Annotated in this window: 54 protein-coding genes, 1 tRNA gene and 1 riboswitch (2 of these 56 only partly in view); of the genes, 30 read left to right on the top strand and 25 right to left on the bottom strand. The window is 72.9% G+C overall.

Annotated elements, in window-relative coordinates:
- On the bottom strand, positions 1–2,139 hold the 5' portion of the coding sequence (locus ACFO4E_RS00795; RefSeq protein ID WP_378570481.1) for a multifunctional oxoglutarate decarboxylase/oxoglutarate dehydrogenase thiamine pyrophosphate-binding subunit/dihydrolipoyllysine-residue succinyltransferase subunit. Its footprint begins 1,533 nt before the window's first position; 2,139 of the gene's 3,672 nt are visible here — the first part of the coding sequence; its start codon is at positions 2,137–2,139; its stop codon lies off the left edge, out of view.
- A gap of 509 nt (positions 2,140–2,648) precedes the next feature.
- Positions 2,649–3,137, bottom strand: coding sequence for a pyridoxamine 5'-phosphate oxidase family protein (locus ACFO4E_RS00790; RefSeq protein WP_378570479.1), 489 nt, complete (start codon positions 3,135–3,137; stop codon positions 2,649–2,651).
- Positions 3,138–3,373: 236 nt separating this feature from the next.
- On the opposite strand from ACFO4E_RS00790, the gene ACFO4E_RS00785 reads away from it, so the two are divergent.
- From ACFO4E_RS00785 to ACFO4E_RS00750, 8 genes are all read left to right on the top strand, one after another.
- Complete coding sequence (locus ACFO4E_RS00785) at positions 3,374–4,282, top strand: SDR family oxidoreductase (protein WP_378570477.1); 909 nt, start codon at positions 3,374–3,376, stop codon at positions 4,280–4,282.
- Positions 4,283–4,822: 540 nt separating this feature from the next.
- Entirely contained in the window at positions 4,823–5,224 is a 402-nt protein-coding gene (locus tag ACFO4E_RS00780; RefSeq protein WP_378570918.1) for a BlaI/MecI/CopY family transcriptional regulator, read from the top strand.
- Between the two features lie 167 nt (positions 5,225–5,391).
- The gene (locus tag ACFO4E_RS00775) at positions 5,392–6,582 is read left to right on the top strand and encodes a pyridoxal phosphate-dependent aminotransferase (RefSeq protein ID WP_378570476.1); all 1,191 of its coding nucleotides are present in this window, start codon (positions 5,392–5,394) and stop codon (positions 6,580–6,582) included.
- A gap of 484 nt (positions 6,583–7,066) precedes the next feature.
- Positions 7,067–8,383, top strand: a complete 1,317-nt coding sequence (locus ACFO4E_RS00770) for an SUKH-4 family immunity protein (RefSeq protein WP_378570474.1) — start codon at positions 7,067–7,069, stop codon at positions 8,381–8,383.
- 74 nt (positions 8,384–8,457) lie between these two features.
- On the top strand, positions 8,458–9,078 hold the full coding sequence (locus tag ACFO4E_RS00765) for a class I SAM-dependent methyltransferase (RefSeq protein WP_378570916.1): 621 nt from the start codon (positions 8,458–8,460) through the stop codon (positions 9,076–9,078).
- A gap of 162 nt (positions 9,079–9,240) precedes the next feature.
- Positions 9,241–10,593, top strand: coding sequence for a M16 family metallopeptidase (locus ACFO4E_RS00760; protein WP_378570472.1), 1,353 nt, complete (start codon positions 9,241–9,243; stop codon positions 10,591–10,593).
- 56 nt (positions 10,594–10,649) lie between these two features.
- Entirely contained in the window at positions 10,650–11,996 is a 1,347-nt protein-coding gene (locus tag ACFO4E_RS00755) for a M16 family metallopeptidase (protein WP_378570470.1), read from the top strand.
- A gap of 234 nt (positions 11,997–12,230) precedes the next feature.
- Positions 12,231–13,532 (top strand): serine/threonine-protein kinase, encoded by a 1,302-nt coding sequence (locus ACFO4E_RS00750; RefSeq protein ID WP_378570469.1) that lies wholly within the window; start codon positions 12,231–12,233, stop codon positions 13,530–13,532.
- Between the two features lie 91 nt (positions 13,533–13,623).
- Here the strand turns inward: ACFO4E_RS00750 and ACFO4E_RS00745 are convergent.
- Together ACFO4E_RS00745 and bcp are read right to left on the bottom strand one after the other, a co-directional pair.
- Positions 13,624–13,696 (bottom strand) — tRNA-Leu (locus ACFO4E_RS00745).
- Positions 13,697–13,869: 173 nt separating this feature from the next.
- On the bottom strand, positions 13,870–14,355 hold the full coding sequence (gene bcp / locus ACFO4E_RS00740) for a thioredoxin-dependent thiol peroxidase (protein WP_378570468.1): 486 nt from the start codon (positions 14,353–14,355) through the stop codon (positions 13,870–13,872).
- Positions 14,356–14,711: 356 nt separating this feature from the next.
- On the opposite strand from bcp, the gene ACFO4E_RS00735 reads away from it, so the two are divergent.
- Entirely contained in the window at positions 14,712–15,794 is a 1,083-nt protein-coding gene (locus tag ACFO4E_RS00735; RefSeq protein ID WP_378570466.1) for a CDP-alcohol phosphatidyltransferase family protein, read from the top strand.
- Positions 15,795–15,811: 17 nt separating this feature from the next.
- Positions 15,812–16,219: a DUF3618 domain-containing protein gene (locus ACFO4E_RS00730; protein WP_378570464.1), complete on the top strand. Its 408-nt coding sequence runs from the start codon at positions 15,812–15,814 to the stop codon at positions 16,217–16,219.
- A 118-nt stretch (positions 16,220–16,337) separates the two neighbouring features.
- On the opposite strand, the gene ACFO4E_RS00725 is transcribed toward ACFO4E_RS00730, so the two are convergent.
- Complete coding sequence (locus ACFO4E_RS00725; protein ID WP_378570462.1) at positions 16,338–17,594, bottom strand: alanine racemase; 1,257 nt, start codon at positions 17,592–17,594, stop codon at positions 16,338–16,340.
- Between the two features lie 142 nt (positions 17,595–17,736).
- On the opposite strand from ACFO4E_RS00725, the gene purU reads away from it, so the two are divergent.
- A complete protein-coding gene (purU, locus tag ACFO4E_RS00720) occupies positions 17,737–18,618 on the top strand; it encodes a formyltetrahydrofolate deformylase (RefSeq protein WP_378570460.1) in 882 nt (293 codons plus the stop codon).
- A gap of 784 nt (positions 18,619–19,402) precedes the next feature.
- Positions 19,403–20,032, top strand: a complete 630-nt coding sequence (gene amaP, locus ACFO4E_RS00715; RefSeq protein WP_378570459.1) for an alkaline shock response membrane anchor protein AmaP — start codon at positions 19,403–19,405, stop codon at positions 20,030–20,032.
- A 1,146-nt stretch (positions 20,033–21,178) separates the two neighbouring features.
- Here amaP and ACFO4E_RS00710 read toward each other — a convergent pair.
- Complete coding sequence (locus ACFO4E_RS00710; RefSeq protein WP_378570457.1) at positions 21,179–21,871, bottom strand: HAD family hydrolase; 693 nt, start codon at positions 21,869–21,871, stop codon at positions 21,179–21,181.
- A gap of 267 nt (positions 21,872–22,138) precedes the next feature.
- Here ACFO4E_RS00710 and ACFO4E_RS00705 point away from each other — a divergent pair, with 267 nt between their 5' ends.
- On the top strand, positions 22,139–22,543 hold the full coding sequence (locus ACFO4E_RS00705) for a VOC family protein (protein ID WP_378570455.1): 405 nt from the start codon (positions 22,139–22,141) through the stop codon (positions 22,541–22,543).
- A 32-nt stretch (positions 22,544–22,575) separates the two neighbouring features.
- Here ACFO4E_RS00705 and ACFO4E_RS00700 read toward each other — a convergent pair whose 3' ends face one another.
- Positions 22,576–23,172 carry a hypothetical protein gene (locus ACFO4E_RS00700; protein ID WP_378570453.1) on the bottom strand — a complete coding sequence of 199 codons (597 nt, stop codon included), beginning with the start codon at positions 23,170–23,172 and terminating at the stop codon, positions 22,576–22,578.
- A gap of 183 nt (positions 23,173–23,355) precedes the next feature.
- Here ACFO4E_RS00700 and ACFO4E_RS00695 point away from each other — a divergent pair, with 183 nt between their 5' ends.
- Positions 23,356–23,607: a type II toxin-antitoxin system Phd/YefM family antitoxin gene (locus ACFO4E_RS00695; RefSeq protein WP_378570451.1), complete on the top strand. Its 252-nt coding sequence runs from the start codon at positions 23,356–23,358 to the stop codon at positions 23,605–23,607.
- A complete protein-coding gene (locus ACFO4E_RS00690; protein WP_378570449.1) occupies positions 23,600–23,860 on the top strand; it encodes a type II toxin-antitoxin system RelE family toxin in 261 nt (86 codons plus the stop codon). The genes ACFO4E_RS00695 and ACFO4E_RS00690 overlap by 8 nt, the downstream gene beginning before the upstream one ends.
- A gap of 79 nt (positions 23,861–23,939) precedes the next feature.
- On the opposite strand, the gene ACFO4E_RS00685 is transcribed toward ACFO4E_RS00690, so the two are convergent.
- The 8 genes from ACFO4E_RS00685 to ACFO4E_RS00650 all read right to left on the bottom strand — a co-directional run bounded on the left by ACFO4E_RS00685 (position 23,940) and on the right by ACFO4E_RS00650 (position 32,969).
- Complete coding sequence (locus ACFO4E_RS00685) at positions 23,940–24,173, bottom strand: ribbon-helix-helix domain-containing protein (RefSeq protein WP_378570447.1); 234 nt, start codon at positions 24,171–24,173, stop codon at positions 23,940–23,942.
- Between the two features lie 102 nt (positions 24,174–24,275).
- Entirely contained in the window at positions 24,276–25,685 is a 1,410-nt protein-coding gene (locus tag ACFO4E_RS00680) for an L-serine ammonia-lyase (protein ID WP_378570446.1), read from the bottom strand.
- A gap of 283 nt (positions 25,686–25,968) precedes the next feature.
- On the bottom strand, positions 25,969–27,240 hold the full coding sequence (glyA, locus tag ACFO4E_RS00675) for a serine hydroxymethyltransferase (protein WP_378570444.1): 1,272 nt from the start codon (positions 27,238–27,240) through the stop codon (positions 25,969–25,971).
- Between the two features lie 4 nt (positions 27,241–27,244).
- Positions 27,245–27,625 carry a glycine cleavage system protein GcvH gene (gcvH, locus tag ACFO4E_RS00670; RefSeq protein ID WP_378570442.1) on the bottom strand — a complete coding sequence of 127 codons (381 nt, stop codon included), beginning with the start codon at positions 27,623–27,625 and terminating at the stop codon, positions 27,245–27,247.
- A 281-nt stretch (positions 27,626–27,906) separates the two neighbouring features.
- Positions 27,907–29,031: a glycine cleavage system aminomethyltransferase GcvT gene (gcvT, locus tag ACFO4E_RS00665; RefSeq protein ID WP_378570441.1), complete on the bottom strand. Its 1,125-nt coding sequence runs from the start codon at positions 29,029–29,031 to the stop codon at positions 27,907–27,909.
- A 55-nt stretch (positions 29,032–29,086) separates the two neighbouring features.
- Positions 29,087–29,193: riboswitch (glycine riboswitch) on the bottom strand.
- Positions 29,194–29,358: 165 nt separating this feature from the next.
- Positions 29,359–29,979, bottom strand: a complete 621-nt coding sequence (locus ACFO4E_RS00660; RefSeq protein ID WP_378570439.1) for a DUF4291 domain-containing protein — start codon at positions 29,977–29,979, stop codon at positions 29,359–29,361.
- A gap of 91 nt (positions 29,980–30,070) precedes the next feature.
- Positions 30,071–31,126, bottom strand: coding sequence for a 3-deoxy-7-phosphoheptulonate synthase (locus ACFO4E_RS00655; protein ID WP_378570437.1), 1,056 nt, complete (start codon positions 31,124–31,126; stop codon positions 30,071–30,073).
- Positions 31,127–31,262: 136 nt separating this feature from the next.
- Positions 31,263–32,969 (bottom strand): AMP-binding protein, encoded by a 1,707-nt coding sequence (locus tag ACFO4E_RS00650; RefSeq protein ID WP_378570435.1) that lies wholly within the window; start codon positions 32,967–32,969, stop codon positions 31,263–31,265.
- Positions 32,970–33,210: 241 nt separating this feature from the next.
- On the opposite strand from ACFO4E_RS00650, the gene pip reads away from it, so the two are divergent.
- Entirely contained in the window at positions 33,211–34,170 is a 960-nt protein-coding gene (pip, locus tag ACFO4E_RS00645; RefSeq protein ID WP_378570433.1) for a prolyl aminopeptidase, read from the top strand.
- 107 nt (positions 34,171–34,277) lie between these two features.
- On the top strand, positions 34,278–34,469 hold the full coding sequence (locus tag ACFO4E_RS00640) for a ferredoxin (RefSeq protein WP_378570431.1): 192 nt from the start codon (positions 34,278–34,280) through the stop codon (positions 34,467–34,469).
- Here the strand turns inward: ACFO4E_RS00640 and ACFO4E_RS00635 are convergent.
- On the bottom strand, positions 34,453–35,667 hold the full coding sequence (locus ACFO4E_RS00635; protein WP_378570429.1) for an NAD(P)/FAD-dependent oxidoreductase: 1,215 nt from the start codon (positions 35,665–35,667) through the stop codon (positions 34,453–34,455). The two genes, ACFO4E_RS00640 and ACFO4E_RS00635, sit on opposite strands and share 17 nt — an antisense overlap.
- A gap of 142 nt (positions 35,668–35,809) precedes the next feature.
- Entirely contained in the window at positions 35,810–36,790 is a 981-nt protein-coding gene (locus tag ACFO4E_RS00630; protein ID WP_378570427.1) for an asparaginase, read from the bottom strand.
- Between the two features lie 214 nt (positions 36,791–37,004).
- On the opposite strand from ACFO4E_RS00630, the gene ACFO4E_RS00625 reads away from it, so the two are divergent.
- On the top strand, positions 37,005–37,937 hold the full coding sequence (locus tag ACFO4E_RS00625) for a 3'-5' exonuclease (protein WP_378570425.1): 933 nt from the start codon (positions 37,005–37,007) through the stop codon (positions 37,935–37,937).
- A 43-nt stretch (positions 37,938–37,980) separates the two neighbouring features.
- On the opposite strand, the gene ACFO4E_RS00620 is transcribed toward ACFO4E_RS00625, so the two are convergent.
- The 3 genes from ACFO4E_RS00620 to ACFO4E_RS00610 form a co-directional block, all read right to left on the bottom strand.
- Positions 37,981–38,184 carry a hypothetical protein gene (locus ACFO4E_RS00620; protein ID WP_378570423.1) on the bottom strand — a complete coding sequence of 68 codons (204 nt, stop codon included), beginning with the start codon at positions 38,182–38,184 and terminating at the stop codon, positions 37,981–37,983.
- A 152-nt stretch (positions 38,185–38,336) separates the two neighbouring features.
- Entirely contained in the window at positions 38,337–38,939 is a 603-nt protein-coding gene (locus tag ACFO4E_RS00615; protein WP_378570421.1) for a TetR/AcrR family transcriptional regulator, read from the bottom strand.
- 24 nt (positions 38,940–38,963) lie between these two features.
- Positions 38,964–39,644 (bottom strand): biliverdin-producing heme oxygenase, encoded by a 681-nt coding sequence (locus ACFO4E_RS00610; RefSeq protein ID WP_378570420.1) that lies wholly within the window; start codon positions 39,642–39,644, stop codon positions 38,964–38,966.
- Between the two features lie 365 nt (positions 39,645–40,009).
- On the opposite strand from ACFO4E_RS00610, the gene ACFO4E_RS00605 reads away from it, so the two are divergent.
- The 6 genes from ACFO4E_RS00605 to ACFO4E_RS00580 all read left to right on the top strand — a co-directional run bounded on the left by ACFO4E_RS00605 (position 40,010) and on the right by ACFO4E_RS00580 (position 45,689).
- A complete protein-coding gene (locus tag ACFO4E_RS00605; protein WP_378570419.1) occupies positions 40,010–41,251 on the top strand; it encodes a PP2C family protein-serine/threonine phosphatase in 1,242 nt (413 codons plus the stop codon).
- Entirely contained in the window at positions 41,248–42,858 is a 1,611-nt protein-coding gene (locus ACFO4E_RS00600; protein WP_378570417.1) for a sensor histidine kinase, read from the top strand. Before ACFO4E_RS00605 ends, ACFO4E_RS00600 begins: the two co-directional genes overlap by 4 nt.
- Before the next feature lie 44 nt (positions 42,859–42,902).
- Positions 42,903–43,316 carry a response regulator gene (locus tag ACFO4E_RS00595; protein ID WP_378570914.1) on the top strand — a complete coding sequence of 138 codons (414 nt, stop codon included), beginning with the start codon at positions 42,903–42,905 and terminating at the stop codon, positions 43,314–43,316.
- Between the two features lie 72 nt (positions 43,317–43,388).
- On the top strand, positions 43,389–43,913 hold the full coding sequence (locus tag ACFO4E_RS00590) for a low molecular weight protein-tyrosine-phosphatase (protein ID WP_378570415.1): 525 nt from the start codon (positions 43,389–43,391) through the stop codon (positions 43,911–43,913).
- A gap of 72 nt (positions 43,914–43,985) precedes the next feature.
- Positions 43,986–44,798 carry a fructosamine kinase family protein gene (locus tag ACFO4E_RS00585; RefSeq protein WP_378570912.1) on the top strand — a complete coding sequence of 271 codons (813 nt, stop codon included), beginning with the start codon at positions 43,986–43,988 and terminating at the stop codon, positions 44,796–44,798.
- 57 nt (positions 44,799–44,855) lie between these two features.
- Entirely contained in the window at positions 44,856–45,689 is an 834-nt protein-coding gene (locus tag ACFO4E_RS00580; RefSeq protein WP_378570413.1) for a DUF8017 domain-containing protein, read from the top strand.
- Positions 45,690–45,723: 34 nt separating this feature from the next.
- Here the strand turns inward: ACFO4E_RS00580 and ACFO4E_RS00575 are convergent, their stop codons facing one another.
- Positions 45,724–46,188, bottom strand: coding sequence for a hypothetical protein (locus tag ACFO4E_RS00575; protein WP_378570411.1), 465 nt, complete (start codon positions 46,186–46,188; stop codon positions 45,724–45,726).
- Positions 46,189–46,316: 128 nt separating this feature from the next.
- The gene (locus tag ACFO4E_RS00570; RefSeq protein WP_378570409.1) at positions 46,317–46,652 is read right to left on the bottom strand and encodes an SHOCT domain-containing protein; all 336 of its coding nucleotides are present in this window, start codon (positions 46,650–46,652) and stop codon (positions 46,317–46,319) included.
- A 134-nt stretch (positions 46,653–46,786) separates the two neighbouring features.
- On the opposite strand from ACFO4E_RS00570, the gene ACFO4E_RS00565 reads away from it, so the two are divergent.
- Positions 46,787–48,007, top strand: a complete 1,221-nt coding sequence (locus ACFO4E_RS00565) for a sensor histidine kinase (protein ID WP_378570407.1) — start codon at positions 46,787–46,789, stop codon at positions 48,005–48,007.
- Complete coding sequence (locus tag ACFO4E_RS00560) at positions 48,004–48,663, top strand: response regulator (protein ID WP_378570405.1); 660 nt, start codon at positions 48,004–48,006, stop codon at positions 48,661–48,663. Before ACFO4E_RS00565 ends, ACFO4E_RS00560 begins: the two co-directional genes overlap by 4 nt.
- A gap of 64 nt (positions 48,664–48,727) precedes the next feature.
- Here ACFO4E_RS00560 and ACFO4E_RS00555 read toward each other — a convergent pair whose 3' ends face one another.
- The 3 genes from ACFO4E_RS00555 to ACFO4E_RS00545 are packed head-to-tail and all read right to left on the bottom strand — an operon-like array spanning position 48,728 to position 51,959.
- Entirely contained in the window at positions 48,728–49,648 is a 921-nt protein-coding gene (locus ACFO4E_RS00555; RefSeq protein ID WP_378570403.1) for a carbohydrate ABC transporter permease, read from the bottom strand.
- On the bottom strand, positions 49,645–50,616 hold the full coding sequence (locus tag ACFO4E_RS00550) for a carbohydrate ABC transporter permease (protein WP_378570910.1): 972 nt from the start codon (positions 50,614–50,616) through the stop codon (positions 49,645–49,647). Before ACFO4E_RS00550 ends, ACFO4E_RS00555 begins: the two co-directional genes overlap by 4 nt.
- Positions 50,616–51,959, bottom strand: coding sequence for an ABC transporter substrate-binding protein (locus ACFO4E_RS00545; protein WP_378570401.1), 1,344 nt, complete (start codon positions 51,957–51,959; stop codon positions 50,616–50,618). The genes ACFO4E_RS00550 and ACFO4E_RS00545 overlap by 1 nt, the downstream gene beginning before the upstream one ends.
- Before the next feature lie 235 nt (positions 51,960–52,194).
- Here ACFO4E_RS00545 and lon point away from each other — a divergent pair, with 235 nt between their 5' ends.
- The 4 genes from lon to ACFO4E_RS00525 all read left to right on the top strand — a co-directional run.
- A complete protein-coding gene (gene lon, locus ACFO4E_RS00540) occupies positions 52,195–54,606 on the top strand; it encodes an endopeptidase La (RefSeq protein WP_378570399.1) in 2,412 nt (803 codons plus the stop codon).
- A gap of 123 nt (positions 54,607–54,729) precedes the next feature.
- Positions 54,730–54,999 (top strand): hypothetical protein, encoded by a 270-nt coding sequence (locus ACFO4E_RS00535; RefSeq protein ID WP_378570397.1) that lies wholly within the window; start codon positions 54,730–54,732, stop codon positions 54,997–54,999.
- Position 55,000: 1 nt separating this feature from the next.
- Positions 55,001–55,327, top strand: coding sequence for a hypothetical protein (locus ACFO4E_RS00530; RefSeq protein WP_378570395.1), 327 nt, complete (start codon positions 55,001–55,003; stop codon positions 55,325–55,327).
- A gap of 13 nt (positions 55,328–55,340) precedes the next feature.
- Positions 55,341–55,365 carry the beginning of a Gfo/Idh/MocA family oxidoreductase gene (locus ACFO4E_RS00525; RefSeq protein ID WP_378570393.1) on the top strand. 1,046 nt of this gene lie beyond the right edge of the window, so only the first 25 of its 1,071 coding nucleotides appear in the window; the start codon lies at positions 55,341–55,343; its stop codon lies off the right edge, out of view.

The following is a 55,365-nucleotide window of genomic DNA, read 5'->3' as shown; positions in this document are numbered from 1 at the left end:
GTCGCCGTTGACGTGGAAGATGGGCGCCTGCACCATCCGCGCGACGTCGGTGGCGTACACGCTGGAGCGGCTGTCGGCGGGCGAGGTGGTGAACCCGACCTGGTTGTTCACGATGACGTGCACGGTGCCGCCGGTGCGGTACCCGCGCAGCTGCGACAGGTTCAGGGTCTCGGCCACCACGCCCTGGCCGGCGAACGCGGCGTCGCCGTGGATCAGCAGCGGCAGCACGGTGAAGCCGTGCGGGCCCTTGTTCAGGATGTCCTGCTTGGCACGGACGATGCCCTCGGCGACCGGGTCGACGGTCTCCAGGTGGCTCGGGTTGGCCGCCAGCGAGATCGCGATCTTCTCGCCGTCGGCGGTCTCGAACGTGCCCTCGGTGCCCAGGTGGTACTTGACGTCGCCGGAGCCGTGGGCGCTGCGCGGGTCGAGGTTGCCCTCGAACTCGCCGAAGATCTGCCCGTAGGACTTGCCGCAGATGTTGGCGAGCACGTTCAGCCGGCCGCGGTGGGCCATGCCGATGACGACCTCGTCGAGCTCGGCCTTTGCGGCCCGGGTGATCACGCCGTCGAGGAGCGGGATCAGGGACTCCCCGCCCTCCAGCGAGAACCGCTTCTGCCCGACGAACTTGGTCTGCAGGAACGTCTCGAACGCCTCGGCGTTGTTGAGCCGGCGCAGGATGTGCAGCTGCTCGTCGCGGCCGACGCTCTCGTGCTCACGCTCGACGTGCGACTGGATCCACTCGCGCTCTTCCGGGCTCTGGATGTGCATGTACTCGATACCCACCGTGCGGCAGTAGGTGTCGCGCAGCACGCCCAGGATGTCGCGGAGCCGCATGACCTGCCTGCCGCCGAAGCCCCCGGTGGGGAATTCCCGCTCCAGGTCCCACAGCGTGAGCCCGTGCTCCAGGACGTCGAGGTCGGGGTGGCGGCGCTGCTCGTACTCCAGCGGGTCGGTGGCCGCCATGAGGTGGCCGCGGACCCGGTAGGCGTGGATCAGCTCCTGGACCCGGCTCGCCTTGTCGAGCTCGTCGCCGCTGCCGACCGAGATGTCCTGCACCCAGCGCACCGGCTCGTAGGGGATGCGCAGCGACCGGAAGATCTCGTCGTAGAAGCCGTCGTCGCCCAGCAGCAGGCGGTGGATGCGGCGCAGGAACTCGCCCGACTGCGCGCCCTGGATGATCCGGTGGTCATAGGTCGACGTGATCGTCATGACCTTGCTGATCGCCAGCTGGTTCAGGGTCTCGGGAGAGGCGCCCTGGAACTCCGCCGGGTACTCCATGGCCCCGACGCCGAGGATCGTGCCCTGCCCCGGCATGAGCCGCGGCACCGAGTGCACGGTGCCGATGCCGCCGGGGTTGGTCAGGCTGATCGTGGTGCCCTGGAAGTCGGGCACGCCCAGCTTGTTGTTGCGGGCCTTGCGGACGATGTCCTCGTAGCCGGTCCAGAACTCCTTGAAGTCCATCTGGTCGGCGGCCTTGATGCTGGGCACCACGAGCTGCCGGGAGCCGTCGGGCTTCTGGAGGTCGATGGCCAGGCCGAAGTTGACGTGCTCGGGCTTTGCCACGCCCGGCTTGCCGTCGATCTCGACGTAGGCGTTGTTCATCTCCGGCATCGCCTGGAGCGCCTTCACCATGGCGTAGCCGATCAGGTGCGTGAAGGAGACCTTCCCGCCTCTGCCGCGCCGCAGGTGGTTGTTGATGACGATGCGGTTGTCGAAGAGCAGCTTCACCGGCACCGCGCGCACGCTCGTGGCGGTCGGCAGGGCGAGGCTGGACTCCATGTTGGTCGCGGTGCGCGCCGGTGCGCCCCGCAGCCGCTCCTCGGTGACCTTCAGCGCGTCATCGCCGCCGCCGGAGGCCGCGGCCCCGTTGGAGGCGGCCGGCGCGGCCGGCTTCGCCGCCGGCTTGGGGGCCGGCTTCGGTGCGGCCTTGGCGCCGCTCTTGGCAGCGCTACCCGCTGCCGGGGCACCGTTGCCCGTTCCATTGGAGGCCTTGGTGGCGCCGGACTTGTAGTCGGCGAAGAAGTTCCACCATGCCTTGTCAACCGAGTTGGGGTCTTCGAGGTACTTCTGATAAAGCTCCTCGACCAACCACTCGTTCGGGCCGAAATCTGTCAGGGGTTGAGACGCCTCAGACGACACGGCGGAGATCGCCCTCTTCCGCAGCTCGCTTGTGAATGTGTGTATGCAGAGATGGCCGCTACCCAGGGCGGGCACAACGCGCGGCGGCTCCACAAGGCCACCCAGGACACACGCCCGGTCAGCAATCTCAGCTACAGGCTACTTGTCCGGGCATGCCGATGGGGACCCGAGGTCGGTACGGGACTGGGAGATACCTAACAATCCTTCACAAACATGCCGGTCATCAGGGCTTCCAGGCGGCCGCGACGTCGGGATCCGGGGCGAGGGGCGGGGCGGGGCGCGGACCCCGTCCAGCGGGCTGCCCTCACCATTCCCGCTCCCGCCCGCCGCTAATCCCGCCCCCTCGGCGCGATGGGCGGAACCCCGGCGCCCCGGGCGGCGTCTCAACCGGTGTGCGCGGCGCGGGCAGGACGGCCGGTCCCGGCGCCCGGCGGCCCACGGGGGTTCCGCCGGACGCGGGATCGGGCTCGGCCGCACACGACCGGGCCCCCGGTCGCTGCGGCCGGGGGTCACAGTTTTCCGTGGTCCCAGCTCACGGTACGTTCGACCGTGACGAAGACCGCCACCCGCTTGCGGCCGGTGCGGGCCAGGCCGGCCTGCGCGTCCGGGGTCGCCAGCGACTCCGGTGCCGCTCCGGTCATCGCCGCGGCCACGGCGGTGCCCACCCGCAACACGGTCTCGGGCTCGGTGCTCAGCTCGGCGCGGCCGTGCAGCACGACCCCGCGCAGTTCGCCGTAGGACTCCCCGTCGTCGACCAGGCAGGTCACGCGGTCGTCGCGCCGCAGGTTGACGGCCTTCTGCGAGGCGGCGTAGGTCCAGAAGGCGAGGCGGCCGTCCACCATGGCGTAGAACAGCGTCGACAGGTGCGGTTCGCCGTGCCGACCGACGGTTCCCACCTGGACCTTCCGGTGGGAGTGCAGGAAGTCGGCCACTTCGCCGGGGGTCAGCCGGATCTGGGCGCGCCGGTCTCCGGCGCCGGTCGGTGCGGTCTCGGGCATGCTGGGGCTCCTTCGCTTGGGGCAGGGGGCAGGGGTCGTCGCGCCCTCGGCCGGAACTCCGGTCCGCGGAACGTATTCTGGCCGCTCGCGGGTACATGCCGGTGGCCGGGCGCCGAACCCGCGACGGATACACCGATTCACACGGAAGCACACGCCGATCCGCGCGCTCGCGGCCGATCTCGCCGCGACGGCAGGACGCATCGGGAACCCCCTGACCGGGGGCTTGGAGGAGAGACATGGCGGAACTGCGGTTCGACGGTCGCGTCGCCGTCGTCAGCGGAGCGGGGCACGGGCTGGGCCGGTCGCACGCCCTCGAACTCGCAGCGCGCGGCGCCAAGGTCGTCGTCAACGACCTCGGCGCCCGCGTCGACGGCAGGCACGACGTCGACGGCACCGGCGTATCGGCGGCCGAGGCGGTCGCCGAGGAGATCCGCGCCAAGGGCGGCACGGCGATCGCCGACGGCGGCGACGTCGCCACGGAAGAGGGCGCCCGCTCCCTCATCGAGTCCGCGATCGAGGCGTTCGGCCGGGTCGACATCGTGGTCAACAACGCGGGAATCCTGCGCGACAAGGCGTTCAAGAACATCACCTGCACCGACTGGGACGACGTCCTGGCGGTCCACCTGCGCGGCACCTTCCTCGTGACCCAGGCGGCGTTCGGCCGCCTGCGCGAGAACGGGTACGGGCGGATCGTCAACACGACGTCGCTCGCGGGCCTGTTCGGCAACTTCGGCCAGTCCAACTACGCCGCGGCCAAGATGGGGATCATCGGGCTCACCAAGACCCTGGCGATCGAGGGCTCGAAGTACGACATCACGGCCAACGCGATCGCGCCCGTCGCCTTCACGCGCATGACCGAGGACCTCTTCCCGCCCGGCGCCCGCGAGCTGCTGTCCCCGGAGAAGGTCACGGCGCTGGTGGTCTGGCTGGCCCACGAGGACTGCGAGACGTCGGGGGAGACCTACTCCGTGGGCGGCGGCCGGGTCGCGCGCGTGTTCGTCGCGGAGGGGCCGGGCGCGGTGATCGGCGACGCCGGCGCCGAGGCGCTCCGGGACAACTGGCCCGACGTCAACGCCGAGCGCCCCTACGTCGTGCCGCGCAACCTCGCCGAGCAGACCGAGGTCCACTTCCAGGGACTCACCTGACCCGTTCACGCCCGCCCCTGCCGGGGCGGGCGTGAACCGGCGCACGGTCCTTCCCGGGGCACGCTCGCTTCCTCGCTCCGCTCCACCGGCCCCGCGAAAGGGCCTGCGGCCGGGGGCGGCGCCGGCTCCGCTCGCTCGTCGGCTCGCCGTGCCGGTTGCCCGGGCACGCTCGCTTCCTCGCTCCGCTCTACCGGCCCCGGAAAAGGGCCTGCGGCCGGGGGCGGCGCCGGCTCCGCTCGCTCGTCGGCTCGCCGTGCCGCTTGCCCGGGCACGCTCGCTTCCTCGCTCCGCTCTACCGGCCCCGGGAAAGGGCCTGCGGCCGGGGGCGGCGCCGGCTCCGCTCGCTCGTCGGCTCGCCGTGCCAGTGGCCGTCGAATCGGCGCCCGGGGTCGGCGAAACCACGGCGGGTGTCCGGATCCGGCCGTGAAACGCCGGTCGCCGCCCAGGCGCGGGTGCGGATCTGTTCGCTCGGACCGGTTTCACCGCGCCGCCGTCCGCTTCGCTCTTAGCATGGCGGATCGGAGGTGGGGAAGCGTGAAGGTGAAGGAGTTCGGGGAACTCGAAGCCGCGATCATGGACACGCTGTGGGCCGCGGACGGCCCCCTCGTCGTCCGCGAGGTCCGGGCGACGATGACCTACGACCGCGAAGTCGCCTACACGACCGTCATGACGGTCACCAACATCCTGTTCCACAAGGGCCTGCTGAACCGCGAGAAATCGGGCCGGGCCTGGCTCTACTGGCCGTGCGAGTCCCGCGAGGAGCACACGGCGCGGGTCATGAGCGAGGTCTTCAGCGGCGGCGGCGACCGCGGCACCACCATGCTCCGCTTCATCGAGGGCTTCAGCGACGAGGAGATGGCCCGCCTCAACGACGTCCTGCGCGAGGTCCGCGCGCAGCGGGCGGCCGGGCGCGTCGCCGGCCCCGTGGCCAACCCCACCTGACCCCCACCGCGCCCCGCCGCCGCGGATGCCGGCCCGCCCACCCCGGCATCCGTCGTGCCGGGAAGCGGGCCCATGTGCCGCGCCCCCGGGCGACCCGCCGGGCACGCCCCGTACATGCCGCACCGCGCCATGGTGGCCTGTCGGCCCCGGCGTCTATGCTGCCCGGTGTGGACGAACCGCTTGTCGCTCGCATGCGCCCCTTCGGTGAGACGATCTTCGCCGAGATGAGCCGCCTCGCAGTGGAGCACGACGCCGTCAACCTCGGGCAGGGGTTCCCCGACACCGACGGCCCCCGGTCGCTCCTCGACGGCGCCGCGCGCCGCATCCGCGACGGGGTCAACCAGTACCCGCCCGGCCCCGGCCGCCCCGAGTTGCGCGCCGCGGTCGCCGAGGACCGCCGCCTCCGCTACGGCCTGGAGTACGACCCCGGCAGCGAGGTCTACATCACGGTCGGCGCGACCGCGGGGATCGCCTCGGCCGTGCTCGGCCTGATCGAACCCGGCGACGAAGTCGTGCTGTTCGAGCCGATGTACGACTCCTACGCCGCCGTCATCGCCCTGGCCGGCGGGGTGCGCCGCCCGGTCCCGCTGCGCCCCGGCCCCGAGGCTGACGGCGGCCGGTTCGCCTTCGACCCCGATGAGCTGCGGGCCGCCATCGGCCCGCGCACGCGGATGATCCTCGTCAACAGCCCCCACAACCCCACGGGCACGGTCTTCACGGCCGCCGAGCTGGAGGTCATCGCCGGCCTGTGTCGCGACCACGGCCTCATCGCGGTGACCGACGAGGTCTACGAGCACCTGACCTTCGACGGCGCCGCCCACGTCCCGCTGGCGACCCTGCCGGGCATGCGCGAGCGCACGCTGGCGGTGTCCTCGGTCGGCAAGACCTTCTCGGTGACGGCGTGGAAGACGGGCTGGGTCATGGGGCCCGCCCCGCTCGTGCGCGCGGTGCAGACCGTCAATCAGTTCCTCACGTTCACCGCCAACGGCGCCCTCCAGCTCGCGATCGCCGACGCCGTCCGCGACGAGCACGCGTGGATCAGCGCCCAGCGCGACAGCCTCGCCGTCCGTCGCGACCGGCTCTCCCAGGGACTGCGCGCCGCGGGGTTCGGCGTGCTGCGGCCGCAGGGGACCTACTTCGTCATGACCGACATCCGCCCGCTCGGGTTCACCGACGGCATCGAGTTCGCCCGCGCCCTGCCCCGCACCGCCGGAGTCGCCGCGGTGCCCGCGCAGGTCCTCTACGACACCACCGCCGAGGGCCGGCACCTCGTGCGCTTCGCGTTCTGCAAGCGCGACGACGTCCTAGACAGGGCGATCGACCGCCTGACCACCGCATTCGGCACGGCGAGCCGATGAGCGAGCGGAGCCGGCGCCGCTTCTGGCCGGAGGCTGTTTCGCGGGGTCGGTGGAGCGGAGCGAGGAGGGGAGCGTGCCCGGGGTTGCGGCACGGCGAGCCGATGAGCGAGCGGAGCCGGCGCCGCCCCCGGCCGGAGGCCCTTTCGCGGGGTCGGTGGAGCGGAGCGAGGAGGGGAGCGTGCCCGGGGTTGCGGCACGGCGAGCCGATGAGCGAGCGGAGCCGGCGCCGCTTCTGGCCGGAGGCTGTTTCGCGGGGTCGGTGGAGCGGAGCGAGGAGGGGAGCGTGCCCGGGGTTGCGGCACGGCGAGCCGATGAGCGAGCGGAGCCGGCGCCGCTTCTGGCCGGAGGCTGTTTCGCGGGGTCGGTGGAGCGGAGCGAGGAGGGGAGCGTGCCAAGGGGCCGGGGGGACGCGAACGGCGAACCGGCCACCTGACACGGCCTCTGCCCGCGGTAGGGCGACCGCCCGGACGAAGGAGACGAGCACGTGATCACGCGCGAGCAGGCGGCCGCGGCGGCCGACGCCTGGCTCAACGGAACGGCTCCGCCCGAGCGGCGCCGCGCCGTCCAGATGCAGGAGTTCGACCTGGGCTGGATCGTCTGGGCGACGAGCCCCCTGCCCGAGAACGACCTGCTCGCCGGGGAGCGGCGGCCCCCCGCCGAGGTCGGCGGATCCCGCGGCGTCATCGACCGGTGGAGCGGCGAGCTGACCGCCTGGCCGATGGTCGGCGTGGACGAGGTCGCGCGGATGTACCGCGAGCGCCGCGGCGGCGCGCAGCGCGCCGCCGCCGCCCCCGCGGCACCGCCCGCGGTCGGCCCCGGCAACATGGTGGTCTTCTCCTATCGCGACGCCTCAGGCCAGGAGTCCTACGCCAACGGCCTCTCCGGGCCGGGTACCCCGCCCCCGGAGTTCCAGATCTGGGGCGACCTGCGCGGCAAGGGGGTCCGCCCCGAGGACGTGGTGGCGGTCCACTCCGACCTGGAGGCCGCCGACCTGCCCGGCGCCTATCGGGCCAAGTTCCTGCGCGAGACCTTCCCCGCGGCGCAGACGTCGCATTCGCACCGCTACGGCGCCGACCGCGCCCAGCGCACCAGGGGGATGGCCGCGCTCGTCGAGCAGTCCGATGCGATGCGCCGGATGTCCGGCGGCGCGCCCCGGCCCGCGGCGGCTCCGGCGCCGGTCGCGTTCCCCGCGCGGCCGCCCGCGCCCCTGCCCGACGCCGGGCTGGCGGCCCTCCTCGGCGACGCGTTCTCCGATGTCCGGCGCTACGAGCCGGCCCTGCTGGCGCGGACCCGGCTCCCCGAGGCCACCCGCGCCACCCTGGCGACGGCCGGGCTGCCCGGGGTCGTCCCCTACTTCTTCGCCGCCGACACCCCCGCCGGCCCCCCGGCGGGCGGGCTGCTGACCGACGCCGCCGCCCACATGCGGGCGCGCGGGACGCGGGCGGACGAAGCCGCCCTGGCGGTCCTCGCCGGTCATGTGCGCATCGGCAGCGACGGCGGGACCGCGGTCACCGTCCAGTGCATCGGCGGCGAGAACGGGATCGGGGAGGGCTGCGTCTGGTCGGTCGACATCACCACCGGCATCGGGCGCTACATCAACGGGTCGGTGGGCGGCTTCGCGCGCTGCCTGGCGGCGGTCGCCGGCGTCCTGCCCCGCCTGCGCGGCACGGACCCGCACGCGGCCGGTGCCGTCGTCGCCGAGTTCCAGGACGCCGTCGCCGCGATCGACCCCTCGGCCCTGGGCGACCCCGAGAACTGGTGGTCGGTCGTCGTCGAGCAGATGTGGGACGGCCTGCTCTGAGCCGCGAGAGCCCAGGGCCCCGCCCTCCGACCCCCGCCGCCGTCCCCGAGGAGAACCGCCCCGTGACCGCCGTGATGCCCGATCCCCTGCTGCGCGTGGCCGAAGCCGCCAAGGGCTTCATGCCCACCCGCGAGGGCCTGGCGCTGTACGAGACCGCGCTCGCCCACGCCCGCCTCGGCCCGATCCTGGAGATCGGCACGTACTGCGGCAAGTCGACGGTCTTCCTGGGCGCGGCCGCCCGCGCGGCGGGCGGGACCGTGGTGACCGTCGACCACCACCACGGCTCCGAGGAGCACCAGGAGGGCTGGGAGTACCACGACCCGTCCATGGTCGACCCCGAGACCGGCCGGATCGACACGCTGCGGGAGTTCCGGCGCACCATGGCGCAGGCCGGCCTGGAGGCCGAGGTGGTCGCCGTCGTCGGCCGCTCCGCCGATGTCGCCTCGCTCTGGAACACCCCGCTGGGCATGGTGTTCATCGACGGCGGGCACACCGACGCGGCGGCCCGGGCCGACTACGACTGCTGGAGCCCGCACGTCGTCCCCGGCGGCGCGCTGGCCATCCACGACGTGTTCCCCGACCCCGCCGACGGCGGCCGGCCGCCCTACGACATCTACCGCCGCGCCCTCGGCTCCGGCCTGTTCACCGAGGTCCGGGCGGTCGATTCGCTGCGCGTCCTGCGCCGCGAGCCCTGACCCGCGCGGGTCACCGAGCGCGGGCCCGGGGCGCCCCGCGCCGGCGCGCGACGGCATTTCGCTTTCCCTTGTGGATCGGTACGCGCGAACCGTGATGAGGACATAGGCTCGGGGCGCGAGCACGACAAGCGGATGAGGCGTGATCAAGGGGTGCGTGAACCTGTGACGACCAACGGTGCGGCTGGACGGGTCGCTCAATTCACACTCGACAACGGCCTCCGCCTGGTGACCGCACCCGCGGCCACCGGCCAGGTGGCAGCTGTCAACCTGTGGTACGGCGTCGGCTCCCGGCACGAGGTCCCCGGGCGCACCGGGTTCGCCCACCTCTTCGAGCACCTGATGTTCCAGGGCAGCGGCGGGGTGAAGAAGGGCGAGCACTTCGACGCCGTCGAGCGCCTGGGCGGCGACATCAACGCCTCCACCTCCACCGACCGCACCAACTACTACGAGACCGTGCCCGAGCACGGCCTCGACCTCGCCCTGTGGCTCGAGGCCGACCGCCTCGCCACCCTGCGCGAGGGCATGACCCAGGAGGTCCTGGACAACCAGCGCGACGTCGTCAAGAACGAGCGCCGCCAGCGCTACGACAACGTCCCCTACGGCACCGCCCTGGAGCGCATGCTCCGGCTGGGCTACCCCGCGGGCCACCCCTACCACCACCCCACCATCGGGTCGATGGAGGACCTCGACGCCGCCGACCTCGACTACGTGCTGTCCTTCCACGAGCGCCACTACGGTCCCGACAACGCCGTGCTCACGGTGGTCAGCGGCCTCGACCCCGAGGACGTCCACCAGCGCGTGCGGCACTACTTCGGGGGCATCCCCGCGCGCACCACCGTGGCCGAGGCGCCCGACGCCACCCTCGAAGGCCCCATCGGCGGCCCTGTCAGCGACCGCGTCGTCGAGAACGTCCCGGCGGCGGGCGTCTTCCTGGGCTACCGGGTGCCCGCTTACGGCGAGCGCGACTTCGACGTCATGCACCTGGCGTCGGCCGTCCTCGGCCAGGGCCAGGGCAGCCGCCTGTACCGCCGCCTGGTGATCGAGCGCGGCCTCGCCGCCGACGACGGCGGCCAGGCGGCCGACCTCCTCGGCTTCCGCTACACGCCCAGCCTGATGCTGGTCAACATGATCGCCCGCGAGGGGGTCGGCGGCGACGAACTCGAAGCGGCGATGATCGAGGAGACCGCCGCGCTGGCCGACGGCGTCACCGACGAAGAACTGGAGCGCGCCCGCGCCGTCCTGGAGCGCGACCACCTCCAGTCGATCGCGCACCCCAGCGGCCTCGCCGACACCATCGGCAGCTGCACGCAGCTGTTCGGCGACCCCACCCTCGCCTTCACCTGGCCGCAGCGCTGGGCCGACATCACCGCCGATGAGATCGTGGCCGGCGCCAAGCGGCTCCTGACGCCCGAGAACATGCTGAGCGTCCGCTTCGACCCTGAGGCATCTGAGGCACCCGCGGAGGACTCCGAAACCGCCGGCGTCGGCGAGACCGCCGCGCCCGCCTCAGCCTGACCCGCGCCCGTCCCGGCCGGCCCGCGAACCCACGCCGAACAGAGAGTCGTTTCCGCATGCTCCAGACCCGCCCCGTATCCGGCGCCCCGAAGCCCTACACGTTCCCCAAGCCGCAGCGCCTGCGGGTGGGCGGCGGTACGGTGCTCGCCATCGACGTCCCCGGCCAGCAGTTCGCCGCCGTCCGGCTGGTCCAGCCCTCGGGCGGGATCACCGAGCCGCTCGACCGCATGGGCGTGGCCACCCTGACCGGCGAGTCCCTGGAGGACGGCGTCACGGGCGACAGCTCCCTCGCCCCCGCCCTGGAGCGCCACGGCGCCGAATGGGTCGCCCGGGTCACCTGGGACAGCTTCGTCACCGGTGTCGACGCCCCCATCAGCCGGATCGCCGACGCCACCAAGCTGTTCGCCGAGGCCGTGCGCACCCCCGCCCTGCGCCCCGACGACGTCCTGCGCCGCCGCGACCAGCTCCTGGAGCGCTTCTGGCTGGAGGCGTCCATGGCCTCCACCCTGGCCACCCGCGCCATCGGCGGGCAGCTGTTCACGGGGCGCTACGCCACCCCGCTCAACGGCGGCCCTGTGCGGCTCCAGAGCGTCACGCCCGAGCTCGTGGCCGACTTCCACTCGCACTCCGTCGCCGCGGTGGCCGGGACCCTCGTGGTCGTCGGCGACCTGACAGGCGTCGACCTCGCCGAACTGGGCGCCACCGTCTTCGGCGACGCCTCGGACGTCCCCGCACCCACGCCCTCCGCGCCCGACTCCGCGCCGGGCGAGCTGCCGCGCATCGTCGTGCTCGACCGGCCCGGGTCGGTGCAGTCGGCGCTGATCCTGGCGCACCGCGCCCCGTCCCGCTCCGAGATCGACCTGCCCAGGGCCGACGGCATGAGCGACGTCCTGGGCGGCATGTTCACGTCGCGGCTCAACAACGAGCTGCGGGAGCGCCTCGGCTACACCTACGGCGTGGGCTGCCGGTTCGACCTCCGCCGCGACAGCGGGGTGTTCCTGGTCAGCACCCAGGTCGAGGCACCCACCACCGCGCACTCCATCACCGCCACCCTGGCCCAGATCGAGAAGCTCCAGGCCGACGGCGTCACCGACGCCGAGCTGTCGGCGGTCCGCGAGTCCAACACGGTCGGCCTGCCCGTGACCTACTCCACCGCCCGCAGCCTCGCGGCGGCGCTGGTCGAGTCGGTCGTGCACGACCTGCCCGAGGACCACGTCGACCGGCTCCGCGCCGGCTTCGAGCGCGTCACCGCCGACGACCTCACCCAGGCCGCCCGCGACTACCTGCACCCGCGCGAATCCGTGGTGATCGTCGCGGGCGACGCGTCGCAGATCGAGGGGGAGCTGCGTGAGGTCGGGCACGGCCCGGTGGTCGTGCACGATCCGGAAACGCTGTGGGCCTGACCGGTTTCGGCCGCGCCCCTGGCGGCAAAATGACGCATTGGGAGCCAGATCACCGCATGAAGGCGGTCGGTCGGGACATAACAAAACCGAACCCATGTACCGGTGATCTTTCAACTACCAGCTCGGATGTCGTTCTTGGCTGATATAACGAGGGTCCGTACAGCATTCGACGAACATGACCGTAAGCACCCCCAGGAGGCCGGCATGGCCCGTGATCAGACTCGCTGACTAGCCATGTCCTCCACAGAGAACCCCGAAACGGAGCGGCAGCAGGGGCCGTCGCTCGATCCCGCGCGTCCGGCGACGCTTGAGGCGGGGCCGGCCGACCGTGTCCTGAAGGGCCGCTACCAGCTCCTCGACGAGATCGCCCGGGGCGGTGTCGGCACCGTCTGGCGCGCCACCGACCTCGTCCTCGACCGCGAGGTCGCGGTCAAGGAGCTGCGGCTGCCCACGGACCTGAGCCGGGCCGAACGCGAGTCCCTGCTCCAGCGCACCACGCGCGAGGCGCGGGTCGCGGCCCGGCTCACCCACCCGGGCGTCGTGACCGTGCTCGACGTCGTCGACGAGGACGGCCGGCCGTGGATCGTCATGGAGCTCGTCATCGCGCGCACGCTCGCCGAGATCACGCAGGTCGCGGGGCCGCTGCCGTACCAGCGCGTCGCCGAGATCGGCCTCCAGCTGATCGACGCGCTCAAGGCGGCGCACGACGAGGGCATCGTGCACCGCGATGTGAAGCCCGACAACGTGATGATCAGCGAGGGCGGCCGGGTCGTCCTCACCGACTTCGGGCTGGCCGCCTGGACCGGTGAGTCCGCTCTGACCACGTCGGGCCGCATCATCGGGTCGCCGTCCTACATCCCGCCGGAGCGGGCGAAGGCCGGGCCGGTGGGACCGGAGTCCGACCTGTGGGCACTCGGCGCCACGCTCTACGCGGCGGTCGAGGGGCACCCGCCCTACGACCGCAAGGGCTACATCCGCATCCTCAAGGGCGTCGACTTGGAGGAGCCGCCCGTCGCCGAGAACGCCGGGCCCCTGGCACCGGTCCTCGCGGGGCTGCTGCACGTCAAGCCCGCGGACCGGCTGACCGCCGAGAACGCCACGAAGATGCTGCGGATCGCGGCGCTGGCGCCGTGGGCGCCCGAGACCAGTCCCGAGACCGCGGCCAAGAGCGCCGCGGCCACGGGTGCGCAGGGGGCGGTCCCGGAACCGGCCGCCGAGGACGCCGGGATCGACTCCGCGCGCGAGCACTTCCGCCAAGGGGCGCACGTGCTGCGGAACTCGCTCCAGGAGTCGGTCTCCGACCTCCACGAATCCGTGTCGGAGTCGATGTCGTCACTCCAGGAGAAGCTGCAGCGGCACCGTCCCGACTCCGTGAGCCACCTGCTCACGTCGATCCGGGAGTCCACCGACACCTTGGGGCTGACCAGCTCCGGCAAGCACCGCGTGCGCAGTCCGCTGCCGGTGATCGCGGCGGTGGTGCTCGGGGTGGTCGTGCTGTTGTCCGTGGTGCTGTGGGCGCTGGTCTTCCGCGGCTGATCGGCCGTGGCGGCGGGCCGCGGCGGCGGAGCAGCGGTGCGCGGACCGGATGAGCGAAAGGGCGCGGGACCGTTGTCCCGCGCCTTCGCCGTAGGGCCGGCGGGATTCGAACCCGCACTGTACTGCCCCTAAAACAGTCGTCTCTACCGTTGGACTACGGCCCCGGATCGACGCGCCGTGTCCCCGCGCGGACGCGGGGTGCGGCCATGTTCCCGTCCGAGAATGGCAGCTCGGACGGGAACACTGCAAGTTCGGTGCGCGCGCCGCTCCGTATAGGCGGGGCGCGCCGCGGATACGGGCGCGGCCCGCCGCGCGCCCCGGTCTCCGTGCGGTGCGGTCAGAGGCCCAGTTCGCGCTTGATCCGCTCGACGTGCCCGGTGGCTTTCACGTTGTAGAAGGCCTTCTCCACCGTGCCGTCGGCGGCGATGATGAAGGTGGAGCGGATGACGCCCTGGACGATCCTGCCGTAGTTCTTCTTCTCGCCGAAGGCGCCGTAGGAGCGCAGCACGTCCTTGTCTGGGTCGCCGAGCAGCGGGAACGTGAGCCCCTCCTTCTCGCGGAACGCCGCCAGCTTGGCGGTGGTGTCGGGCGAGATGCCCAGCACGGTGAAGCCGGCGGCCTCGAATTCGCGCAGGTTGTCGCGGAAATCGCAGGCCTGGGTCGTGCAGCCGGGGGTCATCGCGGCGGGGTAGAAGTACAGCACCACGCGCCGGCCGTCGGCCTTGAGTACCTGGCCGAGGGTGACCGGGGCGCCGTCGGCGTCGGTGAGGGTGAAGTCGGGCGCGGTGTCGCCGGGCTGGAGGCGGACGGTGGTCTCGCTCACGGATCTCCTTACCTGGGCGGGGCCTCCCGGCCCCGCGGGGTCGTCCCACCAGCCTATTCGGCGGTTCCGGGAGGGTCGGCGCGGGCGCGGGCGCGGGCCCGGAGGGTCTGCCCCCGCGGCGGTCCGGCCCGGCGACCGGTCCCACGGCGGGACGGAGAACCCCGGCCGGTTGACCGACTCCACGCCCCAGCAGGCGGCCGATCCCCTATTGTTGAGCGGACTCACCAGGTCGGCGCCGTATTCGCCGGATCCCGGCCGGTGCGTAGACTCGTGCGTCACACACCCCCGGTCGTCGGCACGCCGCGCCGACCGCGCAGGACCGAGGCACATCCGCTTCGCGTGGGAGTTCATCGACGATGGCTGGTTTCACTCTGGACGAGGTCCGGGAACGCACGTCCAAGGCGCGCGACTCCTGGTGGACGGTCGGGATGGTCGACCCCGTGGCCTTCCGGCTGGTCAGGGTCGTCGCCAACCACACCGCGATCACCCCCAACCAGCTCACCGTCACGGCGCTGTTCTTCGGCCTGGGCGCCGCCGCGTGCTTCGCGGTGGGCTGGTGGCCGTTCCTGGTGGCCGGCGCGGTCCTGTACTACCTGTGCTTCCTTTTCGACTGCATGGACGGCAAGCTGGCGCGGCTCACCGACCGCGAGAGCCTGTTCGGTTCGTGGATGGACTACGTGTTCGACCGGTTCCGGGTGCTGGTCTGCGCGGTCGCCCTGATGGGCGGGCAGTACGTGCTGACCGGGTGGGCCGGGTTCGCCTGGCTGGCGCTGGCGGTCGTCTTCGTCGACATGCTGCGCTACCTCAACGCGCTCCAGGTCTACAAGATGCGCCGCGAGATGCGCTCGCACATCGCGGGGGTGGTGGAGCGCGCCCGTGCGACCCTCTCGGTGCTGGAGCCCGATGAGCCGACGCGGGGCGGCGACCGCCCGCTGAGCGACACCGGGGAGCAGGCGGTGCTGCGGCACGGGATCTCGGTCCTGGAGCAGATCCTGCGCACGCAGACCGAGAAGGAGAGCCGGTACGACCGCGACGCCGGCAAGCAGCCCGACGTGCGGCTGCCGAAGGTCGACCTCCACCAGGAGTTCCGCACCCGCTTCCCCTGGTACGAGCGGATCTGGGACAGCCTGCGGGCGCGGCGCGTGCGCACGCACCTCGTCAGCGGGATCGAGTTCCAGATGGCCGTGTTCGTTCTGGCGCCCCTCGCCGGAGTCGCGGCATCCACGTCGATCGTGTGGATTACCGTCGTTGTGGGTGTTTTGCTGCTCGCGTTCGAGATCGCGATCGTCTATAAACTGTGGTTGTCCACGCGGGATTTCTTCCGTGTCGTGGACGGAATAGAAAGCGCGTTGAGTTTCACGCGCTCGTCTGATGACGCGGCGGCCCCGCAGGCACCGGCCGCGGATCCGTCTTCGTCTTCTCAGGCGACCCTGCGCTAGCGGAAGGAAGCGGCTGTATGGAAGGACGCGACCCCGCGGGGGCGCGCCGCGATCCGGCCACGGTCCAGGCCGAGATCGAACGCGCGCAGCGCGCTCTGGCGCGGGCGGTCGACGAGATCGCCGACCGCACCGACCCCCGCAACGCGGCACGGCGCGGGTTCGACCGCGTGCGCGGCGTCGGCGGCTTCCTCGCCGGCGAGGCCCGGGCGCTGGTGACCAGTGGCGGCGCGGTCCGCGAGGAGAGCCATGTCGTCGAGCCGCCCGAGGGCAGCGTCCGGCTCAAGGGCGACGAAGAGGTGGTCTCCACCTACCGGGCGCGTACGCAGGTGTCGCCCGAGGTGGTGATCCTGGGCGCGGGGATCGGGCTGGCCGTCGCGGTCGGCGTGATCGCCCTGGTCCGGCGGCGGGCCAGAGCACGCGGGTAGGACCGGCACCGCATCGACGGGTGCGGCTTGAGGGGGAGGGGCGGACGCCCCTCCCCCTCAAGCGTGTTCCGGGCCGGGCGCCCGCTCGCCGGCGGACGGGCGCCCGGCCCGGCCCGGTTCACAGGAAGGTCCGGCCCTCCCCCCGGTAGGTGGGCACGGCCGTGACGTCGCGCGGGGTGTCGCCGTCGACGAGGTGGAGCTCGGCGAAGCGCTCGCACAGCTCGCCCGCCTTCGCGTGGCGCAGCCATACGCGGTCGCCGATGGCCAGGCCGCCGGCGGGGGCGCCCAGCAACGGGGTCTGCACCTCGCCCGCGCCCTCGGTGGGGCTGTAGGAGAGCCCCCGGGGCAGGTAGGGCTGCGGGAGCCGCGCCGCGTCGGCCGCCCCTGAGGCGGGGTAGCCGCCGCCGAGCACGGTCGCCGCGCGCGCGGCGGGCCGGCGCACCACCGGCAGCGCGAACAGCGCCGCGGGGCGCCCGTTGAAGCCGCTGTAGTGGTCGAACAGCCGGGGCTGGTACAGGCCGGACCCGGCGGCGACCTCGGTGACGGCGCGTTCGCGGCTGGTGGTGTGCAGGCTTCCGGTCCCCCCGCCGTTGACGAACCGCAGGTCGGCGACGTCGCGGACGGCGCGCACGATGGCCGCGCGGCGGCGGGCCAGCTCGGTGCGGGACCGACCCTGGACCCACCGCAGGGTGCGTCCGTACAACGGGCGCCCGGGAGGGGCGTCGCCGACGCCGGCGATGTGGGCTTCGTAGGCCATGATGCCGTCGAGCCGCAGGGTGGGGCGGCGGACGATCGCGCGGGCCAGCGCGGCGGCCTGGGCGGGGGTGCGAACGGGGGAGCGGTGCGCGCCGATCCGCAGGCGCGGGCCGAGGGGCTGCCAGCTGGTGTCGATGTCGATGCACACCTTGATGGGCAGCAGGGGATCGGGGGCGGCGGCACTGATGAGGTCGAGGTGGGCGGGGTCGTCGACCATGAGCGTGACGCGCCGCGCGAGCCCGGGATCGGCGCCGAGGCGGGCTATGGCGGCGCGGTCGGCGGTGGGGTAGCCGACGAGGATGTCGTCGCTGAGGGGGCCGGCAGCCGCGGCCGGAGCGCCGGTCGTCCCGGGGGACGGGGCGGCAGGGGAGTCCGCTCCGGCCAGCCAGAGGGCTTCGGGGAGCGTGAACGCCATGACGCCGGCGTAGCCGGGCAGGGCGAGGACCTCGGCGAGGAGGTGGCGGCTGCGGACGGACTTGCTGGCGACGCGGATGGGCATGCCGCCCGCGCGCCGGACGAGGTCGGCCGCGTTCGCGCGGAAGGCGGCCATGTCGATGATCGCGAAGGGGGGTTCGAGGTGCCGGGTCGCCCGGTCATAGCGTGCGCGCGCGCTTGTCATGGGGCGAATCATGACATATTTCATGAAACTTGTTCATGTTCGTGGTCCGTCGATTCCGGCGGTGCGGCGCGCCCGGGGTGGGCGCCCGATACCCTGGAATGAAAGCCCTGACCAGCACCGCCATCCGGGAGTATGCCGAGCCATGAGCGACCGAGAGCATGACCGCGAGTTCGTGCTGACCCTGTCGTGCCCCGACGGCAAGGGGATCGTCGCCGGCGTGGCGAACCTGCTCGCCGCCCACGGCTGCAACATCACCGAGAGCCAGCAGTACGGCGACCACTACACGGGCCGCTTCTTCCTGCGGATGGAGTTCACCGCCGAACCCGTGCCCGGCGGCGCGGCGGCCGGCGAGGACGGGCTGCGCGGCGCGTTCGCGTCGCTGGCCGGCGAGTTCGGCCTGGAGTGGCAGCTGTGGCGGCGCGACGCCCGGCCGCGGATGCTCGTGATGGTCTCCAAGTTCGGGCACTGCCTTAACGACCTGCTGTACCGGCAGCGCAGCGGGCTGCTCGACGCCGAGATCGCGGCGGTCGTCTCCAACCACCCCGACCTGGAGTTCCTCGCCCGCTCCTACGGCCTGGACTTCCACCATCTGCCGGTGCGCCCGGAGACCAAGCGGGACCAGGAGGCGCGCCTGCTGGAACTGGTCGAGTCCTACGACATCGACTTCATGGTGCTCGCCCGCTACATGCAGGTCCTCTCCGCGGACCTGTGCGCCAAGATGTCGGGCCGGGTCATCAACATCCACCACTCGTTCCTGCCGAGCTTCAAGGGCGCCCGCCCCTACCACCAAGCGCACGCGCGCGGCGTCAAGCTCATCGGGGCGACCGCCCACTACGTCACCGCCGACCTCGACGAAGGGCCCATCATCGAGCAGGAGGTCTCGCGGGTCGACCACACGCAGGGGCCCGAGCGGCTCACGGCGATCGGCCGCGACCTCGAATCGCTCGCCTTGGCCCGCGCCGTCAACTGGCACGCCCAGCACCGCGTGCTGCTCAACGGCGCCAAGACGGTGGTCTTCCGCTAGGGGCATGGTCGCCTCAGGCTCGGCGCCGGGTCGGTCCGGGATCGGCGCGGGGTCGACATCCGGTCGGCGCCGGTCGGTGCCGCCGCGGAGCCGGGCGGCCGGTGCCGGCCCGTCCAGGGGCGGCGACCGGTTCACGTGTGCGGTCCAGGGTCCCTGAGGGGACGGCGCGGCGGCGCGCCATGCCCCGGACCCGAGGGCCCGGGGCCACCGGCCGGGTCCGTCCGGGCCCCTGACCGACTCCCCGACCCCCTCACCGCGCGGTCCGGTCGCCCACCCGAACGCCGCGGGCTCCCCGCCTTGTGCCGCGTTACTTTACGGGCATCATTGATTACACTCGGTAGCGATAGGGTGAACGAGTTTCAGCTCCCGTGGCGTGACACGCATCCACGCCCGCGCGGCATGGGGTGGGATGCCGTTCCCGTGGTCCCGGACGCGGCGGTGATCGCCGCACGGCGGCTCCGGGGTGCGCTCCGGGAGGACAGGCCGACCGATCGAAGGGCGGGCCATGAACGCACGGTCACGGCCTTGCGCCGCGGCACCGCGTCCGAGACAGCGGGACCGGCGGGTCGCCGCGCGCGCCGCCGGGACCTGCGCGGTCCCGGCCTGTGCCCCGGCCGGGCGCGGGGGGCGCGCACGCGATCGGCGGCACTACGGAGAGAGCGGGCGAGCAGGCGGAGGAGCGGGTCGAACACGGAGCGGGGCCACCGGTGCGGCGCACCGGATGACCGCCGGCCCGCACAGGGCGGGCACGACGGTCCGGGACGGGAACGGGAGGGGACACAGGATGACGACTGTGGAAGACACAGTGGGCCGGGGACACCCGGGTACCGTGCATCGCTCGCGCCGCACGGCCGTCCGCACGTTCCGGCCGCGGCTCTCCTGGCCCGCGACGATCGTCGGACTGGTGCTGCTGTCCGTCGCCGGTGTCGCGGCGGCCGAGGTGATCTCCGCCCTCGCCGGACCGCCGATGCGGACCCCGGTGGCCGCCCCGGGGGTCGACTACGCCGCGACGGCCCGCTGGAGCGACCCCTCCGTGCAGATCGCGTCGGGTGTTCTGGCGCTCATCGGCCTGGTCCTGATCGTCGTGGCGCTGCTGCCCGTCCGCGGCGGCCGCTGGACGGTGCTGCGCACCGACGATCCGGCCCTGGTGGTGGGCCTGTCGAAATCGGCGCTGCGGGCCACGCTCGCCTCGGCGGCGCATCGGGTCAGCGGGGTGCGGTCGGCGCGGGTGTCCGTCCGCTGCCGGCGGGTCCGGGTGCGGGTGCGCGTCCACACCGACCCGGGCGACTGCGCGGCACTGCGCGCCGAGGTGGCCGAGGCGGTGCGGCAGCGGCTGTCGGACCTGTCCCCCCTGTACGGACTCACGGTCTCCACCCGGGTGCGGAATGCGAAGGCGGCCGATGACGTTGAGTGACACACCAGGGAGCCCGGCACCCGGCGGCCACCCGCGGCGCGCCGTTCCCGGCACCCTGGTCGCCGTCAGCGGCGCCGCGACCGTGCCCAAGAGGCCGGAGATCCCCGGCGCGCGGACCGCGTGGGCGGCCCTCACCGGCGGCGCGGGGGCCATTGTCACCGGCGGTGCGCGGGCGGCCCTCATCGGCGGCGCGAGAGCTGCGGGCCGGACACGCGAACAGGGTCGCTCCGCCTCGGCGCCGCGGCCGGAGCGGGTGTCCGTACGGGTCCGTCCGGAAAGAACAGTGGCGGAGTCCGGCGCGAGCACCGATCCCCGGGTACGCTGGAGATCACGGATCGGCGCCGGGACCTGCGACAAGGGCCGGAAACGGGCCGTCGCCGCCGCACCACGAGCGCGTGCCGCGTCGGCCGGGACCGTGCGGGGGGCGGCGCGCGGACCGTTCGACGATGAAGCCGGCGGGTACCCCGGAATGCGCCGGGCACGGTGCCGGCCGACCGGCTCCCGGCGCGGCCCGAGCGTCCGGCCGGATGTCGCGCCGGACGCCGACGAGGACGTGCCCGCCGTGCGGCGGCGCGTCCGGCGAGGTGTCGGCGAACCCGCGGCGCGCAGGGGGGCCGGAGCGGCGGCCGGCAGCGGTCCTGCTGCGGGCGACGGCACCACCGAGGTCCCCGGAACGCCCACCCGCCCGACCCGTGGCCGGCACCACCCGCCGACCGCACCGCCGGCACCCGGCCGGCTCACACAGACCACCCTGGAGGGGCGGTACCGGAGGTATCTGGGGGGAGCCACCGGTACCGCTCCGAACTCTTTCCCCCCGCCCCGGCGTTCGCGCCGGCGCGCACCGGTCGCACCGGTCGCACCGGTCGCACCGCCAGTGAGGCCGCGGAGGCCGCCCGCCGGGTAGGGGCTGCGGGAACGCCCCGCCATCCGCGAGCGGGGCGGGGGCCTACTGGGACGCATGACGGGTCGGCCGCGTCGCGAATACCGGGGTGATGAAGGGACGCGCGGCCCCCGGGGCGGAAGGCCGTGGCGGCCACGTCGGCCTCGCGGGGGAGCACCGGACCGGCCGCCGCGGTGAAGCGCGTCGGAGGGCCGACCGCCCCGAGACGAGCGGCCTTCCGAGTCGAATCCGAGGAGCGACCTCCGTCAGCCGCGCAGGGAGCGCAGCACCGCGGCAGTGTCGGACAGGTCGTCGAGCACGGTGTGGGCGCCCACGGCGCGCAGCGCCGCCGCGTCGGTGATCCCCGTGGCCACCGCCACGACGCGGGCCCCGCCGTGCAGCGCCGCGAGGACGTCGTTGGGGCTGTCGCCGACGAGCACGGTGGTATCGGCCGTGAACTCCACCCCGGTGTGCTCGGAGACGCGACGGCGCGCGATGCGGACGAGTTCGGGGCGGTCCATGTGGTCGTCGCCGTAGCCGCCCACCGACAGATCCACCAGGTGGTCCAGGCCGAACGCGGCGAGCTTGCGCTCGGCGTTGCGCCGGGTGTTGCCCGTCAGGATCGACGACACGATGTCGGGGTCGTCCGCGCAGGCGAGCAGGGCCTCGCGGGCACCGGGCAGGACGTGCCCGCGCCGGGCGAACTCCGCTCTGCGCGCCTCGAACATGGGGTCCTGGATCCGCAGGTACTCCTCGAAGGCGCCGTCGGCGGGCTCGATGCCGTTGGCGAGCTGGGTGTCGTGGAACCACTGCCATTCGGTCCGGCCGGGGCCGCGGGTATCGGTGTGGCCGGCCAGCCCGGAATACGCGGCGAACGCGGCCGAGAAGATCTCGAACCCGAGGTCGTCCATGTCCACCAGGGTCTTGTCGATGTCCCACAGCACCAGGCGCTTGCCCACGCACACCCCTATCGTCGTCGCTCCGTCACGTCACCGTAGCCGACCTGCGTTCCCGTCCAGGCGGGGCGGCCGGGAAATTCCGCGCGAACCCCTCGTGACCGGGCGATACGCCGCGAACGTGCCCGCCGCGGATCCCCACCGGCCCGCCCGGAACCCCCCCGTCCCCGCACGCGGGCCTGAAGGGGTGTGCACGTCGGCGGAGGCGTGCGGCCGTCCGACGCATGTCGTACCGGGGATTGTGTCGTAGGGCGCTGTTACGTTCTGGGCATGACCACGAAGATCTTTGTGAATCTGCCCGTCAAGGACCTGAAGACCTCGGTCGACTTCTTCACCGAGCTCGGGTTCTCGTTCAACCCGCAATTCACCGATGAGAACGCCACGTGCATGATCATCAGTGACGAGGGTTTCGTCATGCTGCTCGTCCGGGACTTCTTCTCGACCTTCACCCCCAAGCCCGTCGCCGACCCCGCCACCCACACCGGGTCGATCATCGCCCTGTCCGCCGACAGCCGCTCCGAGGTCGACGCCCTGGCCGACAAGGCCCTCGCGGCGGGCGGTTCCTTCGCCAGGGACCCCCAGGACCACGGCTTCATGTACGCCCGCAGCTTCCAGGACCCCGACGGCCACATCTGGGAGGTCATGTGGATGGACCCCGCCGCCGTCCAGAGCTGACGGCCCAAGGGAGCCTGTGGCCGGCGCGGGGGTCACAGTTCAGGGAAGGGCCGGAGGTTGAGGGCGTCGCCGGTGAGGCAGCGCAGGCCGTAGAACGCCTGCTCGGTCCAGTCGGGGCGGGCGCTGAGTTCGGCCGGGATGTGGACGACGACATCGGTGCCGGCCGTCAGGGTGAACCGGTCGTCCCGGTCGGTGCCCGCGGCGCGGGTGAGCACGGTGAACTCCCACGCCCGCACGTCGGCCTGCGCGGCGCCGACCACGCGGAGCACGAAGTGGTCGGCGGCCTCGCGGTAGAACGACAGCGGGACTCGCACCGCGAGCCGCCGGACGTGCGGCGATCCGACGATCCGCCACGGCGGCTCGGGACCGAGGTGCAGATGGTCGGAGAACAGGGAGCGCCGTAGCTCGGTGTAGTCCCGCGCGAACGTCAGCAGGCCGCTGGTCACATCGGCGAGATCCTGCGTGGAGTCGCACCAGTCGATGTCGCCCTTCCGGCCGGACAGCTCCTCCTGGGCCCACCGGTGCAGCAGCCGCCGGAACGGCGGGTGCAGCGGGAACGCGTCATCGGCCGCCTGGATCGCCAGCCCGATCCCGTCCAGCAGCCGCTGATAGTGGTCCTTCAGGTCCACGGTCCCTCCTCATCACCGAACCACCCCCCGCCGCGTCACCCCCCGCCCATCATCCCGAACCGCCTCAATCCCCCGCATCGAGTGGCCACCACCGGACACAGGGCCCGCCATGGGCGTGGGTGTCCTGGCATCGAGCTTCACTGAGCGATTGTGTACACAATTTGCGCAGGTTACACTGTGGTCATGACGCAAACTGTTTCTTCCCGTGAGTTCCGCACGCACCTGTCCGAGGCCATCGATCGAGCGAAGGCCGGTGACGCCACGGTCGTCACGCGCAATGGAAGAGCCGTGGGCGCGTTCGTCCCAATGGAGGTCTTGGAGCAGGCGAGACAGAGAGACGAGGACGAGTTGCGGCGGCTCATAGATGAGCGCCGCGACTCCCCGACGGTTTCGTTGGCCGAGGTGATGTCCGAGACCTTGGCGCGTGATGAGTAAGTATTCGACCGTCTTTAAGATCGAAGCCCAGGCAGAGCTCCGCAAGATTCCGCGAGAGCACGCCATGACCATCCTGCGCAAACTTGCCGAACTCGAATCGGATCCGTTCGCGTTCGATACCAAGGTGATGGTGGGCTTCCCAGGCCACAGGCGTCTTCGCGTCGGCGACTACAGGGTGGTTTACACCGTCGACCAAGGGCATCTCGTGGTCATCGTCGTGCATCTGGGACACAGGTCATCCGTATACGACTGAGACGAGACCGATACGCGCCGTGCGCGACGCGTGCCCAGCCGACGTCGACGCAGACACGGCCCGAGGCGGTGAAGGCGGATCAGCGGCGGGGCTCGTCTCCGGACGCGAGCGCGGAGCCCTCTCCAACGGACCCCTGATCGCCGTCCCATACGCGCCCGTTGAGCGGTTCGTCCAAGACGCGGATCGGCATGGTTGCCAGCCGGATCCCTTCGACAATGATCTCGGAATCGGTGACGCCGCGGCCGCGCGCGGCTTCCCTGATGACTGCGAGGTCTTCAGCATCTGCGTAGACGGTGATGCGCTTTGAGGGCATGCGGCCCACGTTAGTCACTTGTCACCGCCTTAGCCGCGATCCGTAGCCCACTCGGCTGGATCGGTGTGGGTGGTCCGGTTTCGGGTACCGGTGTTGCGTCTCTCAGCACTCGATGACGTTGACGGCGAGGCCGCCGCGGCTGGTCTCCTTGTATTTGTCGTGCATGTCGCGGCCGGTGTCGCGCATGGTCTTGATGACCTTGTCGAGGGAGACGAAGTGGCTGCCGTCGCCGCGCATCGCCATGCGGGTGGCGCTGATCGCCTTGACCGACGCCAGGGCGTTGCGCTCGATGCACGGGACCTGGACGAGGCCGCCGATGGGGTCGCAGGTGAGGCCGAGGTTGTGCTCCATCGCGATCTCGGCGGCGTTCTCGACCTGGGCCGGTGTGGCGCCGAGTGCTTCCGCGAACCCGCCGGCGGCCATCGACGACGCCGAGCCGACCTCTCCCTGGCAGCCGACCTCGGCGCCCGAGATCGACGCGTTCTCCTTGAACAGGATGCCGATCGCGCCCGCGGCGAGCAGGAAGCGGACGACGCCGTCGTCGCCGGCGCCGCGGGTGAAGTGCGTGTAGTAGTGCAGGACCGCCGGGACGATGCCCGCCGCGCCGTTGGTCGGCGCGGTCACCACGCGGCCGCCCGCCGCGTTCTCCTCGTTGACCGCCAGCGCGTACAGCGTGATCCAGTCGCTGCCGTGCATCGGGTCGCTGGTATCGACGGACTCGGGGGCCAGCAGCCCGTGGTCGTCGCAGCGTCCGCCCAGTTGCCGGTAGAGCCGGTGCGCGCGCCGGGGCACCTTCAGCCCGCCCGGCAGGGTGCCCTCGGTGCTGACGCCGCGCCGCACGCACCGCCGCATGGCCTGCCAGATCTCCAGCAGGCCCGCGCGGATCTCGCCGGGGGTGCGCCCGAACGCCTGCTCGTTGGCGAGCATCAGCGCGCTGATGGACATGCCGGTCTCGCGGCACAGGTCCAGCAGTTCGGCCGCCGTGGTGAAGGGGTAGGGGCGCGGGGTGTCGTCGGGGACGATGCGGTCGGCGCCGGCCGCGGCCTCGTCGACCACGAACCCGCCGCCCACCGAGTAGTAGACGCGCGAGCGCAGTTCGGCACCGTCGTCGCCGAACGCCCGGAAGCACATCCCGTTGGGGTGGCCCGGCAGGCTCTCGCGGCGCCGCATGTCGACGTCGGCGGCCGGGTCGAACGCGATCTCGTGCCCGCCCGGCAGCCGGAGCCGCCCGCGGGACCGCACGTCCTCCAGCAGGCCGGGGACCGCGTCGACGTCGATCCCCTCGGGGGTCTCGCCGAGCAGCCCCAGGATGACGGCGCGGTCGCTGCCGTGCCCTTTCCCGGTGAGGGCGAGCGATCCGTACAGCTCCGCCCGCACCCCCGCCACGCGGGGGAGCAGGCCGTCGCCGGCGAGCCCCGCGGTGAAGGTCCGCGCGGCCTTCATCGGCCCGACGGTGTGCGAGCTGGACGGCCCTATGCCGATTGTGAACAGGTCGAAGACGCTGATGGCCATGGGCCCGGCCCTCCTCCTCGTGGACGGCTCGCGAGCTTGGTGCGGTGGGGTGGAGCGGAGTGGAGTGAAGGTGCTTCCTGGATGCCCGCCGGGGCGCCCGCATCCCACGGCGGGTGTGCTCGTTCGGGTGCGCCCAGGTGCGGCGCGGGTGTTCTCGACGGTGCGCGCGTGCGAGCGCGGGGTGTTCTCGATGGCACGACCGGGGTCGCCGGGGTCGGTCGTGTGCCCCGGTGCGGCGGCCGGGCGGGGTGCCCGCTCGCCGCACCGAGGGCGGGCCGGAGCCTTACAGGCCCGGGTAGAGCGGGTGCTTGGCCACCAGGGCGTCGACGCGGGCCCGGAGGGCCGCGGAGTCGTAGCCCGGCTTGAGGGCTTCGGCGATGATGTCGGCGACCTCGGTGAAGTCGGCGTCGTCGAAGCCGCGGGTGGCCAGGGCGGGGGTGCCGATGCGCAGCCCGGAGGTGACCATCGGCGGACGCGGGTCGTTGGGCACCGCGTTGCGGTTCACCGTGATCCCGATCTCGTGCAGCCGGTCCTCGGCCTCCTGCCCGTTCAGCTGGGAGTGCACGAGGTCGACCAGGACGAGGTGGACGTCGGTGCCCCCGGTGAGGACGTTCACGCCCGCCTCGGCGGCGTCGGGCCGGGTCAGGCGCTCGGCGAGCAGCCGGGCGCCCGTGAGCGTGCGCCGCTGCCGGTCGGCGAACTCCTCGCCCGCGGCCACCTTCAGCGCGACCGCCTTCGCGGCGATCACGTGCTCCAGCGGCCCGCCCTGCATCCCGGGGAAGACTGCGGAGTTGATCTTCTTGCCGAGCCCGGCCTTGGCCAGGATGAGCCCGCCGCGGGGGCCCCCGAGCGTCTTGTGCGTCGTGGTGGTGACGACATCGGCGAACGGCACCGGGTTGGGGTGCAGGCCGGCCGCGACGAGCCCGGCGAAGTGCGCCATGTCGACCATGAGCAGCGCGTCGACGCTGTCGGCGATCTCGCGGAACCGCGCGAAGTCGAGCCGGCGCGGGTAGGCCGACCAGCCGGCCACGATCATCTTCGGCCGGTGCTCCTTGGCCAGCGCCTCGACCTCGTCGTAGTCGACGGTGCCGTCCTCGTCGCGCACGTGGTAGGCGACGGCGTTGAGGATCTTGCCGGAGTAGTTGATCCGCATGCCGTGGGTGAGGTGGCCGCCGTGGGCGAGGTCGAGCCCGAGGATGGTGTCGCCGGGCTTGAGCAGCGCGAAGTAGACGGCGGTGTTGGCCTGCGCACCGGAGTGCGGCTGCACGTTGGCGTGCTCGGCGCCGAACAGTTCCTTGGCGCGGTCGATCGCGAGCTGCTCGACGACGTCGACGTACTCGCAGCCCCCGTAGTAGCGGCGGCCCGGGTAGCCCTCGGCGTACTTGTTGGTCAGGACGGTGCCCTGCGCCTCCAGGACCGCCCGCGGGGCGAAGTTCTCGGAGGCGATCATCTCCAGGGTGTCGCGCTGCCGGCTCAGCTCCTGGCCGACCGCTGCCGCGACCTCGGGGTCGAGGTCGGCGAGTGACTGGTCGAGGAGGTGGTTCTCGGACGGCATCTGGTTAACCTTCGCCTTCGGTCAGCTGGGTGTACTGCTCCGGGGAGAGCAGGTCGGACGTTTCCCCGGCGATCTCGACCTTGAAGAGCCAGCCGCGTCCGTAGGGATCGGCCCCGATGACCTCGGGGTCGGCGACGGCGTCGGCGTTGACCTCGACGACCTCGCCGTCGACCGGGGCGTAGAGGTCGCTGACCGACTTGGTCGACTCCACCTCGCCGCACGGCTCACCCGCTGTGACGGCGGTGCCGGACTCCGGCGGCTCGACGAAGACGATGTCGCCCAGCGACTCGGCGGCGAACGCGGTGATGCCCACGGTGGCGACGCCATCGCTGATGGACACCCACTCGTGCTCTTTCGTGTAGTTCAGCTCCGCGGGGACGCTCAATTCAACTCTCCTGGAGGTGTTCCATTATCCGGCACGGCGTGACCTGGGGGCACGCGGCCCTGACCTGCCGATGTGTGCGGGCCGTGACCGCCCACCCGCCGGATTCTGCCGGATGGGCGGGGCGCCCCGCATCCGTCGGCCGCCTCCGGTGCAACGGAACGGCGGGCCGGCGAACGAGTGGAGGCGGCGCCGCCCGGCCCGGGCCCCGGTGGCGCGGGGCGGGGCCGGCGGGGCGGTGCGGCCTGGGGACACGTGGACATGTGGAGGGGGCGGACGGAGGGTCACGCCTTGCGCGTGTAGAAGGGCAGCTCGACGACGTCGACCTCCTCGCCCCGCCCCCGGACGTCGACCACGAAGCCGCCGGCCGCGGTGTCGACATCGGCGTCGACGTAGGCCATGGCGATGGGCCGTCCCAGCGTGGGCGACGGCGCCCCGCTGGTGGTGACCCCCACCCGGCGGCCGTCGAGCAGGACGTCGTTGCCCTTGCGCAGGGGGCGGCGGCCGCGGGCGACCAGCCCGATGAGCCGGCGCGCCGGGCCGGATTCGGCGGCCTCGGCCAGTGCGGCGCGCCCGACGAAGTCGCCGGGCTTGTCGAACTTGACGACCCGCCCCTGGCCGGCGTCGAACGGGGTGGTGCCGGCGGTCAGCTCGTTGCCGTAGAGCGGCATGCCCGCCTCCAGCCGCAGGGTGTCGCGCGCCGACAGCCCGGCCGGCACCAGGCCGCGGGGCTCGCCCGCGGCGAGCAGGGCCGCCCAGATCTCCGGGGCGTCGGTGCCCGGCCGGATGAAGATCTCGAAGCCGTCCTCGCCGGTGTAGCCGGTGCGGGCGAGCAGCACCGGGTGCCCGGCGACGGTGTGCGCGTAGCCGGCGTAGTAGCGGATCTGCGCGAGGTCGGCGTCGGTGAGCGGCGCGAGGATGGCCGCGGCCTCAGGCCCCTGGATCGCGATGAGCGCGTATTCGGCGGAGCGGTCCTCGACCCGCGCGTCGAACCCGGCGGCGCGGTCGGTCAGCGCGCGGGACACGGTGCCGGAGTTGGCGGCGTTGGCGACCACCAGGAAGTCGTCGTCGGCCAGCCGGTAGACGATGAGGTCGTCGAGCACCCCGCCGTCGTCGGCGGTGATCATGGTGTAGCGGGCGCGGCCGGTGGTCACCTTGGACAGGTGGCCGACGAGCGCGTGGTCGAGCAGGTCGGCCGCCTGGGGGCCGGTGATGTGGATCTCGCCCATGTGGGAGAGGTCGAACAGCCCGGCGCGCTCGCGCACGGCCGTGTGCTCGGCGCGCTCGCCGCTGTAGCGCAGCGGCATGATCCAGCCGGCGAAGTCGACGAGGGTCGCGCCCAGATCCGCGTGGACGTCGTGGAGCGGTGTCCGGCGAGGGGCTGAGGGATCGTTGCCAGGCGCTGTCATCGGCACTCCCGAGAGGATGGGCGTCGTTTCGGCACAAGCGCGAAATGCACTGTCATCCTCCCCCTCTGTCATGGGTGCCTGAGAGCTTCGCCGCGCCCGGGGGCGTGATCGGCTTGCACCTTCGGCGAGGGGCGCGGGCCCCTGCTTTCCAGAGTGGTCTCGCCCGCACGGTCCGGCGCGCCTGAGAGGTTCTCTGGGGAGGGTTTGCTCCTTCGGCGGCCCGCGCCGGCTGCGCGGGCGCTCTCCCGTGCGGGTTCGGCGACCGCGACCAGCGTAGCAGCGCGGACGCGCGCCGCCCAGTGCGGGGCCCGGGGCGCGAGCGGGGGGTCAGCAGACGCCTCCGGACCCGCTGGGGGCGGGGTAGGGCCGCTCATCCGGGAGGAGGGCGCGGGCCTCGTCGAGCCGTGCCGCCGCCACCAGGGCGCGCAGGTCGCGCACGAAGGGGGTGATGTCGGTGATCGTGGTGGTCCACTCGTCGACGTAGCGGGCGACCGCCGCACCCGAGAGCCCGATCTGGATCGAGCGGTGGCCGAGCGGGTCGCCGCGCAGGCCGCGCTCGGGGTCCCACTGGACGCGGACGGGGCTCTGCCGGAGCGCCTGCCTCCAGGCGGCGCGGTCGCCGCCGTGGCGGTCCGGGTCGTAGTGGCTCAGGCAGGCGTTGCGCAGCGCCCACGCGAACCCCTCCCGCCGGATCCGGATCGCGAGCACCCGTTCCTGCCCCGGCTTCGCGGCGTATCCGCAGCGGTACATCATCCAGGTGAAGGACGGCTTGATCCAGGTCATCCGCTCCCGCTTGAACGGGCCGGTGAAGCGCCCGGCCGCGAGGGCGGCGTCGGCGATGGCCGGGGGGTAGGCCTGGTAGACGACCAGTGTGGCGTCGTCGTGGTCGGCGTAGATCTCCTGCCGGCCGCGGCCCGGATGGCGGGCGGCGGTAGGGCTCTCGGTCATGGGTCGATCCTCGCGGGCGGGTCAACCGGTTTTCCGCGCGGATCACAGGGGAGCGTGCGGGCCGCCGCGCCGGGCGGCGGCCCGCGGCGGGTCAGAGGGTGCGGCGCTTGCGCACGGCCTCGGCCAGGCGGGCGAGGACGTCGGCGGTGGTGTCCCAGCCCATGCACGCGTCGGTGATGGACGTGCCGTAGGCGAGGTCGGCGGGGTCGCCGAGCTTCTGCGCGCCCTCCTCGATGAAACTCTCCAGCATGACGCCCGTGATGCCGCGCTGCCCGCCGGCGATCTGCGCGGCGATGGTGTCGGCGACCCCCGGCTGGCGGGTGTGGTCCTTGCCGCTGTTGGCGTGGCTGGCGTCGATCATCACCCGCCGGGGCAGGCCGGCGCGCTCGATGGTGCCCAGCGCCGCGCCCACGCTGTCGGCGTCGAAGTTGGGACCGGAGCGGCCGCCGCGCAGGATCACGTGGCAGTCGGGGTTGCCGGAGGTCACCACGACCGACCCGGCGCCCGCCAGGTCGACCCCGAAGAACGTGTGCGAGGCCGCCGAGGCGCCGCAGGCGTCGACCGCGACCTGCACGTCGCCGTCGGTGCCGTTCTTGAACCCGACCGGCATGCTCAGCCCGCTGCCGAGCTGGCGGTGCACCTGGCTCTCGGTCGTGCGCGCCCCGATGGCGCCCCACGTGACCGCGTCGGCGATGTACTGCGGGGTGATCGGGTCCAGGAACTCGGTGCCCGAGGGCACCCCGAGCGACCCGATGTCCAGCAGCAGCTTGCGGGCGGTGCGCAGCCCGCGGTGGACGTCGTGGCTCTCGTCGAGGCCGGGGTCGTTGATCAGGCCCTTCCAGCCCAGGGTGGTGCGCGGCTTCTCGAAGTAGACCCGCATCACGATGCACAGGTCCGCGCCCAGCGAGGGGATCAGCCCCTTGAGCCGGTGGGCGTAGTCCAGCGCCGCATCGGGGTCGTGCACCGAGCACGGCCCCACGATCACCAGGAGGCGGTCGTCGGTGCCGTCGAGGACGCGCTTCACCTCGGCGCGCGCGTCCTCGACCAGAGCCGTGCGCTCCGGCCCCATCGGCAGTTCCGCGAGGATGTCGCGGGGCGCCACCAGCGGCTGGTAGTCGACGACCCGTGTGTCATTGGTGCTCGGCATGCGTTCCCATTCCTTCTCCGACGGCCCACTCAGCACCCTAACGCCCCGGGAACTGGGCGGACGCCCCGCTCCCCGGCTCCGCGCCGCTCCCGGCCGGCCGGGAGCGGCGGCCCGGGCGCTCCGCCGTGCGGGGCCGCTAGGGCAGCTCGTCCTTGAGCCCGGGGAAGTCCTCCTCCCGGTACTCCTGCTCGCCGCGCGGCGCATCGCGCCGGTCCTCCTCGGCGGTGCGCAGCTGCACCCGGCGGATCTTGCCGGAGACGGTCTTGGGCAGCTCGGCGAACTCCACCCGGCGGACGCGCTTGTAGGAGGCCAGGTGCGTGCGGCAGTAGCCGAGGATCGACCGGGCGACCTCGGGGCCGGGGGACACCCCGTCCACCAGCGTGACGTAGGCCTTGGGCACCGCCAGCCGCACCGGGTCGGGGGCGGGCACGACGGCGGCCTCGGCGACCGCCTCGTGCCCGATCAGCACGCTCTCCAGCTCGAACGGGGAGATCCGGTAGTCCGACGCCTTGAAGATGTCGTCGCTGCGCCCGATGTAGGTGATGTAGCCGTCGGCGTCGCGGGAGGCGACGTCGCCCGTGTGGTAGCGCCCGTTGCGCATCACCTCGGCGGTGCGGTCGTCGTCGTCGAGGTAGCCGGTCATCAGGCCCACCGGCGCGTCGGCGAGGTCGAGGCAGATCTCGCCGTGGTCGCCGGTCTCGCCGGTGACGGGGTCCTCCAGGACCACCGTGAAGCCCGGCATCGGGCGGCCCATCGATCCGGGCCGGACCTCTTCTCCGGGCCCGTTGCCGACCTGGACGGTGGTCTCGGTCTGCCCGAAGCCGTCGCGCACGGTCACCCCCCAGGCGTCGCGCACGCGGTCGACGACCTCGGAGTTGAGCGGTTCGCCCGCGGCGACCGCCTCGCGGATGGGGACGTTCCAGCGGCCCAGGTCGGCCTGGATGAGCATCCGCCATACCGTCGGCGGGGCGCAGAACGTGTCGACGCCGCATCCCACGATCCGGTCGAGCAGGCGCGCGGCGTCGAACCGGTCCTGGTTCACCACCAGGACGGTGGCGCCGGCGCTCCACGGCGCGAAGAGGCTGCTGTAGGCGTGCTTGGCCCAGCCGGGGGAGGCGACGTTCAGGTGCACGTCGCCGGGGCGAACGCCGATCCAGTACATCGTGGTGAGGTGCCCGATCGGGTAGGACGCGTGCGTGTGCCGCACCAGCTTGGGCCGCGCGGTGGTGCCGGAGGTGAAGTAGAGGAGCAGCGGGTCGTCGGCGCGGGTCTCATGAGCCGGCGTGAAGTCGAGCCCGGCGTGCTCGGAGTCGCCATAGGACAGCCACCCCTCGACCCGGCCCACCGAGATCCGGCTCCAGTGCCCCGGCAGGTCCGCGAACTTCCCGGTGTCGGGGGCGTCGACGACGACGTGCGCGACCCCGCCCCGCTGGAGGCGGTCGGCGAGGTCGTCCTCGGTGAGCTGCGGGGTCGCGGGGATGATGACCGCGCCCAGCCGCATCGCCGCGAGCATGGTCTCCCACAGCTCCATCTGGTCGCCGAGCATCATGAGGATCCGGTCGCCGCGGTGCACGCCTTGGGCGTGCAGCCAGTTGGCGACCTGGTGGGAGCGGGCCGCGATCTCGCCGTAGGTCGCCCGGGCCTCGGAGCCGTCGTCGGCCACGATCCACAGGGCGGTCCGGTCGGGGTGCTCGGCGGCGGCGGGGTCGAAGTGGTCGAGCACCCAGTTGAACCGGTCGGGCCGCGGCCAGTGGAACCCTCTGACGGCGCGTTCCTGGTCATCGCGGTGTTCCAGCAGGAAGTCCCGTGCGGAGCGGAACCCACCCATGGCCGTGCTCGACATGCTCAACCTCCGCTTATGATATGTGACTCCCGTCACTCTAGCCTCTGTGGTGCCGCCCGCCCGGGAGGTCGCCCGGGGCCGGTGTGCAGGACGCCGCCGGGGGCCGGCCCGACCGGATGGTGAAGGTCTCGTCACCGGTGCGGAATTCGGGGCGAAGAAGGCCGAACTCACCGGTCACCTCTGATATTCAAGTCTTGCCCCGTCCTTACCCGCTGCTACCCGCTAGAAGGGCGCCACTCCCATGCGCACGCTGTACCCGCCGATCGAGCCCTACGACTCCGGAATGCTCGACGTCGGTGACGGGAACCGGATCTACTGGGAGCTCTGCGGCAACCCCAGCGGCAAGCCGGTCGTGTTCCTGCACGGCGGGCCCGGAGGCGGCTGCTCTCCCGAGCACCGGCGGCTCTTCGATCCGGAGCGCTACCGGATCCTGCTGTTCGACCAGCGCAACTGCGGGCGCAGCACGCCGCACGCCGCCCTCCACGACACCGATCTCAAGGAGAACACCACCTGGCACCTCCTCGACGACATCGAGCTGCTGCGCTCGATGGCGGGGGTCGAGCGGTGGCAGGTGTTCGGCGGGTCCTGGGGGAGCGCGCTGGCCCTGGCCTACGCCCAGCAGCACCCGGGGCGGGTGACCGAGCTGATCCTGCGGGGGATCTTCACGCTGCGCAACGAGGAGCTGCGCTGGTTCTACCAGAGCGGGGCGTCGTTCGTGTTCCCGGAGGTGTGGGAGACCTACCTGGAGCCCATCCCCGAGGAGGAGCGCGACGACCTGATCGGCGCCTATGCCCTCCAGCTCAACTCCGACGACCCCGAGGTCCGGCTGAGAGCGGCGCGGGCCTGGAGCGTGTGGGAGGGGTCGGCGATCTCGCTGCGGCCCGACCCCGGCGTCATCGCCCGCCACGCGGAGGACGACTACGCGCTGGCGTTCGCGCGCATCGAGAACCACTACTTCGTGCACGGCGGGTTCTTCACCCCGGGACAGCTCCTCGCGGGGGCCGACCGCCTGCGCGGGATCCCCGGCGTCATCGTGCAGGGGCGCTACGACATGTGCACCCCCGCCAAGACCGCGTTCGACCTGAGCGAGGCGTGGCCCGAGGCGGAGTTCCACATCGTCGACGACGCCGGGCACGCGTACAGCGAGCCCGGCATCCTGGACCGCCTCATCTCGGCCACCGACGCCTTCGCGGACTCCTGACACCGGAGCGTCCGGCCACCAGGGCTTCCCGGCGCCACGGCCCCGGCTCGGCCCGCGCACGCGGGCGCTAGGCTCGGAGCCCTGCCGAGATGAGTGAGGAGTGCCACATGCGGGTGAACGTCGATTTCGACCTGTGCGAGAGCAACGCGGTCTGCATGGGCATCGTGCCCGAGGTGTTCGAGGTCCGCGACGACGACTTCCTCTACGTGCTCCAGGAGGAGCCCGCGGAGGAGTGGCGCGACAAGGTCGAGGAGGCCGCGCGGATGTGCCCCAAGCAGGCCATCAAGATCGAGGGCTGACCCCGGCCGCGGCCAGCGCGTCCTCCCACGAGGTCTCCTCGGCGAGCAGCCCGCGGTAGCGCATCACCTTCGGGGTCGAGCGCAGGCCCAGCACCCCCACCAGCCGCCCGGCCCGGCCGAGGAACGCCACGAACTTGCGGTCCTCGGCCGCACCGTGCACGACCTCCACGGTGTCGGCGGGTGCGGCCTGGCCCAGGAGCTGGACCTTCATCCCGTACTGGTCGGACCAGAAGTAGGGGACCGGGGTGTAGGGGCGCCGCGCGCCCTCCCCGGCCAGGAGATTGTGCGCCGCCACCGCGGCCTGCTCGCCCGCGTTCGTCCAGTGCTCCAGTCGCATCCGGCCGCCGTACCGGGGGTGGGGCCAGTCGGCGAGGTCGCCGACCGCGGCCACACCGGGCACCGAGGTCGCACAGAACGGGTCGCAGAGGACCGCGCCCGCGCCGTCCGAGAGCCGGACCCCCGACCCCGCGAGCCAGCCCGTGTTGAGCTCCACGCCCAGACCCGCCACCACGAGCGGGGTCTCGACGGCCGAGCCGTCGGCCAGCCGCACCCGTTCCACCCGGCCCGCGCCCTCGTAACCCGCGACACCGGTGCCCAGCCGCACGTCCACACCGTTGTCGCGGTGCAGTTCGGTGAGGACCCCGCCCACCCGGGGGTCGATCACCCGGGTCAGCGGGGTGGGCGCCGCCTCGACGAGCGTGACCTCCAGCCCCGCCGCGCGGGCGCTGGCCGCCACCTCGGCGCCGATGAACCCCGCGCCGACCACCACCAGGTGCCCGGCGGAGCCGAAGGCCGCGCGCACCGCTTCGGCGTCGTCGATGGTGCGCAGGACGTGCACCCCGGCCAGGCCGGTGGCGGGCCGCCGCGCCCGCGCGCCGGTGGCGATGACCAGGCCGTCGCAGACGACCGATGAGCCGTCGTCCAGCTCCACCGCGCGGTCGCCGGGGCGCAGCCGCTCGGCGCGCCGGCCCAGGCGCAGGTCCAGGTCGAGCGCCGCGAACTCCGCGTCCTCGCGCAGCACCAGGCTCTTGTCGGTGCCCTTGCCGGTGAGGATCTCCTTCGACAGCGGGGGGCGGGAATAGGGGCGGTGCGGCTCGTCGCCGACGAGGGTGATAGTGCCGTCGAAGCCCTCGGCGCGCAGCGATTCCGCGGTGTGCAGCCCGGCCATTCCGGCGCCTGCGATGACGATCCGACGCATGGTCCGTCCTTTCCTCTGCCTTCGTGTTCCGAGCGGCGGTCCGACGCGCGGGCGCGGGCGCGGCCGGCGCCGTCCCCCGGTCGGCGGGCCCCACCGGACCGGGAACCGGGGGAGGCGGGCGCGGCCGGCGGCCCGGGGTCGGCTATGGCCCGGCGAGGGCCGGGAGCGGCCGGACGGCGCCCACGGGGGCGCCGCCGCCCAGCACGTCCACGGACAGCATGTCGCGAACGGGCCCGATGTCGACCCCCAGCGCCTCCAACGCCGTCAGCGCCACGGCGGTGCGGGCCCGGGTCTGCGGGTCGCCGTCGCTGATCTTGACGGCGACCGACTCGCCCGCCGGCGTGGCCATGGCGATGACCCCCTCGGCACCGATCTTGGAGACCAGGCCGGGCAGGGAGCGCATGAGCCGGGTGTCGTCGCGGCCCTCGCCCGCGACGTACTCGGGGTGCTCGCGCATGGCGGTGATGACGGCGGCCTCGGGCGTCCCCCCGGGAGCCACCGCCATCGCGCGCAGCCCCCGCGCCAGCCCGGCGAGGGAGACCGCCATCTGCGGCGCGCCGCACCCGTCGACAGCGGTGTGGGCCACCGGCTCGCCGCACAGTTCCTCGATGGTCGCGCGGACCAGGACCTGGAGGGGGTGGCCGGGGTCGAGGTAGTCGCCGGTGCTCCAGCCCCGCGCGACGCACGCCGCCAGCATGGCCGCGTGCTTGCCCGAGCAGTTCATTAGGGTGCGCGTGGGCTCGCCCCCCGCGCGCAGCATGGCGTCGCGGAACCGCCCGCCCATCGGCCGGTCGGGCGGGCAGCGCAGGTCGTCCGCGCCGAGCCCGGCGGCCGACAGGGTCGCGAGCACCGCCTCGACGTGGATGTCCTGTCCGCTGTGGCTGCCCGCGGCGATCGCCAGTGCGGGGCCCGACAACGGCGCCCCGGCGCGCAGGGCCGCCAGCGCCTGGAAGGGCTTGGCGGCGGAACGGGGGAACATGGGCGCGTCCGCCGGCCCGCGCCGGTACGCCGCGGTCCCGTCGGCGGCCAGCCCGATCACGGCCCCGTAGTGCACGCCCTCCCGGAACCCCGAGCGGACCACCTCGGCGAGGGGTACGTAGCCGGGAACCGCGGTGTCGGGCATGGAGGGCCTCCTGTCGCCATCGGGCGGGACGCGGGGTGCGGGCGGCGCCGCCGGCGCGCGGTGCCCCCGGGCGCCTGGATGCGCCAGCGAGAGCATAAACGCCCCGAACGGCGGCGCTCTTCCCGCGGGTGGCATAGGGTCGGGCCCAGCCCCCCGGTCCTGTCTTCCGCGGACCGCAGGGGGCGGTGCGATCCGGCTCCGACCGACAGGGGAGATGGACGACGTGCTGGACTCCCGCCCCGGCGGCCGGAGCGCGCTGCGCATGGGGACGCTGACCCGCGGCCGGCCGGGCACGGCCGCCCGGGGGCTCGACTACGCCGTGATCGATGTCGAGACCACCGGGCTGCACCCCGCCGAGGGCGCCCGCATCTGCGAGATCGCGGTGATCCGGATGCGCGGCGACGGCAGCGTCCTGCGGGAGTTCACCACGCTGGTCGACCCCGGCGGCCCGGTGACCGGGCAGATCCACCACAGCATCGGGCAGAGCGACGTCGTGGGCGCGCCCAAGGTGGGCGACCTCGTGGGGGTGGTGGCGGAACTGGTCTCGGACGCCGTCCTGGTGGGGCACAAGCTCGACTTCGAAGGCCGCTTCCTGGAGGCCGAGTTCGTCCCCGCCGGCCTGCCGGCGGCGCTGCCCGGGCTGTGCACGCTGCGCGCCCTGCGCTCCCAGGTCGGCCTGGACCGGTACTCGCTGCCCAGGGCCAGCCACGCGCTGAACGGCCACTGGCCCACGGGCCAGCACACGGCGCTCGGCGACGCCCGCGCCTGCGCGCAACTCCTCGCCGAGCTGCTGCGCAACGCCCCCGGGGAGCTGCGGTACACCGGTCCCGCCCCCCTGGCCGTTCACGCAGCGCCCGCGGAAACGGTCCGGCTCAAACCCCGGGTGTCGCCGGGCGGGACCCTCCGCCTGTCGGCGGCGCGGCCGGCTCCGGCGCGCCCGCTGGCCACCTGGCCCCCGTGCTGGCGCCCGCTGGAGCTGGACCCGGAGCTGTGCGGCGGCTCGTTCGGTGTGGAGCAGCGGCGTGCCGCGGCCGATGCCGCGCAGCGGAGCCGCAGGCGCCGCGAGGCGGTGGCCGCGGCGGCGGCAGCCACGGGGGCGCTGGCCGCGGCGGCGGTCGCGCGCGGGCTGCTGCGCGGGGGACGCTGAACCGCGGCGGGGGCGCGTCCTCCGGCCGCCGGCGCGGGTGCGCTCAGAACCCGGACAGTGCCAGGAAGAACGCGATGATCAGCAGGCTGCCGCCGACGGTGGTCAGCGTGGCGCGGCCGGCCTCGGTGAGGCGGGCCGGGGCGAACCCGGGTGTGCGCCGTCCGGGCCTGCCGTGCAGGGCGGGAACGCGGTTGAACAGGGCGACGGCGACCAGGGCGGCGCCGACGAGGATCAGCGTGAGCGACACGGTTCTGCTGCCTCCTCCGGGGCGAACGGCGGGGGTGGAGCCCGATTCTGCCGCAGGCGGGGCGGTCGGCGGAGGGGGCGGCGCCGTTCGGGCGGGTTGGGTGCGCACCGATATCACGCACCGTGACCGGTCCGGGGGCCGGTGTGCGCCGGTCAGCCGCGCGGGGCCAGGGCCGCGAGCGTGAAGGCGGTCACGAGCTCGTGTGCGCGTGCCGGGGTGGTCTCCTCGCGCAGCAGCGGCACGCGCTGGGAGCCGATGAGGGCCAGGATGAACCGGGCGGTGGACTCCTCCTCGGCCAACGGCGCGAACTCCCCCGAGCGCACCCCCTCGCCGAGGACGCCCACGAGGAGGGCCTGCATGGGCGCGACGTGGTCGGCCAGCGCCTGGTAGGCATCGGGGCCCAGGCTCGCGCCGAGTTCGGCGGCGTCGGGATGGGGGTGCTCGGCGATGCCTTCGAGCTGGAAGCGGATGAACGCCGACAGCCGCTCGGAGGCGGTGGCGTCGGTGGGCAGCTCCTGGCGGTAGCGCTCGACGAAGCCGCTGGTGACCTGCTCGGTGAAGGCGAGCAGCAGGGCGGGCTTGTCAGGGAAGTAGTTGTACAGGGCCGTGCGCGTGATCCCCGCCTCGGCCGCGACGTCGGTCATCGAGATCTCGTCGATGCCCTGGGCCCGGGTCAGGGCCGCCACGGCTTCGAGGATGCGCTCGCGGGTCTGGGCGCGGTGCGCTGCGATGGTCGGAGCGGAGATCTTCGGCATGGCCCCTATGGTGGCATGCCGTTGTCACGCAGCGAGACCGGTCGTGTGAGTGCGTTCGAGGTCGGCGAGGACCTCGGTGTTGAGCTGGTAGGCGAGCCGGGTCTCGCGCACCACGCGGCGCTGGGCGGCTTCGTCGAGGCCCAGGGCGTCGATCCGGGCGCGGTAGCCCTCCTTGAAGCGGGGGAGGCTGCCCACCTGGTCGAACGCGTAGAACGCCAGCCCGGTGCCGTCGGTGAGCCCGTAGGCGTGCGCCGCGGCCCGGCGGATGAACCGGCCGCCGGAGAGGTCCCCGATGTAGCGGGTGTAGTGGTGGGCGATGTAGCCGGCGGGGTCGTCGGCCATCTGCTCGATCCGGGCGGCGTAGGTGCGGGTGGGGCGCGAGGGGGAGACGAGGTCGCGCCAGTCGGGTCCCACCAGGGCGGCGAGGTCGCGTTCCAGCGCCGGGACGCGGAAGAGGGCGGGGTCGACGACGGCCGCCGCCACGGGGTCGTCCGCGAGGGCGCGGCCGACCTCTTCGAGGGCGGTGTAGGCGAAGTAGTGCTGGGCGGCCATCGCGGCGAAGCCCTCGCGCGGGAGGCTGCCGTCGAGCAGCGCGCGGGTGAAGCCCTGCTGCTCGGCCTCGTGGTGGGCGTCCCAGGTCGCGGCCTTGAGGCGAGTGGAGAAGACGGCCGGTGTGTCGTCGGACGATGCGCTGCCGGTACTCACTCTCGCACTCCCCGTCTTCCCGGTTCCGGGCCGGTGGTCGCGTGTTTCTGACATCTTGTCATCAAGGGTTCCGCGGCTGTCAAGTGGAAGGCGACACGGTGTCAGGAAATGCCGTGGGATGGTATGCGGGTACGCTGATGAGCGCGCGCCTGAGTGACGGGGCATCCGGGCCAGGGTTCCCGTAGGCGACGTTGGATGTCTCTCGTGCAATCCCGATGGCGGCGTGGGTCGCCGCGACATTATCTTTTGACTGCCGAATGAGACCGCGAGGACACCGCCCCGGGGCGCTCCCGCCCGGCTCCGCGCCGGACGGCCGGTCGACGTAGAGGCGATGTGTGGATACCAGGAAACCAGGACACGATCCCGTGACGATGACGGATCCCGAATCAGCGGGACCGGCCCAGGCCGGTCGCGCCGACGGTGCTGTCGCCGACCGGAGTGCCGACGCGCCCCTTGAGGCCGTCGACATCCTGCTCATCGAGGACGACACCCAGGACGCCTTCCTCGTCGAGGAGCTGCTCGCCGACAGCGCGCTCACCACGCGCATCACCTGGGTGCCCACCCTCGCCGAGGCCCGCGAGCACCTGCCCTCGTTCCGCGGCTGCGTCCTGCTCGACCTCAACCTGCCCGACGCCGAGGGGATGGGCCTGCTCCGCGAGGTGCTGACCGTGGCCCGGTCCGCCGCGGTCGTCGTGCTCACCGGCCTCAACGACGAGCACGAGGGCGTCGCCGCCGTGGCCGCCGGAGCCCAGGACTACCTGGTCAAGGGCCAGGTCGACGGCTCGCTGCTGGCGCGCAGCCTGCGCTACTCCGTCGAACGCCAGCGCGCCGATGAGAACACCCGCCAGCTGCGCGAGGCCGAGCTGTACGCCCGCGAGAACATGCGCCTGGAGCGCGGCCTGCTCCCGCAGGTGCTGCTCGACGACTCCCCCCTGACCCACCGCTCCTTCTACCGCCCCGGGCGCAAGCGCGCCCTGGTCGGCGGCGACTTCTTCGACGCCGTGCAGAAGGACGGCACGACCCACGTCATCGTCGGCGACGTCAGCGGGCACGGCCCCGACGAGGCGGCCCTCGGCGTGAGCCTGCGCATCGCCTGGCGCGCCCTGGTCATGGGCGGCGTCGGCGAGGGGGACGTGCTGCCCGCTCTGGAGCAGATCCTCATCAGCGAGCGCGCGCAGGAGGAGATGTACGCCACCCTGTGCCAGGCCAGCCTGGACACCGGAAGCGAGCGCGCCCGGATCCGGCTGCTGGGCCATCCGCCGCCGCTGGCACTCTTCGACGGCGTGGTCGAGGAGATCGCGGCCTCGCCGCGCCCGCCGCTGGGCGTGTTCCCCGACGTCGCCGAGACCGAGGTCGAGGAGTTCGCGTTCCCGCGCGGCGCCACCCTCATGCTCTACACCGACGGCCTGGTCGACGCCTACGACGGCGGCCCGCCCGAGCGCCTGGGGGTCGCCGGCCTGCGGACCATCCTCACCGGCACCCTGGCCCAGGGCACCTCGATCGTGGACCTGCCCGAGCACCTGGTCGACGAGGCCGAGCGCCGCAACGGCGGCCCGCTGCAGGACGACGTCGCCATGCTGCTGCTCACGCACGGAGGGCGGGGGTGAAGCGCTGGTCCCTCCGGCGCCGGGTCACCGTCCTGCTCACCTCGGTCGCGGTCATCCTGGTCACGTCGGTGTCCACGATCACGTTCGCCGCGTTCAACGCCCGTGATTCGCTGGCCCGCCAGGTCGACCAGCTCACCCCGGCGCAGAACGCCGTGCAGCAGACCCTCGCCGCCTACCTCAACCAGGACAACGGCATCCGGGGCTACGCCCTCACCTCCGACTTCGAATTCCTCTCGCCCTACGAGCAGGGCAGCCAGTCGCTCGCAGAGAGCCTCCCGGCGCTGCGCGCGATCGCCGGCGACAACGGCGACGTCGACTCCGACATCAACCGCCTCCTCGAAGCCGGCGAGGCGTGGACCGAGGACTTCGCCGACCCCACCCTGGAGAAGGTGCGCGAGGGCGAGGAGGTCAGCGACGCCGACTTCCGCCTGGGCCGCGAGCGCTTCGACGACGTGCGCTCGGCCGGGGTCTCGGCCGAGACGCGCATCGCCCAGGAGCTGATCCAGGCCCGCGACGGCCTGACGGTCGCCACCCAGCAGGTGGTGGCACTGCTCATCCTGGTCGGCGTGGTGGTGATCGTGCTCTCCGGGTTCCTGTGGGTGATGCTCCAGAACTGGGTGCTGCGCCCGCTCGACGAGCTGGCCAGCCACCTCATGCAGGTCTCCGAGGGCTATTACGCCCACCGCATCCAGTTACACGGCCCACCCGAATTCGAACGGGTGGGACGCGACGTCGACGCGATGCGCGAGCGCATCGTCAAGGACCTGCACGAGGTGGGCGCCGCCCGCCGCAAGCTCCAAGAGCAGTCGGAACTCCTGGAGCGCCAGACCGACGAGCTGCGGCGCTCCAACCTGGAGCTGGAGCAGTTCGCCTACGTCGCCTCGCACGACCTCCAGGAGCCGCTGCGCAAGGTCGCCAGCTTCTGCCAGCTGCTCCAGCGCCGCTACCGCGGGCAGCTCGACGACCGGGCGGACTCCTACATCGACTTCGCGGTCGAGGGCGCCAAGCGCATGCAGACGCTCATCAACGACCTGCTGGCGTTCTCCCGGGTCGGCCGGACCAAGAGCTTCACGGCCGTCGACCTCAACGCCGCGCTCGGCGACGCCCTCAGCAGCCTGGAGGCCCGGCTGGAGGAGGCCGGCGCCGTGGTCACCGGCGACGAGATGCCCGTTGTCGTGGGCGACCGCACCCTGCTCACCCAGGTCTTCTTCAACCTGGTCGGCAACGCCGTGAAGTTCCGCGGCGACCGCCCGGCGGCCGTGCACCTCAGCGCCGAGCGGCGCGGCGACGAGTGGGTGTTCTGCTGCGCCGACAACGGGATCGGCATCGAGCCCCAGTACGCCGAGCGCGTCTTCGTCATCTTCCAGCGGCTGCACACCCGGGACAAGTACGGGGGGACCGGAATCGGCCTGGCCATGTGCAAGAAGATCGTGGAGTTCCACGGCGGGCGCATCTGGCTGGACACCGAAAGCGACGAACCGGGAACCCGAATATGCTGGTCCCTGCCCGCCGACGTCGACACCGACTCCGGTGACGACACCGCGGCGACCGTCACGGCCGACGCCGACGACACCCCGCACCCGCAGTGGGACGACGAGAAGGTCTGAGGACGAGGACATTGAGCGAGGGCGACTTGGTGCAACCGATCGAGGTGCTGCTGGTCGAGGATGACCCCGGTGACGTCCTGATGACCAAGGAGGCGTTCCACGAGCACAAGGTCGGCAACCGGCTGCACGTGGTCTCCGACGGCGTCGAGGCCATGCGCTTCCTGCGCCGCGAGGGCGAGTACGCCACGGCCCCGCAGCCGCACCTGATCCTGCTCGACCTCAACCTGCCCCGCAAGGACGGCCGCGAGGTCCTCGAAGAGGTCAAGAAGGACGAGTCCCTCTCGCACATCCCCATCGTCGTGCTGACCACCTCCGAAGCCGAGGAGGACATCCTGCGCAGCTACCGGCTGCACGCCAACGCGTACGTGGCCAAGCCGGTCGACTTCGACCAGTTCATCCGGGTGGTCCGGCAGATCGACGACTTCTTCGTCACCGTGGTGCGCCTGCCCAAGGTCTGAGCCCGCCGGCGGACCGGCACGGACCGTGCCGGGTCACCGCCTCCGCGCCGGTCAGGCGTTACGGTAGGCACCATGAGCCTGCCCGAACCGCGTGATCCCGACGGGCCGTACCGCATCAGCCTCGTCTGCCTCGGCAACATCTGCCGTTCCCCGATGGCCGAGAAGATCCTCTCCGCCGACCTCGAACGCGCCGGGCTCGGCGCGGCCGTCGCCGTCGACAGCTCCGGCACGGGGAGCTGGCACATCGGCTCCCCCATGGACGAGCGCGCCGCCACGACCCTGCGGGTGCACGGCTACCCCACGGGCCACACCGCCCGGCGGTTCGACCCCGTGTGGTTCGCCGAGCGCGACCTCGTCCTCGCCATGGACCTGGACAACATCGACGAGCTGCGCCGCCTGGCCCCCGACCGGCTCGACCCCGGCCGGCTGCGGCTGTTCCGCTCCTTCGCGCCGGGCAGCGGCCCCAACCCCGAGGTCCCCGACCCCTACTACGGCGGTGACGACGGGTTCGGCACCGTGCTGAACATGATCGAGGCCGCGTCCAAGGGGCTCGTCGGCGAACTCGCCGCCGTGCCCGGCGCGGGCGACGCGCGGTAGGCGGCGGTGGAGCAGGCTGTCGCGGCGCGGGTCGCGGATCTGACCGGGCGCGAGGTCGCCGGCGCGGCGTCCATGGGGGCGAGCCACGCCTGGGAGCTGTACCGGGCGGAACTGGCCGACGGCACCCCGCTGTTCGTCAAGGCCCTCGGCTCCGGTGCCGACGACGCCCCCTTCGCCGGGATGTTCCAGGCCGAGGCGCTGGGCCTGTCCTGGCTCGGGCGCTCCTTCGGCTCGCCCGTGCCCGATGTGTGGGGGTGGGACCCCCGCACGCTGGTGCTGTCCTGGGTGGAGGAGCGGCCGCCCACCCCCGAGGCCGCGGAGCGCTTCGGCCACCGGCTCGCCGGCATGCACCTCTCGGGGGCCGACTCCTTCGGGGGGAGCCGTGACGGCTTCATCGGCCCGCTGCCGCTCGACAACACCCCGTCGGACGACTGGCCGGAGTTCTACGCCGAGCGGCGGCTGGCCCCGTTCCTGCGCCGCGCGGCGGACCGGGGGGCGCTGACGCCGCCCGACGTGCGCATCGTCGAGAAGGTCATCGACGCGGTGGCCGACCTCGCTGGCGAGCCCGAGCCGCCCGCGCGCATCCACGGCGACCTGTGGAGCGGCAACGTGCTCTGGCAGGACGACGGCGCGGTGGTGGTCGACCCCGCGGCCCACGGCGGCCACCGCGAGGCCGACCTCGCCATGCTCGCCCTGTTCGGCCTGCCCCACCTGGACCGGGTCCGCGACGCCTACAACGAGGCGGCGCCGCTGGCGGCCGGCTGGCGGGCGCGGGTGCCCCTGCACCAGCTGCACCCGCTCCTGGTGCACGTGTGCCTCTACGGCGCGGCCTACCGCACCACCACCGTCGACGTGGCGCGCGCGGCCCTGCGCGGGCCCGACTGACCGCTCCCGGCCACGGGCGGACCGGGCGCGACCGGGCGGATCATCTAAAGTCGTGCCGTGACATGGCAGAACCACTCCGGCGGCTGGGGATCGCCGCCCTCCCTCCGCGGTACGAGCCCGCTCGTGGTGAGCGTCCTCACCGTCATCCTGGTCGCCGTGCTGATCGCGACGGTCCTGGTGCTCTGGGACCGCTGGGGGCCCGGCCGGCCCGACGCGGCGCCCGACCCGTCCCCCGACGGTGACCCGCCCACCGCCCAGGCCGCCGACGACGCCCCCGAACCCACGCCCACGCCGTCGCCCTCCCCCGACGAGGCGCTCATCAACCCCGGATGGCGGACCGCCGCGGCCGACGACTGGGGGCTCGTCTACGAGGTCCCCACCTACGATGAGGGATGGCGGGTCAGAGGCGAGCTGATCAGCGTCGGCGACGACGGCGAAGGCGGGCCGGTGACCGCCATGGGCGCCGCCTCCATCTACCTCGACTCCCCCTGCCCGGGGTGGGGCAACCGGGCCGCCGCCGGCGTCCAGGGCCTGCTGGAGACGCAGGACACCGAGGACATGGCCGAGGGGGTCGCCCTCACCTGGGGCGAGGAGAGCTTCCACACCGACGCCGGGGAGCCCCGGGCCGAGCTGCGCTCGGTCGAGGAGTTCGCCGGCAATGGGCTCACCGGCCACCGGGCCGTCGTCGACGTCACCCTGGCCGACCCCGATGGCACCTGCGAGCCGCCGACCGCCGAGGTGCACACCGTGGCCGTCCCCAACCCCCGCGAGGACAACGCGGTGCGCGCGTTCACCCTGGTGGTCGATACCGGCATCGCCGACCGGGTGAGTGACGACGACATCGAGGCGATCATCGGCAGCCTGCGCGACCAGGACCGCGAGGTCGGCTAGGGCGGCGACGGGCGCGGGCGGCGGCCCGCACCCGTCACCCCTCCGTTGCCGGGCGCCGGATCCGGCCGAACGGCTTGACCGTCGACAGCAGCGTCGATGCCAGCAGGAGTGTCAGCGCGACCGACAGCGCGACGACCGGCTGCGCGCGGTCCGGGCCGGGCGGCAGGACCGCGCCGCCGGCCGTGGCCGCCGCGAGGTCCAGCACCATCGGGCCCAGACTGAGGTTGCTGCCCGCGACGAGCAGCGCGGTGAAGCCGAGCTTGAGGGCGACCCAGTAGTGGCGGAACAGCCCCCACGGGGTGCCCAGCGCCAGCACCAGCCCGGTCACGAGGGCCGTGAGGCTGAGGGGGAGCACCAGCAGCCGCACCAACTGGGCCGCTCCGGCGTAGGCGTCGGCGGCGGCGCCGGAGGACTCCGCCGCCAGGCCGGTGGCCGCCAGCGCGAGCACGCCCCCGTGCACGCCCAGCCAGCCGACCGACGCCACCACATGCGCGCTCACCCACGCCGCCCGCCAGGCCGGCCGCAGCCGCCGGGACCGGGCGGCCGGGCGGCCGCGGGCCGGCCGCACCGGGGAGCCCGCCGATGTCCGGGGCGCCCCGGGCGCGGCGGCGTCCGCGGCCGGGGCGGTCACGTCCGCGCCCCCGGGGACTTGCCGGGGGTCCAGTTCAGGACGCTGGCGCGCTCCATGAACTCGTCGACTCCGATGTCTCCGCGCGCGAACCGCTCGGCCAGCACCCGCTTGGCCCCGTCCTCGGGGGCCTCCGGCGGCGTCGCCCACGGGGGCCGGCGCTTGGCGAACCGGGTGGCGATGAAGAATCCGAGGGCGATCAGTACCAGGGGCACGAGGAACATGGCGACTCCGATCAGCGGATGGGCGAATGGCGGCGGGCCGGCGCCCCAGGGCGGCCCGTGGGCCGCCGCGGCGGTGACCGTCCCGGCCGCGTCGATCAGTGCGGTGTCCATGGCATCAGCGTGCCCCGCCGGCCCCGCGCGCGTCGTCGCCCCGGCGGCGGCTTCGCCGCTACGCGCGCGGCATCAGACCCGATACGCGCCTGAGCCGACGCCGGGGCGACGGCCGGGCGGCTAGTGTCGGGAGGGTGAGCCGCCGGGACCGACGCCTGTTACGCCTGCTCGCGCTGGACGTGCCGCTGGGCCTGGCCATCGCGTTCCTCGCGCTCGGCGTGGCCCATGCGCAGTTCCAGACCGCCGATTCCGGGCCCTTCCCCCCGGCCTGGCACGCGGGTCCGGGCACCCCCGATCAGCCGCCGAAGTTCCGGACCGACGCCGAGCCGCTGCCGATCGCCGCGTACGCGGCGATCTGGGTGGTGGTCGCGGCCGTGATGGTCCGCCGGATCCGCCCGCGCGCGGCGTTCGTCGCCTCGGTGGCCGCCATGACCGTCTTCCTGCTGATCGGCGGGTTCTTCGGGCCCGTCCTGCTCGGTCCCATCGTGCTGACCTACACCATGGCGTCGCTCTACCAGCCGCGGGCGTGGGCGCCGTGGACGGCGGTCGCGCTGCCCATGTTCCTCGTGGGCTACCTGGACCGGCCCTACTTCGGCGTCTACGACCTCGACCTCTACCTGGGGCTGGGGGTCGGCGCGGCGCTGTTCAGCGTCCCGGCGGCGCTCGGGGTGATCGTCCGCTCGCGCCGCGAGGCCGCGCGCCACGAACGCGACGAGGAGCTGCGCCGGTTCGCCTACGAGGAGCGGCTGCGCATCGCCCGCGAGGTGCACGACGTCGTGGGACACAGCCTGTCGGTGATCAACATGCAGGCCGGGGTGGCCCTGCACGTCCTGCACAAGCGGCCCGACCGCATCGAGCCATCCCTTGAGGCGATCCGGCAGACGAGCAAGGACGCGCTGGAGGAGCTGCGCGGTACGCTCGCGGTGTTCCGCGACCCCGAAGGCCGGTCCGACCGGCCGCGCGAGCCGCTTCCAGGACTGGACCGCCTCGACGACCTCGTGTCCGGCGTCGCCTCGGCGGGCCGGACCGCCGAGGCGCGCACCGAAGGGGAGCCCGGGCCGCTGCCCGCGGCGGTGGACCACGCGGCCTACCGGATCGTGCAGGAGGCCCTGACCAACGTGGTGCGGCACGCCGGAGGCGCCGGGGCGGCCGTACTCGTCACCTACCGGCCCGCGGAGGTCGTGGTGGAGATAACGGATGACGGGCCCGCGCGTCCGGGGCAGGTCCCGGCCGAGGGCAACGGGATCGCGGGGATGCGCGAGCGCGCCCGCGCGGTCGGCGGCTCCCTGACCGCCGGGCCGCGTCCCGGGGGCGGGTTCGCGGTCCGCGCCGAGCTGCCGCGGGGGGAGCGGTGACGATCCGGGTGGCGATCGCCGACGACCAGGCGCTGGTGCGCATGGGCCTGCGCGTGCTCGTGGAGGCCGAGGACGACCTGGAGGCGGCCGGCGAGGCCGCCGACGGACGCGAGGCGGTGGAGCTCGTCCGCCGCGAGCACCCCGATGTGGTGCTGATGGACGTGCGCATGCCGGTCATGGACGGGATCGCCGCGCTGCGCGAGATCGCCGCCGACGACCGGCTGGCGTCGACCCGCGTGGTGGTGCTCACGACGTTCGAGCTGGACGAGTACGTGTTCGACGCGCTGCGCGCCGGAGCGTCGGGGTTCCTGATCAAGGACAGCGAGCCCGCGGAGCTGCTGCGCGCGATCCGGCTCGCCGCCTCGGGCGAGTCCCTGCTGTCGCCGTCGGTGACGCGCCGGGTCATCTCCAGCTTCGTGAGCCGCGCGCCCGGCGGGGAGGGGGCCGCGCGCCCGGCCCTGACGGAGCTGACCGAACGCGAGCGCGAGGTGCTGGCGCTGGTCGGCGAGGGGCTGTCCAACGCCGAGATCGCCGAGCGGCTGTTCGTGAGCCCGGCCACGGCGCGCACGCACGTCAGCCGGGCCATGGTGAAGCTGCGGGCGCGCGACCGGGCCCAGCTCGTGGTGATCGCCTACCGCGCCGGGCTGGTGCGCTGAGGCGGCGGCGGGGCGCGCTCGCCATCCGCGGCGTGCGCGCCCCGCCGGCGCACCGTTCCCGGTGTCAGCCCTTCATGCCGCCGGCCAGCAGGCCGCGCACGAAGTAGCGCTGGAGGCAGAAGAACACGATCAGCGGGACGACGATCGAGACGAACGCACCCGCGGTCAGCCGGTGCCAGTCCTCGCCCGTCGGCCCCGCCATCTCGGCGAGCCGGACCGTGAGCGGGGCGACGTCGATGCCGCCCCCGGCGAAGATCAGCGCCACCAGCAGGTCGTTCCAGACCCACAGGAACTGGAAGATCGCCAGCGACACCAGGGCCGGGACCGACAGCGGCAGCACGATCCTGCGGAAGATCACCCCGTGCCCCGCGCCGTCGACGCGGGCGGCCTCGATCAGCCCGTGCGGCAGCCGGGAGATGAAGTTGTGCAGCAGGAAGATGCCGAGGGGCAGGCCGAAGACCGTGTGCGCCACCCACACCGTGGTGAACTGGAACGCCCCCAGCAGCTCCCAGGCGGGCATGACCTGGACCCCGCCGATGGCCAGGCCCTCGGAGAAGAGCCCCAGCAGCGGGACCAGCGACATCTGCAGCGGCACGATCTGGAGCGAGAAGATCCCGATGAAGATCCAGTCGCGGCCGGGGAACCGCATCCACGACAGGCAGTAGGCGGCCAGCGCCGCCAGGGCGACGTCGAACACCACGGTCGGCAGCGTGATCACGAACGAGTTGACGAAGTACCCGGCCAGCCGTCCGGAGGCCGGCCCGCCGAACAGCACCTCGGTGTAGTTGTCCAGGGTCAGCCGGGGCGCGGAGAAGAACGTCCACCAGCCCGTGGTGCGGATCTGCTCCTCGGGCCGCAGCGACGACACCAGCATGCCGGCGGTGGGCACGGTCCACACCACGGCGATCACCAGCGCCGCGATGCTGCCGCCGCGTCCCGACAGGCGGCGCCGGACCCGGCCCGCGGAGGTCTCGGTGGCGGTCATCGCGCCTCCCTGCGGTTGCGAATCTGGATGAAGACCAACGGGGTGACCAGGGCGAACAGGAACACGGCCAGCGCCGATCCGTGGCCCAGCTCGCCGTAGCGGAACGCCTGGGCGTACATCTCGTTGGCGATCACCGACGTGCCGAACTGGCCGCCGGTCATGGTGCGCACGATGTCGAAGACCTTCAGCGTCGCCACCGAGATCGTGATCAGCACGACCGCCACGGTCGGCCAGATGACGGGCAGCGTGACCCGCCAGAACATCTGCCAGGCGGTCACCCCGTCGATCCGGGCCGCCTCCACGACCTCCGCCGGGACGGCCTTGATCGCCGCCGACTGCACGACCATCGCGAAGCCCGCCTGGATCCACACCAGGACCACGATGAGCAGAAGGGTGTTGGCCGGTTCGTCGAGCAGCCACTGCCGCGGCCCGCCCCCGGCCCAGACCACGAGCTGGTTGAGCAGGCCGATCTGCTCGCTGTCGGCGGGGCGGTAGGCGTAGACGAACCGCCAGATGATTCCGGCGCCGACGAAGGAGATCGCCATGGGCATGAACAGCAGCGACTTGGCGACCGCCTCGTAGCGCGACCGGTCCACCAGCACGGCGTAGACGAGCCCGATCGCCGTGGCCAGCGCGGGGGCGAACAGCACCCACAGCAGCGTGTTGCGGAGTACGAGCAGGGTCTCGGGCTGGGTGAACATCCAGGCGTAGTTGTCCAGTCCCACCCACGCCTCCCCGGCACGGTCGCGGAAGGACAGCAGCGCGGTGCGCACCGCCGGATAGACCAGCCCGGTCGCCAGCAGCACCAGGGCCGGGCCGCCGAAGCAGGCCGCCTGCCACCAGTCGTGCCGGCTCCGCGGGCCGCGGTCGACGATGAGCAGCAGCAGCCCGATCACCGCGAGGAAGACCGCGACGGCGATGACCAGGTAGAGGAGTTTGGGCAGCGCGGCCTGCACGTCGACGCCCATCAGACCGGCCACGAGTTCTCGACGTAGGCGGCGACGTCACCGGTGTCGTCGCCGTTGACCCAGTCGGTCATCCCGCGCCAGAAAGTGCCCGAGCCGACGGCGGCCGGCATGTTGTCGCTGCCGTCCCACCGGAAGACGGTGTCGGGGTTGCGCAGGAGTTCGGCGGCGAAGCGGTCGTTGGCGTTGAGCAGGGCGTCCAGGTCGCTGTCGACGTGTGCGGAGAACCAGGCGCCGGCCCGGGCGCGGCGGTCGGCGTAGTCGACGGTGGCCAGGTACTCCTGGAAGGCGACCACCTCGGGGCGGTCGGCGAAGCCCGCGGCGAACTCGCCGCCGCCGAGCACGGGCCGGCCGACGTCGGGGTTCATCTCGGGCAGGTCGAACGTGAAGACGTCGCCCTCGGGGGAGATGTCGGTCCCCTCGGGAAAGTTCGAGGCGTAGAACGAGCCGATCATGTACATGCCGCACCCGCCGTCGAGGAGGGGCAGCCCGGCGTCCTGCTGGGAGGTGGTGAGGATGGACTGCACCTCGCCCACGTAGTCGGGGTTGCGCAGGATCTCGCCGACCCGGTCGAGGGACCCGGTGATCCTCGGGTCGTCGAACGGGATCTCGTGCGCCACCCACTGGTCGTAGACCTCGGGCCCGTACTGGCGCAGGACCGCGGCCTCCAGCCAGTCGGTCACCGGCCAGCCGGTGGCCTCGCCGGATTCGATGCCGGCGCACCAGGGGGTGACGCCGTCGCCGGCCATCCGGTCGCTCAGGGCGATCATGTCGTCCCAGGTCTCCGGGATCTCATAGCCGTTGTCGGCGAAGAACCGCGGCGAGTACCAGACGATCGACTTCACGTTGGCGCCGAGCGGGGTCCCGTACAGCTCCCCGCCGTGCTCCACATAGTCCAGCCAGTCCTCGGTCCAGCCCTCCTCGGCCCGCTGGGCGGCCCCCGGGGGCAGGGGGAGCGCGTCGCCGGATTCGACGAAGCGGGCCAGGAGGCCGGGCTGGGGGAAGAAGGCGACATCGGGGGCGTTGCCGCCGGCGATCTTGACCTGGATCTGCGCCTCGAACTCCCCGGTGCCCTCGTAGGAGATGTGGATCCCGGTGCAGCGGGCGAAGTCGTCCCATGCGGCCTGCATGGCCTCGCCCACCTCGTCGCGGAGCGAGGCGTAGACCTCGACCCGGCCGCCCCCGGTGTCCTGCCATTGGCGGAACGGCGCGCAGGCGGGGGAATCGGGGTCGGCCACCTGCCCTCCGCCGCCTTGCAGGTAGGCGCAGCCGGAGGTGAGCAGGGCGAGGGACAGGCAGGCGGCGAGGGGCGAGGAGAGGCGGGGTGGTGGCATGGACAGGGGCATACGCGCACCTCCAGCGGTGACCGGTACTGGTATAGACCGGTGATTTCACCGATGGAAGTTCCTTTGTCGCTCAGTGTCCACGGTTCGCCGGGATTCCCCCCGTAACGGTTGCGTCACGGTCTCCGTTCTCGGTGCCCGGACGGGAACTCCGGCGATCGCTGACGGCGAACGGGGAACGCGGAACAAACGGGGACTCTTCTTTATTGAGTGTTAGTGACTCAACAAGGAGGGTCCGATGACCGAAGAGCAGTCCACTGTGACGCTGCCCGTGCTGCCCCTCGACGACGACGTCGTGCTCCCCGGCATGGTCGTGCCGGTGGACATCTCCGATTCCGAGGTCCGCGCCGCCATCGACGCGGCGCAGGCGAGCGGCCCCGGCGCCCGAGTCCCCGGTGTCCGCTCCACCACCAAGCCCCGCGTGCTGATCGTCCCGCGCATCGACGGGACCTACGCCCCCTTCGGCACCGTTGCCGTCATCGAGCAGGTCGGGCGCACCCCCGAGGGCGAGCCCGCCGCGGTGGTCCGCGGCGCCGCCCGCGCCCGCGTCGGCAGCGGGACCACCGGCCCCGGTGCGGCCCTGTGGGTCTCGGCCGAGACCCACACCGACGAGGCCCCCGAAGGCGGATACCCGGGCAAGGTCCTCGAACAGGCACGCGAGTACAAGGGCCTGCTCACCACCTACCTCCAGAAGCGCAACGCCTGGCAGGTCCTCGACGGTGTGCAGCAGCTCGACGACCCGGGGCGGCTGGCCGACCGCGGCGGCTACTCGCCGTTCCTCAAGACCGCCCAGAAGCTCCAGCTCCTGGAGACCTACGACGTCACCGAACGGCTCCGGCTCCTGACCGAGTGGACCCGCGACTACCTCGCCGAGCTCGACGTCGCCGAGACCATCGACCAGGACGTGCAGGAAGGCGTCGAGAAGCAGCAGCGGGAGTTCCTGCTCCGCCGCCAGATGGACGCGATCCGCAAGGAGCTCAACGAGCTCGACGGCAAGCCGGGCAGCGAGGAGGACGACTACCGCGAACGCGTGGAGCTGGCCGAGCTGCCCGACCACGTCCGCAAGGCCGCCCTGGCCGAGGTCGACAAGCTGGAGCGCGCCGGCGACTCCTCGCCGGAGTCCGGCTGGATCCGCACCTGGCTCGACACCGTGCTGGACATGCCGTGGAACGAGCGCACCGAGGACGCCTACGGCATCGCCGAGGCGCGCGGCGTGCTCGACGCCGACCACGCCGGGCTCGACGACGTCAAGGAGCGCATCGTCGAATACCTGGCGGTGCGCAAGCGCCGCGAGGAGCGCGGGCTCGGCGTCGTCGGCGGCCGGCGCAGCGGAGCGGTGCTGGCCCTGGTCGGCCCGCCCGGTGTCGGCAAGACCTCGCTGGGGGAGTCCGTCGCGCGCGCCATGGGCCGCAAGTTCACCCGGGTGGCCCTGGGCGGCGTCCGGGACGAGGCCGAGATCCGCGGCCACCGGCGCACCTACGTGGGCGCGCTGCCGGGCCGCATCGTCCGCGCGATCAAGGAGTCCGGGTCGATGAACCCGGTCGTGCTGCTCGACGAGATCGACAAGGTCGGCAGCGACTTCCGCGGCGACCCCACGGCGGCCCTGCTGGAGGTTCTCGACCCGGCGCAGAACCACACCTTCAGGGACCACTACCTGGAGGTCGACCTCGACCTGTCCGACGTGGTCTTCCTGGCCACCGCCAACGCCCTGGAGTCCATTCCCGGCCCGCTGCTGGACCGGATGGAGCTCGTGCTCCTGGACGGCTACACCGAGGACGAGAAGGTCGTCATCGCCCGCGACCACCTGCTCCCGCGCCAGCTGGAGCGGGCCGGGCTCGACTCCGGCGAGGCCGGATTCGGCGACGACGCGCTGCGCAGCATCGCCGCCGAGTACACCCGCGAGGCGGGGGTGCGCGGCCTGGAGCGGACCATCGCCCGGGTGCTGCGCAAGATCGCCGCGGGCGTGGCCCTCGGCGACCGGGAGCTGCCGGTGACGGTGGGCGCGGGCGACCTGTCCGACTACATCGGCCGGCCCAAGCACACCCCGGAGTCCGCCGACCGCACGGCGGTGCCCGGCGTGGCCACCGGCCTGGCGGTCACGGGGGCGGGCGGCGACGTGCTGTTCGTCGAGGCGTCCCTGGCCGACGCGGAGTCCGGCGCCGGCGGGCTGACCCTCACCGGCCAGCTCGGCGACGTCATGAAGGAGTCCGCGCAGATCGCGCTCTCCTACCTGCGCTCGCGCGGGGCGGAGCTGGAGCTGCCGGTGGCCGACCTCAAGGACCGCGGCGTGCACATCCACGTCCCGGCCGGCGCGACCCCGAAGGACGGCCCCAGCGCCGGTGTCACCATGACGACGGCCCTGGCGTCCCTGCTGTCGGGCCGCACGGCACGCGCCGACGTGGCGATGACCGGAGAGGTCTCCCTCACCGGCCGCGTCCTGCCGATCGGCGGGGTCAAGCAGAAGCTCCTCGCGGCCCACCGGGCGGGGATCACCACGGTCCTCATCCCGTCCCGCAACGAGCCCGACCTCGACGACGTCCCCGAGGACGTGCTGGAACAGCTGACCGTCCACCCGGTCAGCGACGTCCGCGAGGTCTTGGAGCTGGCCCTGGAACCGGCGCACACGGCCGAGACCGCAGCGGCGGCCTGACGCCGGGCGCCGACACGAAAGGGGGCCGCCGACCTGGAGGGGTCGGCGGCCCCCTTGATCTTGATGCTCCGCGAGTTCTCGTTTCAGAGGGTATTGCAATGCAAAAGGCATTACGTTTACTCTGTGTTTGGCGAGATCATGTGGACTGAGCAGGCAGAGGCGCACATCGCCCGCCATTGCGTCACACCGGACGAGGTCGAGACCGTCCTCGGCGATCGGAAGAACCGCCGCAGACCTGGGCGCGGCGTCAGCTATGTCTTCGGACGCACAGACGCGGGGCGGTGCATCATGGTGGTGGCGGCGGAGAGCATGGACGGCCGGACCTACATCGCGACCGCGCGCGACATGAGCGCCGCGGAGTTGCGCTGGTTCCGAAAGGTGGAGGGGAACTGAGATGGACCCGAAGCGGCTGGAAGAGATCGCGGCGTGGGCCGATGAGCATGACTTCTCCGAGGAGATCGCGGAATCCGTCCCGAACGACGGTGCCGTGGAGAACCCGATGGTCACCACTTCGCTGCGGGTGCCGCGCAACGTCATGCGGGGGCTCCGCAGCGCTGCCGAGGAGCGGGGGGTGAAGGTCACCGTACTGATGCGGGAATGGCTGGAGGAGCGCCTCGGTGCCGAGGCGGCACGCGAGGAGGTGTTCGTCTCCGCCGCGGACGTGCGGCGCCTCATCGCGGCCAAAGGGCATTCGGCCGACGAGCTGAGGGCGGGCGTCTGACTAGAGTTGCCCCATGACCACTGGGGATGAGGCCGGGC

The organism is Nocardiopsis mangrovi, assembly GCF_042653925.1.
Classification (GTDB): Bacteria; Actinomycetota; Actinomycetes; order Streptosporangiales; family Streptosporangiaceae; genus Nocardiopsis_B; species Nocardiopsis_B mangrovi.
This window is presented reverse-complemented; position numbering and strand designations above follow the sequence as displayed.

Bases quoted from the DNA above. Each gene is read 5' to 3' on its own strand.
- pip (WP_378570433.1), top strand. From the start codon at position 33,211: ATGCGCACGCTGTACCCGCCGATCGAGCCCTACGACTCCGGAATGCTC.
- ACFO4E_RS00650 (WP_378570435.1), bottom strand. From the start codon at position 32,969: ATGTCGAGCACGGCCATGGGTGGGTTCCGCTCCGCACGGGACTTCCTG.
- ACFO4E_RS00785 (WP_378570477.1), top strand. From the start codon at position 3,374: ATGGCGGAACTGCGGTTCGACGGTCGCGTCGCCGTCGTCAGCGGAGCG.
- ACFO4E_RS00730 (WP_378570464.1), top strand. From the start codon at position 15,812: ATGGAAGGACGCGACCCCGCGGGGGCGCGCCGCGATCCGGCCACGGTC.
- ACFO4E_RS00550 (WP_378570910.1), bottom strand. From the start codon at position 50,616: ATGGGCGTCGACGTGCAGGCCGCGCTGCCCAAACTCCTCTACCTGGTC.
- ACFO4E_RS00545 (WP_378570401.1), bottom strand. From the start codon at position 51,959: ATGCCCCTGTCCATGCCACCACCCCGCCTCTCCTCGCCCCTCGCCGCC.
- ACFO4E_RS00725 (WP_378570462.1), bottom strand. From the start codon at position 17,594: ATGACAAGCGCGCGCGCACGCTATGACCGGGCGACCCGGCACCTCGAA.
- ACFO4E_RS00570 (WP_378570409.1), bottom strand. From the start codon at position 46,652: ATGGACACCGCACTGATCGACGCGGCCGGGACGGTCACCGCCGCGGCG.
- ACFO4E_RS00705 (WP_378570455.1), top strand. From the start codon at position 22,139: ATGACCACGAAGATCTTTGTGAATCTGCCCGTCAAGGACCTGAAGACC.
- gcvT (WP_378570441.1), bottom strand. From the start codon at position 29,031: ATGACAGCGCCTGGCAACGATCCCTCAGCCCCTCGCCGGACACCGCTC.
- ACFO4E_RS00695 (WP_378570451.1), top strand. From the start codon at position 23,356: ATGACGCAAACTGTTTCTTCCCGTGAGTTCCGCACGCACCTGTCCGAG.
- ACFO4E_RS00530 (WP_378570395.1), top strand. From the start codon at position 55,001: ATGGACCCGAAGCGGCTGGAAGAGATCGCGGCGTGGGCCGATGAGCAT.
- glyA (WP_378570444.1), bottom strand. From the start codon at position 27,240: ATGCCGTCCGAGAACCACCTCCTCGACCAGTCACTCGCCGACCTCGAC.
- ACFO4E_RS00750 (WP_378570469.1), top strand. From the start codon at position 12,231: ATGTCCTCCACAGAGAACCCCGAAACGGAGCGGCAGCAGGGGCCGTCG.
- ACFO4E_RS00625 (WP_378570425.1), top strand. From the start codon at position 37,005: ATGGACGACGTGCTGGACTCCCGCCCCGGCGGCCGGAGCGCGCTGCGC.
- ACFO4E_RS00635 (WP_378570429.1), bottom strand. From the start codon at position 35,667: ATGCGTCGGATCGTCATCGCAGGCGCCGGAATGGCCGGGCTGCACACC.
- ACFO4E_RS00655 (WP_378570437.1), bottom strand. From the start codon at position 31,126: ATGCCGAGCACCAATGACACACGGGTCGTCGACTACCAGCCGCTGGTG.
- ACFO4E_RS00590 (WP_378570415.1), top strand. From the start codon at position 43,389: ATGAGCCTGCCCGAACCGCGTGATCCCGACGGGCCGTACCGCATCAGC.
- ACFO4E_RS00755 (WP_378570470.1), top strand. From the start codon at position 10,650: ATGCTCCAGACCCGCCCCGTATCCGGCGCCCCGAAGCCCTACACGTTC.
- ACFO4E_RS00660 (WP_378570439.1), bottom strand. From the start codon at position 29,979: ATGACCGAGAGCCCTACCGCCGCCCGCCATCCGGGCCGCGGCCGGCAG.
- lon (WP_378570399.1), top strand. From the start codon at position 52,195: ATGACCGAAGAGCAGTCCACTGTGACGCTGCCCGTGCTGCCCCTCGAC.
- ACFO4E_RS00585 (WP_378570912.1), top strand. From the start codon at position 43,986: ATGGGGGCGAGCCACGCCTGGGAGCTGTACCGGGCGGAACTGGCCGAC.
- ACFO4E_RS00790 (WP_378570479.1), bottom strand. From the start codon at position 3,137: ATGCCCGAGACCGCACCGACCGGCGCCGGAGACCGGCGCGCCCAGATC.
- ACFO4E_RS00680 (WP_378570446.1), bottom strand. From the start codon at position 25,685: ATGGCCATCAGCGTCTTCGACCTGTTCACAATCGGCATAGGGCCGTCC.
- ACFO4E_RS00685 (WP_378570447.1), bottom strand. From the start codon at position 24,173: ATGCCCTCAAAGCGCATCACCGTCTACGCAGATGCTGAAGACCTCGCA.
- ACFO4E_RS00765 (WP_378570916.1), top strand. From the start codon at position 8,458: ATGCCCGATCCCCTGCTGCGCGTGGCCGAAGCCGCCAAGGGCTTCATG.
- purU (WP_378570460.1), top strand. From the start codon at position 17,737: ATGAGCGACCGAGAGCATGACCGCGAGTTCGTGCTGACCCTGTCGTGC.
- amaP (WP_378570459.1), top strand. From the start codon at position 19,403: ATGACGACTGTGGAAGACACAGTGGGCCGGGGACACCCGGGTACCGTG.
- ACFO4E_RS00640 (WP_378570431.1), top strand. From the start codon at position 34,278: ATGCGGGTGAACGTCGATTTCGACCTGTGCGAGAGCAACGCGGTCTGC.
- ACFO4E_RS00690 (WP_378570449.1), top strand. From the start codon at position 23,600: ATGAGTAAGTATTCGACCGTCTTTAAGATCGAAGCCCAGGCAGAGCTC.
- ACFO4E_RS00615 (WP_378570421.1), bottom strand. From the start codon at position 38,939: ATGCCGAAGATCTCCGCTCCGACCATCGCAGCGCACCGCGCCCAGACC.
- ACFO4E_RS00630 (WP_378570427.1), bottom strand. From the start codon at position 36,790: ATGCCCGACACCGCGGTTCCCGGCTACGTACCCCTCGCCGAGGTGGTC.
- ACFO4E_RS00555 (WP_378570403.1), bottom strand. From the start codon at position 49,648: ATGACCGCCACCGAGACCTCCGCGGGCCGGGTCCGGCGCCGCCTGTCG.
- ACFO4E_RS00735 (WP_378570466.1), top strand. From the start codon at position 14,712: ATGGCTGGTTTCACTCTGGACGAGGTCCGGGAACGCACGTCCAAGGCG.